General features: G+C 41.0%; 69 protein-coding genes and 1 tRNA gene (1 of these 70 cut by a window edge). 30 read left to right on the top strand and 40 right to left on the bottom strand.

Annotation, left to right across the window (positions count from 1 at the left end):
* The 5 genes from QXI54_09610 to QXI54_09590 form a co-directional block, all read left to right on the top strand.
* Positions 1-668, top strand: partial view of a DNA topoisomerase I gene (locus QXI54_09610; GenBank protein ID MEM0303407.1) — the end only. 1,321 nt of this gene lie to the left of the window's left edge; 668 of the gene's 1,989 nt are visible here — the last part of the coding sequence; its start codon lies off the left edge, out of view; it ends in the stop codon at positions 666-668.
* A 221-nt stretch (positions 669-889) separates the two neighbouring features.
* Positions 890-1,138 (top strand): winged helix-turn-helix domain-containing protein, encoded by a 249-nt coding sequence (locus tag QXI54_09605; GenBank protein MEM0303406.1) that lies wholly within the window; start codon positions 890-892, stop codon positions 1,136-1,138.
* On the top strand, positions 1,116-2,258 hold the full coding sequence (locus QXI54_09600; protein MEM0303405.1) for a radical SAM protein: 1,143 nt from the start codon (positions 1,116-1,118) through the stop codon (positions 2,256-2,258). Before QXI54_09605 ends, QXI54_09600 begins: the two co-directional genes overlap by 23 nt.
* Positions 2,259-2,313: 55 nt before the next feature.
* Positions 2,314-2,556, top strand: coding sequence for a PRC-barrel domain-containing protein (locus tag QXI54_09595; GenBank protein MEM0303404.1), 243 nt, complete (start codon positions 2,314-2,316; stop codon positions 2,554-2,556).
* The gene (locus QXI54_09590; protein ID MEM0303403.1) at positions 2,553-3,251 is read left to right on the top strand and encodes a DUF1614 domain-containing protein; all 699 of its coding nucleotides are present in this window, start codon (positions 2,553-2,555) and stop codon (positions 3,249-3,251) included. The genes QXI54_09595 and QXI54_09590 overlap by 4 nt, the downstream gene beginning before the upstream one ends.
* Here QXI54_09590 and QXI54_09585 read toward each other — a convergent pair.
* The gene (locus tag QXI54_09585) at positions 3,234-4,142 is read right to left on the bottom strand and encodes an NAD-dependent epimerase/dehydratase family protein (GenBank protein ID MEM0303402.1); all 909 of its coding nucleotides are present in this window, start codon (positions 4,140-4,142) and stop codon (positions 3,234-3,236) included. The genes QXI54_09590 and QXI54_09585 overlap by 18 nt on opposite strands.
* A gap of 58 nt (positions 4,143-4,200) precedes the next feature.
* On the opposite strand from QXI54_09585, the gene QXI54_09580 reads away from it, so the two are divergent.
* The 3 genes from QXI54_09580 to lonB are packed head-to-tail and all read left to right on the top strand — an operon-like array spanning position 4,201 to position 6,702.
* On the top strand, positions 4,201-4,422 hold the full coding sequence (locus QXI54_09580) for an LSM domain-containing protein (protein ID MEM0303401.1): 222 nt from the start codon (positions 4,201-4,203) through the stop codon (positions 4,420-4,422).
* Positions 4,419-4,802 carry a MarR family transcriptional regulator gene (locus tag QXI54_09575; GenBank protein ID MEM0303400.1) on the top strand — a complete coding sequence of 128 codons (384 nt, stop codon included), beginning with the start codon at positions 4,419-4,421 and terminating at the stop codon, positions 4,800-4,802. Before QXI54_09580 ends, QXI54_09575 begins: the two co-directional genes overlap by 4 nt.
* A 34-nt stretch (positions 4,803-4,836) precedes the next feature.
* Positions 4,837-6,702: an ATP-dependent protease LonB gene (gene lonB, locus QXI54_09570; GenBank protein MEM0303399.1), complete on the top strand. Its 1,866-nt coding sequence runs from the start codon at positions 4,837-4,839 to the stop codon at positions 6,700-6,702.
* Here the strand turns inward: lonB and QXI54_09565 are convergent.
* Genes QXI54_09565 through hxlB form a run of 3 tightly spaced genes read right to left on the bottom strand, consistent with a single transcriptional unit; the run spans position 6,684 to position 9,453 of the window.
* Positions 6,684-7,868, bottom strand: a complete 1,185-nt coding sequence (locus tag QXI54_09565; protein MEM0303398.1) for an inositol-3-phosphate synthase — start codon at positions 7,866-7,868, stop codon at positions 6,684-6,686. The genes lonB and QXI54_09565 overlap by 19 nt on opposite strands.
* Positions 7,865-8,911 carry a M42 family metallopeptidase gene (locus tag QXI54_09560; protein MEM0303397.1) on the bottom strand — a complete coding sequence of 349 codons (1,047 nt, stop codon included), beginning with the start codon at positions 8,909-8,911 and terminating at the stop codon, positions 7,865-7,867. Before QXI54_09560 ends, QXI54_09565 begins: the two co-directional genes overlap by 4 nt.
* A complete protein-coding gene (gene hxlB / locus QXI54_09555) occupies positions 8,908-9,453 on the bottom strand; it encodes a 6-phospho-3-hexuloisomerase (GenBank protein MEM0303396.1) in 546 nt (181 codons plus the stop codon). The genes QXI54_09560 and hxlB overlap by 4 nt, the downstream gene beginning before the upstream one ends.
* Before the next feature lie 47 nt (positions 9,454-9,500).
* Here hxlB and QXI54_09550 point away from each other — a divergent pair, with 47 nt between their 5' ends.
* Genes QXI54_09550 through QXI54_09540 form a run of 3 tightly spaced genes read left to right on the top strand, consistent with a single transcriptional unit; the run spans position 9,501 to position 11,972 of the window.
* Positions 9,501-10,517: an inorganic phosphate transporter gene (locus QXI54_09550; protein ID MEM0303395.1), complete on the top strand. Its 1,017-nt coding sequence runs from the start codon at positions 9,501-9,503 to the stop codon at positions 10,515-10,517.
* On the top strand, positions 10,514-11,194 hold the full coding sequence (locus QXI54_09545; protein ID MEM0303394.1) for a TIGR00153 family protein: 681 nt from the start codon (positions 10,514-10,516) through the stop codon (positions 11,192-11,194). The genes QXI54_09550 and QXI54_09545 overlap by 4 nt, the downstream gene beginning before the upstream one ends.
* A gap of 4 nt (positions 11,195-11,198) precedes the next feature.
* Positions 11,199-11,972: an MBL fold metallo-hydrolase gene (locus tag QXI54_09540; protein MEM0303393.1), complete on the top strand. Its 774-nt coding sequence runs from the start codon at positions 11,199-11,201 to the stop codon at positions 11,970-11,972.
* A gap of 3 nt (positions 11,973-11,975) precedes the next feature.
* Here the strand turns inward: QXI54_09540 and hisG are convergent, their stop codons facing one another.
* Genes hisG through QXI54_09510 form a run of 6 tightly spaced genes read right to left on the bottom strand, consistent with a single transcriptional unit; the run spans position 11,976 to position 17,451 of the window.
* Positions 11,976-12,884 carry an ATP phosphoribosyltransferase gene (gene hisG / locus QXI54_09535; GenBank protein ID MEM0303392.1) on the bottom strand — a complete coding sequence of 303 codons (909 nt, stop codon included), beginning with the start codon at positions 12,882-12,884 and terminating at the stop codon, positions 11,976-11,978.
* Positions 12,885-12,917: 33 nt separating this feature from the next.
* A complete protein-coding gene (gene fdhD, locus QXI54_09530; protein MEM0303391.1) occupies positions 12,918-13,577 on the bottom strand; it encodes a formate dehydrogenase accessory sulfurtransferase FdhD in 660 nt (219 codons plus the stop codon).
* A 51-nt stretch (positions 13,578-13,628) separates the two neighbouring features.
* Positions 13,629-14,846, bottom strand: a complete 1,218-nt coding sequence (gatD, locus tag QXI54_09525) for a Glu-tRNA(Gln) amidotransferase subunit GatD (GenBank protein ID MEM0303390.1) — start codon at positions 14,844-14,846, stop codon at positions 13,629-13,631.
* The gene (gene argH, locus QXI54_09520; protein ID MEM0303389.1) at positions 14,833-16,284 is read right to left on the bottom strand and encodes an argininosuccinate lyase; all 1,452 of its coding nucleotides are present in this window, start codon (positions 16,282-16,284) and stop codon (positions 14,833-14,835) included. Before argH ends, gatD begins: the two co-directional genes overlap by 14 nt.
* Positions 16,284-16,946 carry a molybdenum cofactor biosynthesis protein MoaE gene (locus QXI54_09515; GenBank protein MEM0303388.1) on the bottom strand — a complete coding sequence of 221 codons (663 nt, stop codon included), beginning with the start codon at positions 16,944-16,946 and terminating at the stop codon, positions 16,284-16,286. Before QXI54_09515 ends, argH begins: the two co-directional genes overlap by 1 nt.
* Entirely contained in the window at positions 16,912-17,451 is a 540-nt protein-coding gene (locus QXI54_09510; GenBank protein MEM0303387.1) for a YfcE family phosphodiesterase, read from the bottom strand. Before QXI54_09510 ends, QXI54_09515 begins: the two co-directional genes overlap by 35 nt.
* A 54-nt stretch (positions 17,452-17,505) precedes the next feature.
* On the opposite strand from QXI54_09510, the gene QXI54_09505 reads away from it, so the two are divergent.
* The 3 genes from QXI54_09505 to QXI54_09495 all read left to right on the top strand — a co-directional run bounded on the left by QXI54_09505 (position 17,506) and on the right by QXI54_09495 (position 19,455).
* Positions 17,506-18,150, top strand: a complete 645-nt coding sequence (locus tag QXI54_09505) for a hypothetical protein (GenBank protein ID MEM0303386.1) — start codon at positions 17,506-17,508, stop codon at positions 18,148-18,150.
* A 73-nt stretch (positions 18,151-18,223) separates the two neighbouring features.
* Complete coding sequence (locus QXI54_09500; protein ID MEM0303385.1) at positions 18,224-18,565, top strand: roadblock/LC7 domain-containing protein; 342 nt, start codon at positions 18,224-18,226, stop codon at positions 18,563-18,565.
* A gap of 2 nt (positions 18,566-18,567) precedes the next feature.
* Complete coding sequence (locus QXI54_09495) at positions 18,568-19,455, top strand: DUF2226 domain-containing protein (GenBank protein MEM0303384.1); 888 nt, start codon at positions 18,568-18,570, stop codon at positions 19,453-19,455.
* Here the strand turns inward: QXI54_09495 and QXI54_09490 are convergent.
* From QXI54_09490 to QXI54_09480, 3 genes are all read right to left on the bottom strand, one after another.
* Entirely contained in the window at positions 19,448-19,654 is a 207-nt protein-coding gene (locus QXI54_09490) for a hypothetical protein (GenBank protein ID MEM0303383.1), read from the bottom strand. The two genes, QXI54_09495 and QXI54_09490, sit on opposite strands and share 8 nt — an antisense overlap.
* A gap of 249 nt (positions 19,655-19,903) precedes the next feature.
* On the bottom strand, positions 19,904-20,902 hold the full coding sequence (locus QXI54_09485) for a HAMP domain-containing protein (protein MEM0303382.1): 999 nt from the start codon (positions 20,900-20,902) through the stop codon (positions 19,904-19,906).
* A complete protein-coding gene (locus QXI54_09480; GenBank protein MEM0303381.1) occupies positions 20,899-21,405 on the bottom strand; it encodes a hypothetical protein in 507 nt (168 codons plus the stop codon). The genes QXI54_09485 and QXI54_09480 overlap by 4 nt, the downstream gene beginning before the upstream one ends.
* A gap of 129 nt (positions 21,406-21,534) precedes the next feature.
* Between QXI54_09480 and ileS the strand changes: the two genes are divergently transcribed.
* Genes ileS through QXI54_09455 form a run of 5 tightly spaced genes read left to right on the top strand, consistent with a single transcriptional unit; the run spans position 21,535 to position 26,538 of the window.
* Positions 21,535-24,558: an isoleucine--tRNA ligase gene (gene ileS, locus QXI54_09475; GenBank protein ID MEM0303380.1), complete on the top strand. Its 3,024-nt coding sequence runs from the start codon at positions 21,535-21,537 to the stop codon at positions 24,556-24,558.
* Complete coding sequence (locus QXI54_09470) at positions 24,549-25,175, top strand: 6-hydroxymethylpterin diphosphokinase MptE-like protein (protein ID MEM0303379.1); 627 nt, start codon at positions 24,549-24,551, stop codon at positions 25,173-25,175. Before ileS ends, QXI54_09470 begins: the two co-directional genes overlap by 10 nt.
* Positions 25,141-25,404, top strand: coding sequence for an NMD3-related protein (locus QXI54_09465; protein MEM0303378.1), 264 nt, complete (start codon positions 25,141-25,143; stop codon positions 25,402-25,404). Before QXI54_09470 ends, QXI54_09465 begins: the two co-directional genes overlap by 35 nt.
* Positions 25,405-25,438: 34 nt before the next feature.
* Complete coding sequence (locus QXI54_09460; GenBank protein MEM0303377.1) at positions 25,439-26,077, top strand: LysE family transporter; 639 nt, start codon at positions 25,439-25,441, stop codon at positions 26,075-26,077.
* Between the two features lie 23 nt (positions 26,078-26,100).
* Positions 26,101-26,538, top strand: a complete 438-nt coding sequence (locus QXI54_09455; GenBank protein MEM0303376.1) for a bifunctional nuclease family protein — start codon at positions 26,101-26,103, stop codon at positions 26,536-26,538.
* Here the strand turns inward: QXI54_09455 and QXI54_09450 are convergent.
* The 3 genes from QXI54_09450 to QXI54_09440 are packed head-to-tail and all read right to left on the bottom strand — an operon-like array spanning position 26,513 to position 28,083.
* A complete protein-coding gene (locus QXI54_09450) occupies positions 26,513-26,968 on the bottom strand; it encodes an rRNA maturation protein (GenBank protein MEM0303375.1) in 456 nt (151 codons plus the stop codon). The genes QXI54_09455 and QXI54_09450 overlap by 26 nt on opposite strands.
* A complete protein-coding gene (locus QXI54_09445; GenBank protein MEM0303374.1) occupies positions 26,956-27,525 on the bottom strand; it encodes a cysteine-rich small domain-containing protein in 570 nt (189 codons plus the stop codon). Before QXI54_09445 ends, QXI54_09450 begins: the two co-directional genes overlap by 13 nt.
* A gap of 24 nt (positions 27,526-27,549) precedes the next feature.
* Complete coding sequence (locus QXI54_09440; protein ID MEM0303373.1) at positions 27,550-28,083, bottom strand: DUF429 domain-containing protein; 534 nt, start codon at positions 28,081-28,083, stop codon at positions 27,550-27,552.
* Between the two features lie 100 nt (positions 28,084-28,183).
* On the opposite strand from QXI54_09440, the gene QXI54_09435 reads away from it, so the two are divergent.
* The 3 genes from QXI54_09435 to QXI54_09425 all read left to right on the top strand — a co-directional run bounded on the left by QXI54_09435 (position 28,184) and on the right by QXI54_09425 (position 29,009).
* Positions 28,184-28,319, top strand: a tRNA-Trp gene (locus QXI54_09435).
* A gap of 127 nt (positions 28,320-28,446) precedes the next feature.
* Complete coding sequence (locus QXI54_09430; GenBank protein ID MEM0303372.1) at positions 28,447-28,665, top strand: antitoxin VapB family protein; 219 nt, start codon at positions 28,447-28,449, stop codon at positions 28,663-28,665.
* On the top strand, positions 28,638-29,009 hold the full coding sequence (locus QXI54_09425) for a type II toxin-antitoxin system VapC family toxin (GenBank protein ID MEM0303371.1): 372 nt from the start codon (positions 28,638-28,640) through the stop codon (positions 29,007-29,009). Before QXI54_09430 ends, QXI54_09425 begins: the two co-directional genes overlap by 28 nt.
* Before the next feature lie 6 nt (positions 29,010-29,015).
* Here the strand turns inward: QXI54_09425 and QXI54_09420 are convergent, their stop codons facing one another.
* A complete protein-coding gene (locus QXI54_09420; GenBank protein ID MEM0303370.1) occupies positions 29,016-29,453 on the bottom strand; it encodes a TIGR00725 family protein in 438 nt (145 codons plus the stop codon).
* Positions 29,454-29,538: 85 nt separating this feature from the next.
* Here QXI54_09420 and QXI54_09415 point away from each other — a divergent pair, with 85 nt between their 5' ends.
* Entirely contained in the window at positions 29,539-30,174 is a 636-nt protein-coding gene (locus QXI54_09415; protein ID MEM0303369.1) for an RNA-binding protein, read from the top strand.
* On the opposite strand, the gene QXI54_09410 is transcribed toward QXI54_09415, so the two are convergent.
* From QXI54_09410 to QXI54_09390, 5 genes are read right to left on the bottom strand one after another with little or no spacing between them, the layout of a single operon-like run.
* Positions 30,175-31,524 (bottom strand): mannose-1-phosphate guanylyltransferase/mannose-6-phosphate isomerase, encoded by a 1,350-nt coding sequence (locus QXI54_09410; protein ID MEM0303368.1) that lies wholly within the window; start codon positions 31,522-31,524, stop codon positions 30,175-30,177.
* 9 nt (positions 31,525-31,533) lie between these two features.
* Positions 31,534-32,235 carry an RNA methyltransferase gene (locus QXI54_09405; protein ID MEM0303367.1) on the bottom strand — a complete coding sequence of 234 codons (702 nt, stop codon included), beginning with the start codon at positions 32,233-32,235 and terminating at the stop codon, positions 31,534-31,536.
* A complete protein-coding gene (locus QXI54_09400; protein ID MEM0303366.1) occupies positions 32,232-32,657 on the bottom strand; it encodes a hypothetical protein in 426 nt (141 codons plus the stop codon). Before QXI54_09400 ends, QXI54_09405 begins: the two co-directional genes overlap by 4 nt.
* Complete coding sequence (locus tag QXI54_09395; GenBank protein ID MEM0303365.1) at positions 32,654-33,364, bottom strand: 4Fe-4S dicluster domain-containing protein; 711 nt, start codon at positions 33,362-33,364, stop codon at positions 32,654-32,656. The genes QXI54_09400 and QXI54_09395 overlap by 4 nt, the downstream gene beginning before the upstream one ends.
* Complete coding sequence (locus QXI54_09390) at positions 33,354-34,628, bottom strand: DmsC/YnfH family molybdoenzyme membrane anchor subunit (GenBank protein ID MEM0303364.1); 1,275 nt, start codon at positions 34,626-34,628, stop codon at positions 33,354-33,356. Before QXI54_09390 ends, QXI54_09395 begins: the two co-directional genes overlap by 11 nt.
* A 133-nt stretch (positions 34,629-34,761) precedes the next feature.
* Between QXI54_09390 and QXI54_09385 the strand changes: the two genes are divergently transcribed.
* A complete protein-coding gene (locus QXI54_09385) occupies positions 34,762-35,910 on the top strand; it encodes an acyl-CoA dehydrogenase family protein (GenBank protein MEM0303363.1) in 1,149 nt (382 codons plus the stop codon).
* A gap of 29 nt (positions 35,911-35,939) precedes the next feature.
* Positions 35,940-36,974: a DUF373 family protein gene (locus QXI54_09380; protein ID MEM0303362.1), complete on the top strand. Its 1,035-nt coding sequence runs from the start codon at positions 35,940-35,942 to the stop codon at positions 36,972-36,974.
* Here QXI54_09380 and QXI54_09375 read toward each other — a convergent pair.
* The 13 genes from QXI54_09375 to argC are packed head-to-tail and all read right to left on the bottom strand — an operon-like array spanning position 36,958 to position 43,798.
* Complete coding sequence (locus tag QXI54_09375; protein ID MEM0303361.1) at positions 36,958-37,518, bottom strand: hypothetical protein; 561 nt, start codon at positions 37,516-37,518, stop codon at positions 36,958-36,960. The two genes, QXI54_09380 and QXI54_09375, sit on opposite strands and share 17 nt — an antisense overlap.
* Entirely contained in the window at positions 37,518-38,477 is a 960-nt protein-coding gene (locus tag QXI54_09370; protein ID MEM0303360.1) for a replication factor C small subunit, read from the bottom strand. The genes QXI54_09375 and QXI54_09370 overlap by 1 nt, the downstream gene beginning before the upstream one ends.
* A 31-nt stretch (positions 38,478-38,508) precedes the next feature.
* Positions 38,509-39,153, bottom strand: coding sequence for a 2-phospho-L-lactate guanylyltransferase (gene cofC / locus QXI54_09365; protein ID MEM0303359.1), 645 nt, complete (start codon positions 39,151-39,153; stop codon positions 38,509-38,511).
* Complete coding sequence (gene ftsY / locus QXI54_09360; protein MEM0303358.1) at positions 39,150-40,091, bottom strand: signal recognition particle-docking protein FtsY; 942 nt, start codon at positions 40,089-40,091, stop codon at positions 39,150-39,152. The genes cofC and ftsY overlap by 4 nt, the downstream gene beginning before the upstream one ends.
* A 1-nt stretch (position 40,092) precedes the next feature.
* Positions 40,093-40,500, bottom strand: coding sequence for a prefoldin subunit alpha (gene pfdA, locus QXI54_09355; GenBank protein ID MEM0303357.1), 408 nt, complete (start codon positions 40,498-40,500; stop codon positions 40,093-40,095).
* On the bottom strand, positions 40,497-40,673 hold the full coding sequence (gene rpl18a, locus QXI54_09350) for a 50S ribosomal protein L18Ae (protein ID MEM0303356.1): 177 nt from the start codon (positions 40,671-40,673) through the stop codon (positions 40,497-40,499). Before rpl18a ends, pfdA begins: the two co-directional genes overlap by 4 nt.
* 9 nt (positions 40,674-40,682) lie before the next feature.
* On the bottom strand, positions 40,683-41,333 hold the full coding sequence (locus QXI54_09345) for a translation initiation factor IF-6 (protein ID MEM0303355.1): 651 nt from the start codon (positions 41,331-41,333) through the stop codon (positions 40,683-40,685).
* The gene (locus QXI54_09340) at positions 41,330-41,596 is read right to left on the bottom strand and encodes a 50S ribosomal protein L31e (GenBank protein ID MEM0303354.1); all 267 of its coding nucleotides are present in this window, start codon (positions 41,594-41,596) and stop codon (positions 41,330-41,332) included. Before QXI54_09340 ends, QXI54_09345 begins: the two co-directional genes overlap by 4 nt.
* A gap of 9 nt (positions 41,597-41,605) precedes the next feature.
* On the bottom strand, positions 41,606-41,758 hold the full coding sequence (locus tag QXI54_09335; GenBank protein ID MEM0303353.1) for a 50S ribosomal protein L39e: 153 nt from the start codon (positions 41,756-41,758) through the stop codon (positions 41,606-41,608).
* A gap of 4 nt (positions 41,759-41,762) precedes the next feature.
* Complete coding sequence (locus QXI54_09330; protein MEM0303352.1) at positions 41,763-42,089, bottom strand: DNA-binding protein; 327 nt, start codon at positions 42,087-42,089, stop codon at positions 41,763-41,765.
* A gap of 11 nt (positions 42,090-42,100) precedes the next feature.
* A complete protein-coding gene (locus tag QXI54_09325) occupies positions 42,101-42,541 on the bottom strand; it encodes a 30S ribosomal protein S19e (GenBank protein ID MEM0303351.1) in 441 nt (146 codons plus the stop codon).
* Positions 42,542-42,546: 5 nt separating this feature from the next.
* Positions 42,547-42,765: a YhbY family RNA-binding protein gene (locus QXI54_09320; protein ID MEM0303350.1), complete on the bottom strand. Its 219-nt coding sequence runs from the start codon at positions 42,763-42,765 to the stop codon at positions 42,547-42,549.
* Between the two features lie 34 nt (positions 42,766-42,799).
* Positions 42,800-43,798: an N-acetyl-gamma-glutamyl-phosphate reductase gene (gene argC / locus QXI54_09315; GenBank protein ID MEM0303349.1), complete on the bottom strand. Its 999-nt coding sequence runs from the start codon at positions 43,796-43,798 to the stop codon at positions 42,800-42,802.
* A gap of 86 nt (positions 43,799-43,884) precedes the next feature.
* On the opposite strand from argC, the gene QXI54_09310 reads away from it, so the two are divergent.
* Genes QXI54_09310 through cobQ form a run of 3 tightly spaced genes read left to right on the top strand, consistent with a single transcriptional unit; the run spans position 43,885 to position 46,996 of the window.
* Positions 43,885-45,054: a tubulin/FtsZ family protein gene (locus QXI54_09310; protein ID MEM0303348.1), complete on the top strand. Its 1,170-nt coding sequence runs from the start codon at positions 43,885-43,887 to the stop codon at positions 45,052-45,054.
* A complete protein-coding gene (locus QXI54_09305) occupies positions 45,051-45,599 on the top strand; it encodes a UbiX family flavin prenyltransferase (protein ID MEM0303347.1) in 549 nt (182 codons plus the stop codon). The genes QXI54_09310 and QXI54_09305 overlap by 4 nt, the downstream gene beginning before the upstream one ends.
* Positions 45,596-46,996, top strand: coding sequence for a cobyric acid synthase CobQ (gene cobQ, locus QXI54_09300; protein ID MEM0303346.1), 1,401 nt, complete (start codon positions 45,596-45,598; stop codon positions 46,994-46,996). The genes QXI54_09305 and cobQ overlap by 4 nt, the downstream gene beginning before the upstream one ends.
* On the opposite strand, the gene trxB is transcribed toward cobQ, so the two are convergent.
* Positions 46,955-47,866, bottom strand: coding sequence for a thioredoxin-disulfide reductase (gene trxB, locus QXI54_09295; protein MEM0303345.1), 912 nt, complete (start codon positions 47,864-47,866; stop codon positions 46,955-46,957). The two genes, cobQ and trxB, sit on opposite strands and share 42 nt — an antisense overlap.
* A gap of 71 nt (positions 47,867-47,937) precedes the next feature.
* Between trxB and QXI54_09290 the strand changes: the two genes are divergently transcribed.
* Entirely contained in the window at positions 47,938-49,359 is a 1,422-nt protein-coding gene (locus QXI54_09290) for a sensor histidine kinase (GenBank protein MEM0303344.1), read from the top strand.
* Here QXI54_09290 and QXI54_09285 read toward each other — a convergent pair.
* From QXI54_09285 to QXI54_09270, 4 genes are read right to left on the bottom strand one after another with little or no spacing between them, the layout of a single operon-like run.
* Complete coding sequence (locus tag QXI54_09285) at positions 49,334-50,458, bottom strand: ABC transporter permease (protein ID MEM0303343.1); 1,125 nt, start codon at positions 50,456-50,458, stop codon at positions 49,334-49,336. The two genes, QXI54_09290 and QXI54_09285, sit on opposite strands and share 26 nt — an antisense overlap.
* Before the next feature lie 4 nt (positions 50,459-50,462).
* The gene (locus QXI54_09280) at positions 50,463-51,809 is read right to left on the bottom strand and encodes a hypothetical protein (protein MEM0303342.1); all 1,347 of its coding nucleotides are present in this window, start codon (positions 51,807-51,809) and stop codon (positions 50,463-50,465) included.
* A 45-nt stretch (positions 51,810-51,854) separates the two neighbouring features.
* Positions 51,855-52,751, bottom strand: a complete 897-nt coding sequence (locus QXI54_09275; protein ID MEM0303341.1) for a carbohydrate kinase family protein — start codon at positions 52,749-52,751, stop codon at positions 51,855-51,857.
* Entirely contained in the window at positions 52,744-52,914 is a 171-nt protein-coding gene (locus tag QXI54_09270; GenBank protein ID MEM0303340.1) for a 4Fe-4S binding protein, read from the bottom strand. The genes QXI54_09275 and QXI54_09270 overlap by 8 nt, the downstream gene beginning before the upstream one ends.
* A 220-nt stretch (positions 52,915-53,134) precedes the next feature.
* Between QXI54_09270 and QXI54_09265 the strand changes: the two genes are divergently transcribed.
* Positions 53,135-53,551, top strand: coding sequence for a HEPN domain-containing protein (locus tag QXI54_09265; GenBank protein ID MEM0303339.1), 417 nt, complete (start codon positions 53,135-53,137; stop codon positions 53,549-53,551).
* Positions 53,552-53,689: the final 138 nt, after the last annotated feature.

The following is a 53,689-nucleotide window of genomic DNA, read 5'->3' as shown; positions in this document are numbered from 1 at the left end:
TCCGGATCATGAATAAAAAAATTCAAGAAAAAGAGACCAAACCTCCACCAAGGTTCAGCCCTTCAACGCTAATAAAACTTATGGAAAAGCTAAATCTTGGGACTAAGTCCACAAGACATGAGATAATTAAAAAACTGCTTAGCAGGGGATATATAGACGGAAATCCATATCGTCCAACCCAGATAGCATTTTCTGTTATCGATGTTCTCAAGGATAAAGCAGAAACCATAACGCTTCCTGAAATGACTGCAAAACTTGAAGATGAGATGGACAAGATTGCAGAGGGAACTAAAAGTGAGTCAGAAGTCGTCTCAGAGTCAAGAAAAATGCTCCTTGAAATTCTGAAAAATATTCATGAAGACAATGTAGCCACTAAGCTCAAAGAAGGATTAAAAAAGGATAAAATAATCGGAAAGTGTCCAAATTGCGGAAAAGAGATATTAATAAGAAAATCAAGAGCTGGAAAAAGATTCATAGGCTGTTCAGGATATCCAGACTGCAAATTTAGTCTTCCACTTCCACAGAAGGGTTCGATTTATGTAACAGCAAAAACATGCAAAGATCACGACATTAGGATTCTCAAAATTCGAAGCAAGAAATCCTGGATTTTTTGCCCACTTTGCAACTACAATGAGTTTGAAAAATCCAAAAGTTCAAAGGAGTGTTAAGAACTTTTAATGAAATCAGAAATAATAAACAAAAATTTGGTAAAACTTGCCCCAACCCTTTTTGAGGTGTTGGCGACTTGGCTCTCACCCCCAACAATATATTGTAATGATAGTTTATAAAGTTTTTGTTGCAAATTTGCAATTACTCAATTTACATCCCCAAAATTCCAAACTTCATAGGAAGAGAAAGCATTAATAATATTTGAGACTGAAATTAGATCGTGAAGATCGGCTCCATCGCGTCGAATCCTAATAAACTGAGACTGATGGAAGTTCTGCAGAAAGGAGAAACGACTAAAGAAGGGATTGCAAAAAAGATAAGGCTTCCCCTCAACACATTGGAAGGTATTTTGACTGAACTGATCGATGATGGCCTTGTTTCGACTATCAGTAACAATTATAGACTCACAGAAGAGGGAGAAAAGACCCTTAAATCGATGAAAGAAGATGTTAGAGGAAAGAGAAAGTAAGGAAGAGAAGATTTTTGTTCTTAGGAACATAATAGAGATCAGGATTCCAAAAAAAGACTATGAAAGGCTTTCTAAAAAATATTCAAATGAATACATAATTTCTACATATGAAAACAAAAAGATCATAAATAGAATTACCGGCAGAGAACTGGTTTTTGTTACAAAAGAGAGTGGAATACCGCTCTTTGGGCATTCAGCATTCGGAATAATAGACAGGGGAACAAATCTTTTGCAGATAAGGTGCATCTCTGGATGCAATCTGAACTGTGTTTTCTGCAGTGTAGATGAAGGTAGAAAGAGTAAAACGAGAAAGACAGACTTCATAGTGGATCCGGATTACATGATTGAAGAGATTAGAAAGTTAATTGAATTCAAAGGGGATAAAATTGAATTGCATTTGGATGGACAAGGAGAGCCCGCACTTTATCCGTATCTCGAGTATTTTGTTGAGGAGGCCAGCAAGATAAAGGGGGTTGAGGTTATTTCAATGCAGACAAATGGAATTCCGCTAAACGAAAAAAGAATATCCGAGCTTGAAGGAAAAATGAGTAGAATAAACCTCTCAATCAGTGCCCTAAGCGAGAATACGGCAAAAAAACTTCATCCCGGTTACCCGCTGAAGAAAGTTCTCGAAATAGCCGAAATTATTGCAAACAGCAAAATAGACTTGCTTATAGCCCCTGTCTGGGTCCCAGGCTATAATGAGGAGGAGATACCAAAATTAATAGAGTTTGCACTGAATATCGGTGCCGGGAAAAGGTATCCACCTCTCGGAATTCAGAAGTATATTCCTTATCGTTTTGGAAGAAGAGTTGGGAAGAGTATGTCTTTTGAAGAATTTTATAAAAAGTTAGCTGAATATGAAAAAGAATATGGTGTAAAGCTTATTTTGAGACCAGAAGATTTTGGAATTGAAAAAAGACCTTCATTAAAGCCACCATTCAAAAAAGGAGAGATATATTCAGGAAAAATAGTTGCAGAAGGTAGGATGTATGGGGAAAAGCTCTGCATCTCCAATAACTGGAGTGTCGCGGTAATTAGCGAGAGAAAGATTGGAGATTTCGTTAAATTCGAAGTCGTAAGAACAAAGGATGGGATAATAGTTGGTAAAGAAGTTTAATGTAATAGCAAAATTTTTATATTTTTGCGAACACACCAACGGAAGGGTGATAAAAATGAAAATACCGGCGAGAAGTCTTTCAAGAAAAACCGTGGTTTTGACTGACGGAACTGTTGTTGGCACTCTCTACAATATAACGGTTGATTTTAAAACAGGTGCATTAATGAATCTGGTTGTAAAGCCAACAAACGAAATTCCTGAGCTTAGAAAAGAAGAGGACATGTATATAATCCCATTTGAGTGCGTTCATGCCCTAAAAGATTACATTGTAATCGACAAGAGGAAGCTGAGAATGTGAGGGACTACATTTTCCCTCCCATAATACTACCACTATTTTTGATCCTTATCGTTGTTCCCTTTCTGATACTCGTATTTGTGTTCACGGGTTCTGCAGTTTTCAGACTTCTTTTCGGTGTTGATAGCGAAAAATCTCTTCTATTGCTCGGTATGATCGTAATAGGAAGTCTCATCAATGTTCCACTATACCAGAGAAGAGGTATCGAGCTCGTGCAGAGATACGAGATCTTTGGATTCATATACTCTATCCGGAGTAGAAAAAAGCTCATTGTGGCGGTGAATATTGGGGGGTGTGTTATTCCAGTCATTCTTTCAATGAAACTTCTTCTGGACATATACGATCTTATTTCGCCCCTCTTTCTTATTGGTGCTTTCTTGCTTTCTTCCATCATAATCTACGGATTTGCCAGACCAATTGTGGGTGTTGGAATAGTAATCCCGATGCTAATTCCTCCGATAATCGCAACTATAGCGAGTTATATTGCGCTTAGCCTCTCAGATGCTCCTATGATACTTCTGCCGAAGCTTTCATTCCTCATTGGTGTGCTTTCAACGCTTTTCGGAGCGGATATCCTTCATCTTAAAGAGATCGAAAAGGTGGGTTATGGTGTTATAAGCATAGGCGGAGCAGGAACTTTTGACGGGATTTTCCTCACGGGAATATTTGCAGTCCTATTTTCAGTGCTCTTCATCTAAAAGGTCTCTAACAGTTTTTCTAACCGCTTCTTCACTTCCAAGTTTTGGCTTCCAGCCCAAAGCTTTCAGTTTGTCTATAGAGAGAAGCATTATCGGAACGTCGCCCTTCCAACCACGATCTCCGCCTGTAAATCTAAACTTTGGATTTAGACCCATCTCCTCCGCAACAATCTCCGCGATCCTCCTCACTTTAATCTGGTCCTCAGAACCGATGTTAAAGATGTTTACTTTCCCTTTAGCCTTTAATCCGACAAACATTGCTGAAATGCAATCCTCGATGTAGATGTATGACTTATTTTGCTCTCCGTTCCCCAGAATTTCGAGTTCTGCTGGATTATCCCTCAACTTTTTTATAAAATCATAGATAACACCATGAGTGCTCCTTTTCCCGATAACATTCGCAAATCTATATATGTATGCCTGAAAATCAAAAGTATGACAGTATGACTCTATCAAAGCCTCACAAGCGAGTTTTGAAGCTCCATAAATGCTTATCGGATGTGTTGGGTGCTCTTCTGGAGTTGGAATTTGCTTTGCCTCACCATAAACTGTGGATGTAGACGTAAAGATGATTTTTCGCACATTTGCTTTTCTCATAGCTTCAAGAAGTCTATATGTGGCCACGACATTGTTCTTGTAGATATCATCAGGCTTATCAACACCCATCCTTACATCTGGATTTGCTGCCAAATGCCAAACTTCATCTGCACCTTTTAAAAAATTGGTCAAATCATCTTCTGCAAGATTCACGACGTGTAATTCTGCGTCATCGTTAACAAATTCCCTTCTACCGGTTGAAAGGTTATCAAGAACAACTACTCTGTCAATTTCTACAAGCCTATCAACGAGATGACTCCCTATAAACCCCGCGCCACCCGTAACAAGAATCATCAGCAAAGCTTTTATAGGTAGTTGATATATACTTTTTTCACTTTGGGAGGTGATAAAGATGCTACCGAACCAAATGGTGAAGTCCCTTATCGGAAAAGTGATCAGAGTGGAGATGAAAGGTGAAGAACACGAATTAGTTGGCAAGCTTGAAGGAGTGGACGAATATATGAACCTCTTCCTAACGAACGCAATGGAATGCAAGGGAGATGAGAAACTCAGAAATCTTGGCGAAATTGTGCTCAGAGGAAACAACGTGGTAATTATAAAGCCACAAGAATGACCGATTTTCAGATTGTAGATACAAGAGAAGAAATTTTGAAAATTCTTGACCAAAAAGGAGAGATTTTACAGAAGGATTTGTGGAAAGAGCTTAAAATCGACAGTAGTAAGTGCTCAAGGATTTTGAGAAAGCTCGAAAAAGAGGGATTAATTCGAAGAGTTGAAGTGGTAGTCGACGGTGTAAAGACTTTCAAAATAGTTTCTTCAAAATTCGAAGAGAAGAAAGCGGAAGAGGATAGGCTCGATTTAAGAACAGTAATGGACAGAATGGAGCAAATTGCGAGGCTTCCACCATGTTATGGCTGTTTAGAACTTGAATGCGAAGCAGAACGCTGTTTAAAACTCGAGGTATGGTTCCTTAAAGTGTGTAAATTTGGATAGATATTTTAACTTTGGTGAAATACTATTTGTGAAGATGAACGAGATAAAAGAACTGCTGGGCGGTCTGGAGTTTGAGGATACACGGGAGATAAAAGTTCCAGAAAAATTAATTGATCAAGTTATCGGGCAAGATCACGCTGTTGAAGCGATAAAGAAGGCTGCAGTTCAAAAAAGACATGTAATGCTCATTGGCTCTCCAGGCACAGGAAAATCAATGCTTGCAAAGGCGATGGCAGAGCTTTTGCCCAAGGAAGAGCTTGAAGATATACTCTGCTACCCGAATCCCCAAGATCCAAACCAGCCAAAGATAAAACTCGTTCCTGCAGGAAAAGGTAAAGAAATTGTCGAAGCCTACAAACAGGAAGCAATGAAAAAAGCGCAGGCAAGGAATTTCATGGTAATTACTCTGATTTTCATGGTAATTCTGTATGTCGCTATAGTGGATCCTAAAAATTTTATCTGGGGATTGATAGCAGGTTTACTTCTTTTAATGGTCTCGAGATATTTTATTCCACGAGAAGAAAGAAACGTTCCCAAGCTGTTGGTCGATAACTCTGAAAGAAAGACTGCCCCATTCGAAGACGCAACAGGAGCACATGCAGGAGCTCTTTTCGGAGACGTGAGACATGACCCCTTCCAGAGCGGTGGCCTTGAGACTCCTGCACATGAAAGAGTTGAAGCCGGAGCGATCCACAGAGCTCATAAAGGTGTTCTTTACATTGACGAGATTAATACCCTTACAATTGAATCACAGCAAAAACTGCTGACAGCTTTGCAGGACAAAAAGTTTCCGATTACTGGTCAGAGCGAGAGGAGTAGCGGTGCAATGGTTCGCACCGAGCCCGTGCCGTGTGATTTTATTCTTGTAGCTGCTGGAAACCTTGATGCCCTGATGGGAATGCATCCCGCTCTAAGAAGCAGAATTGAAGGATATGGCTACGAGATATACATGAACGACACAATGCCCGATACTCCAGAGAACAGACAGAAAATTGTAAGGTTCGTTGCTCAGGAAGTTGTTAAAGACGGTAAGATTCCACATTTTGACAAGTTCGCAGTTGCCGAAATAGTAAGAGAGGCGATGAGAAGAGCGGGAAGAAGAAACCACCTAACTCTTAGACTTAGAGAACTGGGAGGATTGATAAGGACTGCTGGAGACATAGCCAAAAGTGAAGGGGCTGAGATTGTTAGACTTGAACACGTGCTTAAGGCAAAGAAAATTGCAAAGACTGTGGAAGAACAACTCGCGGACAGATACATAGAGAGAAGAAAGGACTACAAGCTTTTCCTTACAGAGGGCTATGAAGTCGGTAGAGTTAACGGTCTTGCAGTTATTGGCGAAAGTGCAGGAATAGTTCTACCAATAATTGCGGAAATAACGCCAGCAATGAGCAAATCCGAAGGAAAGGTTATTGCAACTGGAAGGCTTCAGGAAATTGCAAGGGAGGCTGTAATGAACGTTTCAGCAATCATAAAGAAGATAATAGGAAAGGACACGTCGAACTTCGACATTCACATCCAGTTTGTCGGCACTTATGAGGGTGTTGAAGGTGATTCAGCAAGCATAAGTGTTGCAACTGCTGTAATCTCTGCAATAGAGAATATTCCGGTAGATCAATCTGTTGCGATGACAGGAAGTCTTTCCGTGCGTGGTGATGTGCTTCCAGTTGGTGGTGTGACTCAGAAGATCGAGGCAGCAATTCAGGCAGGATTAAAGAAGGTCATAATTCCGAAGGGAAATTCTGACGATGTTTTGCTCGACTCAGAACATGAAGGAAAAATCGAAATCATACCAGTTTCGAGAATTGAAGAAGTTCTTGAACATGCCTTAGCAGATAGCGAGAAGAAGATAAAGCTGATCGAAAAATTCAAGGAGTATAACTACGCCCTTGCAAGTTGATTAAACCATTTTTTAAGTATTTCGAATTGTTCGTGAGTGTTAACAATTTCACAGTCCATTGGACTCTTGAAAAAGAATGCAAGTTCCTTGACCACACCACCAACTCCGTTTTTCTTTGCAAATATTAAAAGTCTGGCGATGTCCAGCACGAGTGGACTTGCAACGATCGCATCTATTGCATCCCATATAAAATAGAACTTCATAAGCTTACCCAAAAATCCTCGGAAATGTATAAAGTCGAATGCTGTTTTGTTATCAACAAGGCTTGGGAAAAACTCAATCTCGGTTATGCTAAAGGGGGTATAACCTAAGGCTTTTTCAAGAACCCTATCCTTGCTTAATATTTTGCTCTCTTTGTTATCCTTTGCAGCCAAAACCTTGCCGTCATAGTCTCCCAAGATGTTGTAGCTCATCCAGCCCTCAACCTTCAAATTTCTATACGCAAACATGGGTGCAAGCGTAGTTTTAACAAGAGTTTCTCCGGTCTTGCCATCATTCCCAGCGTGGGGCACATTTTTCTCTTCAGCAAGCTTTTTCAGGGCCAAAATTGAAGAACCAACGCTTGGAGTAAAGTTTGCATACGGAAGTCCAAGTTTAATAGCAGAATAAGCATAAAGCATGCTGGCGGTCGCAAACTCTTTTCTATCCTCATCGAGCATTTCTTCAAAGCCTTCAATACTTGTGTGAAACTTCTCGTTCAATTTTGGCAAAGGTTCAGTGGATGCCACATTAACAACAACCGTATTCCTGTCAGCAAATTCCTTCATATCCCTGCAAATCCTATCCACAATTTCTCTCAAGCTCAAATTTTCGTCTTCAAGAGTTTGAAGACTTCCCAAAGCCATGAGCCCGCTACCACAATTCAATGCAGTTCCCTTTTTTGCAACAATCTCACTTAGATCTTTCTGAACTTTTTCGAGTAGTTCATATTCAAAGTGTTTGTTCTGATCCCAGTGCTCTTTTAGGGCTACAAAGGCATTTGGTAGCATGCGGATTTCGTGACCTCCGAAATCGAACTCAAATGGGACCACTTCGTCAAGCAATTTAAAATAAGGCAAAGCTGTCACAAGTCCTGTCTTATCCACCAATCCATTTTCTATAGCCTTTGCACCTGCCATGGCTGTGGTTGATACAATGCCATATGCCCCAATCATCCAGAGCTTCATTTTCTCACTCCGAAGTATTCTTCCACGGTTTCAGTAGCCCTTACCACAAGCTCAACCGCATTTTCGACGTCGATCAAATCCACTACCTCCACGGGACTGTGGATGTATCTCGCCGGTATGCTTATCACCCCTGCAGGTATTCCAGATTTTGTTAGATTTATTGCACTTGCATCCGTTGTTCCGCCTTCAGCAACTTCCAGCTGATAAGGAATCCGGTATTTCTCAGCTGTTTCTTTTAGCCATCTGAGAACAGTCTGTGAGACTATCAATCCCCGCCCCGAAGCATCAACCACTGTGATAACTGGCCCTCTCCCTAATCCAATGTCCATATGAGCACTTTCACTCCCTGGAAAATCTGCAGACACACAGGAATCCACTGCAATTGCAACGTCGGGCTCAATTGAAAAAGCAGAAGTTTTGGCACCCTTTAACCCAACCTCTTCCTGAACAGTGGCTACAAATTGAATTGTTGCCCTGCTTTTGCTCTTTCTAAAGGCTTCGATCGCAACTGCCAGGCCCACACGGTTATCAAAAGCCTTACCTGTGATTCTGTTGTTGGCAAGCATCGCAACTTCTCTATCAAGGGCAATCGGAGTTCCAACGTTTATTCCGAGATTAAAGACTTCTTCTTTGTTCTTAGCACCCACATCGATAAACATGTCGCTGATCTCAATGGCCTTCTTTCTCTCTTCATCTTTCATCAGATGTGGGGGCTTACAGCCTATAACCCCATGAACTTTCTTTTTTCCATATAAAATTACCCTTTGGGCTAGAGCTATCTGCGAAAACCAGCCACCTATTGGTGCGAATCTTATAAAGCCCTTATCATCGATCTGCTTTACTACAAAACCTATCTCATCCATGTGAGCGGAGATCATCATTTCGAGCTCAGAACCATTTCTTGTTGCTATTAGGTTTCCCATCGAGTCTACTCTGACTTCATCGGCAAATCTCTCCACTTCAGCTTTTATTATCTCCCTCAATTCGTCTTCAAAACCACTTATACCATGAGCATTGCTCAGCTTCTTTATCAGCTCTATCATATAACCACCTCATTCTCAATTGAGTGCCTTTTTGCTAAATCTTCTTCCATTAATTTCTTTCTTTCCATGATCTCAGCAACCATCGAATCGAAGAAAATCATTGCTGTTAATTCGAAGATTGTTCCGAGTGGGGCAATATTTGCTATTTCCTTTCCAAATTTGCTTTTAAGCACTATGACTAGATCTGAAAGTCTTGCAAGGCTTGAATTTTCTGAAGAAGTGACTCCAATGACTTTTGCTCCCAAATCCTTTGCCTTTTTAGAAAAAGCAACTACGTATCCCGTTTCCCCACTGCCAGAAATCGCTATAAGTAAATCTCCTTTTCCGATTCTGGGTGTTATGGTTTCACCCACAACAAACGAACGGTAGCCAAGATGCATTAGCCGCATTGAAAAAGCTCTTGCAACAAAACCACTTCTCCCTATGCCAAGAACAAATACTGCATTGGCTCCATCAAGGAGAGTGATAAACTCATCTATCTTTGAGCGCTCTAAATTTATACTCCGGACATTCTCAATGATTATGTCAATGAACCTCTGCATGAACTTTGTTTTCGAAAGGCTTAATAAGTATATCCCAATTTCACGCTATGATTGATATTCTGATCATCCTTGGAGTCATCTCTGCTTTCTATGTCGCCTGGAATATCGGCGCGAATGATGCTGCAAACTCAATGGCGACTTCTTACGGGAGCAAAGCTCTAACTTTGAGACAGATAATTATTGTGGCTGCAATACTGGAATTTTTGGGTGCTACTTTTTTTGGCAAGAACGTTGTCAAAACCATAGCTAAGGGAATAGTCCCAATAGAAATTCTCGACCCACAGCTTGTTGTTTATGGCTCAATCGCCGCATTACTTTCAGCAGGGCTGTGGATCACGATTGCTACCTATCTTAATCTACCAATTTCTACAACGCACTCAATCGTCGGTGCAATGCTAGGTTTTGGAATTGCAGCTGTTTCACAGGGACATTTGACCTTAAATGCCATAAAATGGAGTGAGCTGATTAAAATCATGCTCAGCTGGCTAATATCACCAATTACAGGAGCTATTTTAGCTTTTTTTACTTTTTCATTGATAAGGGTATTCTTATTTAGAAAATTTCGAGCTGAAAAAGTCGAAAATGTCTTCAGATACCTTCAGGTGTTCACAGCCTGCTACGTTGCTTTTGCACATGGAAGCAACGACGTTGCAAATGCAGTCGGACCAATGGCTGCAATCTTTGGATTAAGAGGAGATGGATATTATGAGATTCCAAGAGAGATCCTGGCATTTGGAGGTCTTGGAATCGCACTGGGTGTAGCTACTTGGGGTTATAGAGTTATAAAGATGGTTGGAGAGCAGATAACCCAGTTAACATTCACAAGAGGGTTTTCCGCAGAATTCGCAACTGCAACCACGGTTTTGTCAGCGTCTGCCTTAGGATTGCCAATATCAACAACCCATACACTTGTGGGAAGCGTGATTGGCGTTGGGCTCGCTGGAGGTATATCGGGTGTAAACCTTAATGTAGTCCAAAAAATTATATTCTCATGGATACTAACCCTTCCGATCGCTATGATGCTCTCAATAGGCATATATACGATACTGGTGGTGTTCGTATGAAGTTCTTTAGATCAGTGGGGCAAGTATTTGGATATTCCCCCTTCCCCACCCTTGTCAAACATGCTATTCTGTGTGGTAGGGCTGTGGGAATTTTACAGAGACAATTTGAAGCCTATGAAAAAGGCAACTTCGATCTTGTTGAGAAGTTAAAAGACGAAATTGACGAATTAGAAAGCCAGGCTGACGAACTTAAGGAAGAAATAAGGACACATGTAACAAGATCTCTGATTCTACCAATCGATCGGCAGGATCTGCTTGAATTTCTGAAAACTCAAGACGATATAATCAACAATTGCGAACATGTTGGTCACATGCTGACCTTCAGGAGAATTAAAATGGATAGCAAGATCGCAATGGAATTCAAAATTCTCTTAGCTCAGATTATGGAGTGTGTAAACGAATACGAGGCCATGGTTGCACACATAAAAAATCTTGTTGAAACATCTTTTGACAAGAAAGAAGTTCATGAAATTCTGGAAATAGTAAAAGAAATCGAAAGTCTGGAACATGAATGCGATGAAGTGCAAATTAAATTACACAAATTATTATTTAATTCCGAAAATTTGAACCCATTAGACGTTTACCTCATGGATACTTGGGTAGTTCATCTGGGCTACATAGCAAACGCTGCAGCAAGATCTGCAGATCGATTCAGATTAATGATACTCGGCAGGTGATTCGATGAAGATTACGATACTTGCCGACAACAAGATAATAGCTCCAAAGCCATTAAAGGCAGAATGGGGATTCTCAGCTTTAATAGAGAGCAAAGAAGTCATTATGTTCGATGTCGGCATGGGGACTGCAATAAATAATCTGATCATGTTGCAAAAGCCTCTGCCAGATAAGATAGTCCTTAGCCACGGACATTACGATCACACCACCGCCCTTTACCCTTTTCCAAAGAAGGTTCCGATTTACGCTCACCCCGACGTATTCTTGCCAAGATTTTTTGAAGGCAGATTCATAGGGCTCCCATTCCAGAAAGAACTGATCTTGAACTACTTCGATTTTGTAGAGCACAAAGAACCATTAGAAGTCTCAAAAGGAATCTGGGCTCTTGGAGAGATTCCAAGAGAATTCGAAACAGCAACTTTAAAGGATTCCTTTGCAATTAGAGACGGAATGAAGGAGAGGGACGAGATAAAAGACGATCAGAGCCTTGCAATAAAAACCGATAAAGGAGTTGTGCTACTCTTGGGTTGCTGTCATTCTGGGCTCAGAAATACTATAAAATGGGCTGAAGAAGTTGCCAGCGACGAAGTTAAATTCATAATCGGTGGAACGCATTTAATAGCCTACACAGAAGATAAGATCTTAGAGGTTTTGAAAAGCGTTAAAGTCGATCTAATTGCACCAACACACTGCACCGGCTTGAAGGCTGAAATGATAATTGCAAGAGCCTTCGGGGATAAATACAAGCCCACAGGAGTTGGTAGTGAATTCGAGTTTTAAAAATCAATCTCCAAAGGTAATTACTGGCGATGTGCCTATTCTCTTTGCCCCCATGCTCCTGAGTGTTGGCTTCAGGAATTTCACCATTGATCTGTCTACAATTATGTGCACAGCCGCAGCTCCTTTTGCCAGCGGAGATATCGTTGGATCGAAGCCCTGAGAAGTCAGATACTCGATTATCTTATCAAGGTTGCTCTTCTCTGGAACATTGAAGTAAAGACTTACAAGGTTTCTCGACTCTATAACTTCCTTTATGTCTGTAAGTAAATTCTCAAGGACTTCTTTTTTTTCCTTCTCCTTTAGAGAGGCTCTATTTGCTATAAAAACTGATTTTACCTGTCCATTTAACACATCGATTATTCTGCACTTGTTTTCCTTCAAAGTTGTTCCAAACTCGGTTACCTCGATTATCAGATCCGCCTCAGGAATAGGGGGCAATATCGACGCTTCGGTTTTTCCAATTGGATCAAAGACAACTGCATTCAAATTGTTCTTCTTGGCATATTCTTTTGCGATCTCTGGAAATTCAGAAGCTATGTAAATCTTCTTGTTTCCGACGACTGCCTTAAAATCTTCAATGCTTTTAACGTCGGGATAAACTTCTTCAGAAATGGCTGCAACGAGCTTTGTTGGTCGAAGTGGCAGATAATCGAGAACGACAACATTTTCAAGCTCCATTTTGAGTTTCCAGTTCTCAAGAATGTCTCCGCCAGTGATCGCCCCATCTCCTTTTCCAAGCTCTACGTAGAGCGGCATTATTTGTGGTCTAACCTGCTTGAAGATGAGCATGGGATGATCTACATCGATCAGATAACCTCTTTCGCTTTTTCCAAGCTTGTATCCTGCTGTGATGAGCGCATCCCAGATCGGCTTCTCAAGATGACCGTCAGGGAAGTATACCTTCACAAGCATAATATTACGCACCGCAGACTTTTTAAAAAACTTTCACTCAATCGCATCCCCTACCGCTATGTTGGTTGCAAATGAAACCGCAGAAAGTCCAACTTCTTTGCAGAATTCAATTGCAGAGCTAAAAATTGCTGCCTTCGAAACGACAAGCGGGATGCCAGCATTCGCACATTTAAAGGCAATCTCCTTTGAAATTCTACCTGAGAGCAAAAGGAAAGAGTTTCCAAGCTCTGCGTTATTTAGCAAAGCCATGCCTATAGCCTTGTCGACTGCATTGTGTCTGCCAACATCGTAGGCTCTGTAAAATTTGTCTTCATTGACTACAACCGCAACATGATAGCCACGTGTTTTTTTGTATTCTTCGATCTCGATAAGCTCAAGGTGCTTTTTTAGCACATCAATTTTGAATTTCCTTCTTGATTCAATCTTAGAGGGCTTTACTTTTCTCAAAAACCCAGAAAAAACCAAATTTAGATCAGAAGTGTCCCCCAAGACTTCAGCAACGATCCTATCACCATAGACGTCCACTTTAATATCTTTCAGAGATTTTACAATCCCTTCAGAAACCAGAAAACCGACTGCAAATTCCTTAAGCATCAGCGGAGTGCATAACTTCCGATAAGCCTTACCATTTATCACGAATTCCACTTCTTTCTCAAGAGCAATTTCAAGCGTTTTGCCGATCTCTCTGATCACAGGCTGTGCTGGATGAGAGGTTTTAAAAATTTAAGTTTTTGATCCCAAAATTCAATAAGTGCTTCTCGGCTCGATCTCCCCAACAAGGTTCTTTTTCACGAGATTCTTTGCTTCCTCAAGGCTGTAGTTTCCAAGGAGGAACATAAGCTTAATAAGCGCTGTTTCAGGGAGCATGTCCTCGCCTTCAATAACGCCAGCTTTGAGCAAATCTCTGCCGGTGTCGTAGACTCTGTCGCAAATTCTGCCATGAAGACACTGGGAAGTCATAACAACCAAAGAGTCTTCGCAAATCCTTTTAAGAGTATCTATCCAGTCCGTAGAAACATGCCCGAGTCCAGTTCCTTCGATAACGAAACCCCGATAGCCTTTAGAGTGGTAGTAGTCGATTATGTCACTCTTAAGTCCTGGAAAGAACTTTATTAAAACGACTTTTTCTTCAAGTCTGTCTATGAGCCTGAGCTCTCTTTCCCCTCTTCTGAATCTCCAAGATAGCCATTCAACGTTAAGCGAAGGATAGTCTATTTTAGCGACGGGTTTGGCATTTATACTCTGGAATGCATCTCTTCGCGATGTGTGCATTTTTCTAACCTTCACGCCTCTATGAGCATAGCAGAAGTCATCGCTTGTTGAGCCATGCATGCATACAAGCACTTCACCAACATCGCTTACCGCAAGCTTCGCTGAACAGAGCAAATTCATCACCGCATCACTGCTTGGTCTATCACTGCTTCTCTGGGCTCCTACAAAAACTACGGGCTTGGGAGTAGAAAGCATGAAAGCGATAGCTGAAGCAGAATACTGCATTGTGTCCGTGCCGTGCGTGATAAGGACGCCCTCATATTTCTTTAGCGACTCATAAACCCGTCTCGCAAGCTCAATCCAGTTGTTTGGCTTCATGTTCTCGCTCAAAATATTGTAGAGAAGCTCTGCATCCACGTTGCAAATTTCTGAAATCTCCGGGACATCGGAAACAATTTCTTCAGCTGTAAACTGGCTTGTAACCGCTCCAGTTCTGTAATCAACTCTGCTTGCAATTGTCCCACCTGTCGAAATAATCTTGATATCGGGTAGATCTTCTCTTCTTGCAATCCCGATCTTTCTTGGCTGAGCTTTCAACTCTTCGAGCACTTCTAAAAGCTCATATTCATGAAATCCCGCATTGTAACCGCTGTCAAGCTTTAAAACCAAACTTCCTGTAAAGCTTGGCATAACTATGCCTTCGAAGATCTTTCCTTTCGCCCTGATTCTGACCCTTTTACCAGTTAGCATCAAATTTCACCCCAAGAGTCTCAATCTCAGCCCACATAAGCTTAAGAGCGTTTTCAATTCTCCTCTTGATCCTTTTAAGCTCTCTTCTTTCGCTTAAAACCTTTTCCTTTCTCATTGCTCTCATTCTATCCACTTCTTCCTTTGCGGTTCCGCCGATTGTCTTTCTTCCGTTTACTATGTTCTCCAATTTTGTAACTTCTGCAACTCTTTCGCCCGAAACTCTTATTTCGTAGCCAATTTCCTTAGCACTTCGCTCTATGTCTTTTGCAGAGGGGCTGTAATTGCCCTCAGAAGCTAATCTCGCAATAATACGATGAGCATCTCTAAAAGGAATCCCAAAATCCTTTACAAGCATATCTGCAAGCTCCGTTGCTGTCGTGAAACCTTCTCGAGCTTTCTGCTCCATGAAATCTTTTCTGAACCTCATCCCAGAAAGCATTCCAGTAAAGACTTCCACCGCTTCTATTGTTTCCTTCAAGGCTGTGTATAAAATCGGATTCATCTCCTGAAAGTCTCTGTTGTAGCTGAATGGCAAAGCCTTGTAAATGCTCATAGCAGAAGTCAGAAGTCCAATCATTTTTCCGCACTTCGCTCTCAAAAGCTCCGCGATGTCGGGGTTCTTCTTCTGTGGCATTATTGAAGAAGTCGAAGAATAAGCGTTCGGAAGATCAACAAAGCCAAGAGTTGCAAACAAGATTATCTCCTCACAAATTCTGCTTATATTGAGAAGCGCTGAAACGCAGACGTTCACCGATTCTATCAAAAAATCCCTCGATGCAACCGCATCTTCACTGTGTTCCAAAATGTCATCGAATCCCAAAATTTTAGCTGTAAATTCTCTATCGAGTTTGTAGCTTGTTCCTGCAAACGCTGATGAGCCAAGAGGACATTTGTTCACCCTTCTGAAAGCTTCGATTACACGCTGGAAATCCCTCTCAAATAGATCGAAGAGCATTAGCAGATGATGTGAAAGCCTCGTGGGCTGTGCAAACTGGAAGTGAGTGAACCCGGGCATTATTGCATCGTTTTCAGAAATTTTTAAGATTGCTTCCTGAAGAGCTATTAGCTTTTCAGCTAATTCAAGCAGATGATCTCTCGCAAAAAGTCTTAAGCAAGTTGCAACCTCGTCATTTCTCGATCTTCCAGTGTGCATTTTTTTGCCTGCCTGAGTTCTTCGCGTTATCTCTGCCTCAATCGCTTCATGCACGTCTTCGTATTTATCCCAATCTTCATAGCCCCGCTTTGAAATCTCGCTAAGAGCTTTTATGATTGCCTGAGCATCTTCTTTGCTCAGATAACCGCTCCTGAGAAGATTGAGCGTATGAGCAAGATCCACAAGCAAATCGTAGCGAAAGATGTTAACATCGTGCTCTATCGAGCTCGAAAACCTTAAGGCTTTTGAATCCATCTCTCTGCCAAATCTTCCTTCTCTAAGCATTAAATCCACCTCTCTCCGTCTTCATAAACTTCTTTTTTCCAGATTGGCAATTCGCTTTTCATAAGTTCCACAGCGTTCATCAAAGGCTCCCAGATGTCTTTTCTGTGTTCTCCAGCAACCGCAATATAGACAATGTCCTCACCCGGCAAAAGTTTGCCGAGTTTGTGATAAAGCTTTGCGTTCGCAATTCCTGGAAAACTTCTGACTTTGTTTTCGACTTCAGCAATTTTTTCAGAAAGAATTTCATCAAAAGCTTCATATTCAAGCCTTTTAACAATCTTTTCGTTTTCAATTTTGCGAACAAATCCAACAAAGATCCCTATCGCCCCGCATTTGTCCGCATTCTTCTTTGTTTTTTCAACAATCGACTTCAGAGTTTCAAATTCTGGAACTTTTAGAGTATTGCGCTCTCCAAAGGTTGGGATTTTAAATCCATACTTTTCTTCGACGATTACAATCTCCTCATTGGCTTGGAGAATTGCAAAATCGTAGCCAAGATCTGCAAAGAATTCAAGCAAATTTAAAATCAATTCCGGCTTTGCAGATATTCTAAAGTCTTCGGATTCTGCTAACAATTCCGATCCTTCTCTTTTTATAAAAACCGCCTTCGCTGATTTTTTCAACTCTTCATAAATTTTCTCGTCGCCAACAAAGAGCCTCAAGTTCTTCACCTCCAAAAGAACAAAAAATTGGTTGAACCGCATGGCACTTAACTTTTATCTCTTCTCCCTCAACCAAGATCTCTGCGCAGCTCGCAAAGGACATTCTTGGCTGAGTAGGACTTCCAGGACAGAGAATTGCCCGATCTTTAAGCTTTTCAAAAACAAATCTATGAATGTGCCCGAAAATTAGCAAATCGACTTCAAGTTCCATTGCCCTATAAAAAAGATCATCGAAATTGTTTATGTAATTCCCCCTATGCACAACTCCTATCCTCAGCTTACCCACTCTAAATTCTGCAACTTCTGGTAATTCTTCCATGATCCCTGAATCATCGTTGTCCCCTTTCACTGCCACAAGATTGTAATCGGAGAACTTTTTGTATACCTCGTAACTCTCAAAATCGCCAGCATGAACCACGAGATCAGCGGATTCGATAAGATCAAGTAATTTTTCGGGAATCCGAGGTTCTTGAAGATGAGTATCAGATGTGGCTATCAATCTCATTGCTCAGATTAGTTGCCCTAAATAAAATTTTTATCCCCTTTCAAAACTTTTGCTGTGATCAAGTTAAGCCATATCACAAGCTATCTTACATGTCCAAGGCTGGCTTATTACAGATACCACTATGGAGAGAGAGGATTTTCAGAAAAACAGGCTGTGAGAGAGATTTATCTTAGCCTGAGAAGAGGTTTCGGAGTAGATTGGGCAAAACAGAGGATTAAAGCGATGAATGAATTGTTCAATGAGGACGTATTTGAAACCGCTCTAAAAAAGTTTGTTCTTAGCAAAAGCTTGGAAGAGCTCAAGAGCGTAGACTGGGACGTTGTTTTCACTTCAGAAGAACTTGGAGTATCTTTGGCTGTTGATGAGATAGTTGAGCTCAATGATGATAGATTCCCGCTTTTTGTCTCGTTAAATGCCCCTAATGAAGGAGTTTGGTTTCCAGATCTAATAAAAGCGGGGGTAACAGCTTTGATAACAAGAATGAATAAAAGTCTCGTTTACTACGCATACTCCGGAGAGATTAGAACCGCGGAAGCAAACATTGGAATTCGGAGAAAGGCGTTGAAACTAATAGAGAGGTTAAAAATGATTAAAAACGGATTTTTGCCTGAGAAAAACGAATCGAACTACTGTAAAGTTTGCAGTTTTGCTAAGGATTGTAAAAGCATGCCGGAGACTTTTGCTTCAAAATTTTTATAATTTTTATCTTTCAATACATGGTCATAAGTATTATATACTTGTTTGTTCACCATAATAATGAGAGGGATCCCAGATGTTCGAGAACATAATAGCAGATCTGCTTGGAATTAATGGTGTCAAGGGAGTATATATAGCTGATCCTGAAGGGACTCTAATTGAATCCGAGTCTTTGGGGACGATTGACGACGAGATATGCGCCGCTTTAGTTGTGGAGATATACAATAAAGCATCAGAGATTTGCGAGAAACTTAGCTCTGATACTCCAGATCTAATCACACTCGATGGTAAAAAGGAAAGAATACTGGTTTCAAAAGCGGGAAACTTTATATTGGGGGTCGTGGCAGACATAAAAACGAATTATGGGCTTTTGAAGATAGAAATGAAAAAGGCAGTTGAGAAGGCTTCGATGGTGTAATTATGATACTCCCCAAAACGACATTGGCAAAAATAGAAAAGGGAAAATTCGAAAAGATACTCGAGAACCTCTCAGCTTCAAATTTTAGTGGTTATATCAAAGTAGCCTTTAAAAAGCTTGAACTTTGCTCTGGTGAAGTTCTATTTGACAGTGGAAAAATAACTGCAGCAGAGATTATAAAAATAAGAAGTAAGTCAAGTATCTATGGCGATACAGCTCTCTCGGAACTTTTAACATTAGATAACTCAGTTGTTGAAATATATCCGCTTGATACCATACAAGTTAAAAAAACACTCGAGCTAAATCAGATCGCTCTGATAAAAGAAGCAGGCATTAAAAAGAAAATAAAAGAAGACACGAGCTCAGTTAGTGCTCCTGTAATTCCAAAAATCGAAGAAGGTCCAAAAAAAATAGACCGGGAGCAAATTCTCGAAAAATATGGTATCACTCCTCCAGAAAACGAGGAGATCAAAAAAATAATTCAAAATTCGTTAGGCAACTCAGAGCTGGCTTTAGAAATCGAAGAAGTATCTAAAGTTTCTAGAACAGTAGCTGAAGAAAGAGAGAAAATTTTACAGAAATATGGTATTAAAAAGCCCGCCGAAGAAGAGATAGAATTTCTGATCTCAAACGCTCTTGGAATGGAAGAAACCACCGTAGATTTTAATAAACTCAAGAAGGAACTTATAGAATTGATTACTTCAAAAGTTGGAAAACCGTCTAAAAAAGCCGTAAGCATTATAGAATCATGCAATAGTTATGAAGAACTTCTGGATAAAAGAAGTGAACTGGAGAAGAGCCTGAGATCACTCGTTATGTTTATACCAAGAGAAAAGATAAATACGTTGATTTCTGAAATAGAAGAGAAAATAGGGAGAAAACTTAGCTAAGTTTCTCAATTCTTCTTTCGACTTCATTAACATATTCCCTGATTGAACTGTTCATTTTTAGTACCTCGAGCACGTCTTTGTAGTTCTCCTCATCCACTTCTGTAATACCAAGAGATTGCATAGCTTTATCCAAAAAGATTTTTGCGATTGGACCAATCTCCTTTTTAAGTTCGCGAAGAAGGGATTCATACGATACCATACCTACACCCCGGAAAATATATCATTGCACCTCCATGATACTCATGGTTTAACATTGCTATCTTCCATTCCCACATAGAGTCTAAATCTTTCTTTCCTTCCAGATTTAAACTTTTCTCTCGCTCTATTAAAACTGATAGAAATGTTCTAACATACCATTTTCTGTTATTAAACTGCAAAAATATATTATTCACCCAGCCTAAGAATTTAAGAAAATAATTAATAAAATTATTATATAATAATTATAAAATTACTTTAAAGCTTCTTCTAAGCTCTGCATTGCCACCTTCAAACTTCTTTTCAGCCTTTCTATACTGTTCGCCAATATTCCAATCTCATCAGTCTTATTCCTGAATGGAACCTCGGTATCGACTTCTCCAGCACTTATTTTGTCTGCGGTCTTGCTCAACTCAACAATTGGTTTTGCTACCCTTGTGATTGTAAAGAAGGCAATGAGTCCTACGAATACTACTGCCACGACAAAGGCTATAATTAAGTTCATGTAAACCTGCTCTTTAGCCTTTTCTATGCTTTTTGTCACTTCGCTGGCAATGTTCTCAGCGGGATTACCCGGACTTTGAGTAAGATACTTGAAATACCCGTCTATGTATGCTCCGGTGCCCGCCATTATTACCACTCTTGACTTTATATAAGGATCGTAAATCGGCGTTGGCAACAACACTTGCTGATAACATCCGTATTTTTCAACAGTCTCGTTCGTTTCTGGCTCAATCCAAGTATAGTAGTCACATATAATCTGCGCGGGATATCCCACGGCTTTCATAGTTAAGTTGTAGAAATCCGGCATACTTTCGTTCCATTTGAGATCATACTTGATGTCCTTTCCCCATTTATCTTTTGAAAGTGTAGGATAAACCAAGGTTATTACTCTCCACTCGCCCCCAACGAATCCCGCACCCATAACCCAAGTGTATTCACCCATTCCCCATCTTCTAGAAGCGATCTCCAAGAAATCAGGATCTTTCAGAAGATCTGTTGTTGTCAAATTGGGATTTTCTCTCAGTTTACTCCTCAAATAAAGTTCCAACTTTTTGGAAAGTTCATCAGTTTTCATTTTTACTGCTTCTTCTCCCGCCTTAACAATATAGACCTGACTTACATTTATAACCCCCGTTCTTGCATTTTCACCGAATTCCGCAACACCCATCACCGTAAGCTGGGCTAGGAGTAAAAGGGGCACAAAGCTCGCAAGCAGAACTATTATAACGATTTTGGGTGTTAACTTCATCTCTTCACCACCTCCACAAAATCATTTACCTTAATCCTTTCTCTCACCCAAGTTGGCACAACAACAAAACCCGGTTTAGAGTATGGCAGAACTCCGAGAGTTGCCCCACTCTCTTTTTGAATTACATAGTCTCCCTCAGCCACGCTACCGTTGAAGTCGTATTTCTGTGTAAAATTCAGATCACTCCCAATTTTTGCCTTGATTCCGTTTAATTTCATTTCAACGCTTTTAGGTTCTGGCAGCATCCTACCATCTTCCATGTGTTTTGAGGCTTTCTCTGATTTCATGCTTTTGGCAGATCTCTCCTTGAAATACTTGCCTATAACCACCATTTCAGGTGGAAGTTCCAATAACTTTTGAAGAAGTTCCTCAGGAAGCAATCCTTGATATATTTCCCTGATTTCGTAGTATCTGAGCCTTCTCTCCAATTCTCTTACTTTTGCCTCTAATTCTTGAGTTTTTTCATTGTTCTCTTTTATAATTTTCTCTGTATTTAGATCCATACCTACACCTTACAATTATTACCATGTTGCTTTGCTCTAAAATATAAAATTTTCTCATTTTCGCACTTAATCCTGCTAAACCCTATAGATTAGTTAAAGTTTTTAATCTTTGAAGACATGTCCTTTCACATGATCCCACCATCCTACTCTCCTGAAAAAGTTGAGGCCGAAGTTATAAGCTTCTGGAAAGAAAACAAAATATATGAAAAAATAAAGGCCAAGATGGGTAAAAAATTCTATTTCCTTGATGGACCGCCCTATACAACAGGCAGAATTCATCTCGGAACAGCCTGGAACAAAATTATCAAAGATACCATCCTTAGATATCTTCGAATGAATGGTTTTTCCCCCACCGACACTCCCGGCTGGGACATGCATGGATTGCCCATCGAGGTAAAGGTAGAGCAAGAGCTCGGATTTAAGAGTAAAAAGGACATAGAGAGCTTTGGTGTTGGGAAATTCATAGAGAAGTGCATGGAATATGCTTTGAAAAACAAAGATATGATGACTGAACAATTCAAAGCATTGGCAGTATGGATGGACTGGGAAAAACCATACATGACCATAAAAGCAGAATACATAAACTCCGCATGGTTTGCTATTAAAAAAGCACACGAAAAAGGGCTTCTTGAGAAAAAATTAATGGTCGTGAACTGGTGTCCACGTTGTGAAACTGCTCTTGCTGAAGCAGAAGTAGAGTATGCTGATCGGGAAGATCCTTCGATCTTTGTCAAATTCAAACTTAAAGATGGCGGATATGTTCTGATCTGGACGACAACCCCGTGGACAATACCGGCAAATGTAGCTGTTGCAGTAAATCCAAATTTAACATATGCGAGGGTCAGAGCGTATAGAAATGGAATTTCAGAAGAGGTAATCTTAGCAGAAAGTCTACTGGATGTTCTTGCAAAATGCTATGAAAGATGGGAAGTTTTGAATACTTTCTCCGGAAAGGAACTTGAAGGATTAGAATACGAACATCCCTTAGCAGAAGAGGTTCCGCTTCAGGCAAACATCAAGCATAAAATTGTGCTTGCAGACTTTGTTTCTGCAGAGAACACCGGTTGTGTTCATGTTGCTACGGCACATGGTGTTGAAGACTTTGAACTCGGCTTGAAATACGGGCTCGAAATTTTCAATCCAGTTGACGATAGAGGCATTTTTACAGAGAAGGCAGGAAAGTATGCAGGTCTGAGCGTTAAAGAAGCGAACGAAGTAATAATAGAAGACCTATTGAAAAAAGATTTGCTGATGGCCGAAGAGAGAATTTTCCATCGATATGGACACTGCTGGAGATGTAAAACGCCAATCATTTTTAGGGCAACCGAACAGTGGTTTATCAGGATCACAGAGCTAAAAGATAAGATGCTTGAAGAGATCGAGAAAGTTCAATGGATTCCAGAATGGGCAGGAAGTGCAAGGTTTAGAGACTGGATAAGCAATGCTAAGGATTGGTGCATTAGCCGACAACGCTACTGGGGAATTCCACTGCCGATCTGGATATGCGAAAAATGCGGTAGAATGAAAGTTTTAGGAAGTATTAACGAAATCAAGTGGAGTAACGATCTTGACTTACATAGACCTAAAATCGATGAAGTAAAGTTTTCCTGCGAATGTGGCGGAGAGATGAGCAGGGTTAAGGATGTCTTTGATGTATGGTTCGACAGTGGAGTAGCAAGCTGGGGGAGCATAGAATACCCATTAAAGACTGAAAAATTCGAACTCTGGCCCGCAGATTTCATAACCGAAGGACATGACCAAACGAGGGGCTGGTTCTACTCACAACTCGGAACTTCTATTATTTGCTTCGATAAAGCTCCTTACAAAGCAGTCTTAATGCACGGTTTCACCTTAGACGAGACGGGAAGAAAAATGAGCAAAAGCCTCGGCAATGTAGTTGAGCCGGAGGAAGTGATTGGTCAGATTGGGATTGATTGCTTCAGACTCTATGTGCTAAGCTCTGCGGTTTGGGAAGATCTAAAGTTCAGCTGGGAGGAAGCAAGAAACGTGCTGAGAAATATTAACATTCTGTGGAACACAATCAGGTTCGCCCATACCTACATGACCATCGATAAATTCAGAGCTGGAAAAGATGTTGAATTAAGCCTTGAAGACAGGTGGATTCTTTCAAGACTTGAAAGATTTAATGCTGAAGCGGTTTCTGCTATGGAGAAATTCCAGCTTCACAGGGTAGTCAAGAGCTTTTTTGAGTTCATAATTGAGGACTTCAGCAGATGGTATATCCCGCTAATCAGAGCAAGAGTATGGGAAGAAGCGGAGTCAAAAAGAAAGCTTTCCGCTTACGAAACCATGTTCAGAGTTATCGATAAATCGCTCCGCATAATTGCACCTTTTGCCCCTGTTCTCAGTGAATGGTTCTATCAGAACTTTATAAAGAACTTTAGAGATGGCAAGGAGAGCATTTTCATGGAAGAATACCCCATTCCAAATGAGGCGTGGATTGACAGAGATCTCGAAGAGAAAATGAAGATTGCAAGAGAAATTGTAGAGGCGGGAAATAGTGCAAGAAGTAAGGCAAAAATAAAGCTTAGATGGCCTCTAAGAGAAATGATTGTCGAAACCAATGTTAAGGGGCTCGAAAATTTCATAGAGATAATTGCAAAGCAAAGCAATGTTAAAGAAGTGAAGTTTGTTGAAAAATTCCCATTGATTGTAACCATAAAACCGGACTTTAAGAAGATTGGTCCCATACTTAAAGGAAAGGCAAAAGATTTTGCTGAATTTGTTTCAAAATTAAGGGAAGTCCCTGAAGAAATAGAGTTCGAAGGTTTAAAACTAACTCGGGATTATCTCATAGTTGAGGAGAGGATACCCGAAGGATACCAAGTTGCAGAATTCAGCCACGGAAGGGTTTATATCAATACAGCTCTTGACGAGAATCTGTTACGGGAGGCCTACGCAAGAGAAGTTGTGCGAAGAATTCAGCAAATGAGGAAAGAGTTGAATTTAAACGTTGAGGAGTTCATAATTAGCTACGTTGAAATCGATCCAAAGCTTCTTGAAGGCTGGATAGAGTATATTAAGAACGAGACGCGATCCAGAGAGCTCAAATTCGCAAATCCAGAAGGTTACGTTAAAGAGTGGGAAATTGAAGACCTCAAGATTAAAATCGGTATAAAGAGATGGAGCTGAAAGAGTGGCTAAAGATCTACGAGGAAATACTCAGAGATTTTAATTTCTCAAGGGCGCGAGATGAGGAGGCGGCAAGACTAATCTCAGAGCTTGGACATGGGAAGCTTCTTCACTGTAAAGTCTTGGAATGTATAAAAGATCAGGAAGTTGCGGTGATAGGTGGGGCTTACAGGGGAGAAAAAATACGCCAAGAATTTGTGATTACTGCGGGAAAAGCTATAGAAAAAGTAGATATTATACCGAGGATTCATGTGACTGATTTAGAAGAGGGGCTTGATAAAATTTTAAAACTGGAGAAAGCGGGATGTATTTTAGTCTTTCACGCTCATGGCGATAACATCCACAGGCTTAGAGAGATCGTGCCAAGGGTGGAAAAATTCGTTGCAACTACACAATGTGAACCTTTCGACAGAGTTTACAATTTTGGGGGTTTCACAGATGGAGATAGAGCGGTTCTGTTAGCAAAAAGATTTGGAGCAAAAAAAATTATCCTTTATGGATTTGACTTTGAAAAAGGAGAGGGTTTGAAGTTGAAAAAACTTAAATGGGCGAGAAAGATCCTTGAAATTGAGGGTGTGCTCGATGCATCCAGCAAAGATCCAACTAAGGGGCTTTGACGATTTTGAAATTTCAAAATTGATTAAAAAAGCAGAAGAACTTAAATCTGAAGTTATTAAAACAAAATTTGGAGTGGATATTTTCTTTGACAATGTGGAGGACGCAAGAATGTTTATCTCAAAAATACAAAAAGAATTTAGAATTGAGAAGAGAATGAGCACTGAGAATCTCGGATTTAAAAAAGGGCGCGGTCGATTTCTCTTTGTTTATTCGGTAAGGAAAATTTGAAAAAACTTTTATTTCTTAAATGCCAAATTATTAAGTGTTCGATTTCATCCTTAAAGTCATACTAATTAGCAGTTCTGGCGCTTTAGCCCCTGGACCGCTCAGCGCTGCAACAGCTGCGATTGGAGTCAGAGAGGGATGGAAAGGTGGGTTTATGGTAAGCAGTGGACACTTTTTCGTAGAACTCTCTCTTGTTATCATAATTGCATTTTTTATTTCATTTTCAGGAGAGATTTTGGAAATTATAAAACCACTGGCATTAATAGGTGGTCTTTTCCTTTTGTTTTTTGGTATTCTAACGTTAAAAAGCGCCTTTGAAATTGGTGAAATCTCGATGAAAGAGTCGAGATTTTCTCCATTTATAACGGGTATCGCTTTAACAGCTCTTAATCCTTTTTTCATAGCCTGGTGGGCAGGAGTCGGTAGTGCGTTGATTAGTGAGGCTATTCTAAACTTTGGAAGCTTGGGCATCGCTGTTCTATTTGCCTCACATATTTGGATTGATTTCGCCTTTCTAAGCTTTTTAGCCTATGTTACATCCTTTAAGGGGATAACGCTTGGAGCATATAGGGTATTACTGATTTTTTTGGGTGTTCTCGTTCTATTTTTCGGCTTAGACTACATATCATTCGCGATAACTGAACTGCATCTCTCAGAGTTGATGACAAAGCTTTAATACATTCAAACAAAATTTTATTTGTGCTAATAGCGGAGGTATTTGGCGTTTTCATCGCGAAGTCGAAATTTGCATCATCCCCAGTAGTGGTCCTAAGGGCAGAAGATGGAAGAGTTCTACCGATCTATATCGGTTTTGCGGAAGCTGCATCCATATACTCTGCTTTAAACCGTTATCTACCACCGAGGCCAATGACGCATGACTTGCTTGTGGATGTGATTTCAAAATTGAATGGAAAAGTTGAAAAAGTAGTTATTGACGATCTAATAGACACGACATTTTACGCGAGAATTGTGATAAAGCAGGATGATAGAGAGATCGAAATAGACGCCAGACCAAGCGATAGCATCGCAATTGCTCTTCGAATCCCTTGTCCAATTTTCATAGCTCCAAAAGTTCTGGATGAAGCGGGACTTGAGGAAATACCTGAGGGTTTTATAGATTTTGGTCAAATCTCCTAACACTTAGAACCTTTATTTTGAAAATTGGCTCTTCGCCGATACAGAAAACAAGTTCGTTGCCTTTTTCTACTATCTTTTTAGGAAAATACGGCCTTTTATCAAATTTCTCAAGCAAACTGGCCGGAAGAGCGCGGAAAAAGTTGTAATTTGTTCCAAAATAAATAACCTCGCCCCTATCAATTTTCACTTTTTTTATATTGCTAACTGAAAAAAATACCTCAAGAACTTTTTCCCCATACTCGTAAAAGTTTAAAAAGGCAGGATTTCCCTTAATTTCAGAAATCATGCAGATACACTCATTTTCAAATTCCTTTAAACTTATTTTACCCCTTTGAACATATTGCCAGTTTAAAAATCTCGAAAGAGCTTTTGCAAAGCTTCTTGTCTTTCTGCTCGGCTTTCTTGAAGTTGTTAAGATCATAGCTCGCATTCTATGTATCTTGTTCCGTCAAAACCTCTAAGGACGTTGGCAGACTTCTGCGGAATTAAAATCTCATCTCTCAAATCCTCGAAGTCTTTAACTTCACGAAGATCTAAAAATCCCTCTTCGATCTTCACAGCCAAAAATAATCCGTTTTCTGCGTTTCTACAATTAAACCCGTAAAAGTTCGCTGGCATTAGGTTGTATGCCTTGCCAATTTTATAACCAAGCTCCCTGCCAAATAGGATCTCCTGAAAAGCTCTACTGAAAAAGAACCAGTCCGCTTCAACCAAGATCTGCCTTGGAAAAGCAGAGAAGTATGTTACAACTTCCTCCACGTTTTCTTTTTTATGGATCCAGAAGCAATCCTTACAGCTCCATACGGGCTTTCCAGATTGGGAAATAACGATCTCGCCAAATCTGTAGAGCAAACAAGGGTAAAAGATGCAAAAACATAAAGAGCAATCCTGTCCCTCAAAATGGCATGGATAGTATTTGCACTCATAAGCGGAGCCTGAAAGAGAGTTCATCGCAGCAAAAAGATCTACAAGTCCACGCTCATTCATTTAATCACTTTTCGCCTCACGATATTAATTCCTTTCTGTTGGCAGAATTATTTCTCCGTCTTCTCCGCTCAAAATAAAACCTCTACCTTCCAAGAACTCTCTAACGGTTAAAGCAGAGATCACCGCATCAACTTCGTCATGTGTAAGCTCAGGGATCGCTATAAACCTTTGAAGTTCTCTTATGATCTCAGAAAGACCTTCTTTTGTTCTTTTCCTCAATTTTGGTGCTATTTTCATCATAACTCTTGTAGCAAAAGGATAGACCTCAAATACTGCTATTCCTTCTTTTCTCAGCTCCTCTGCGATCTCTATGCCTTTGAGAGCTATATCTCTAAAAAATTTTGCTCCAGAAGGGAAAAGTCTAATTCCAAGCTTTAGCAATTTTTTCTCGCATTCTCTAAGCGTTCCTACTTTTGGAAAAGAGAGTGGAGCATCTATTCCAACCGCAACAACTCCCTTTAATTTTTCTTTGTCGTAATCGCCAACGTAGACAAGCTGATCTTCAATGATCGCAAGTTTGCAAGCCCTAATGCCAACATCGATGCCAGCGATCTTCATCAGAAATTCTCAGGAGAAACTTTTATGAAATTTTTCGCTGATCTTTACATTATAGGCAAACCAAAATAGTTATATTTCTGCTCATCAATGAATTTCCAAAGGGGTCGTGGCGTAGTCAGGAAGCGCGGCGGGCTCCAGTGGTGTGATGAATTGTGGGTCTGCTGAGCGGTGATGACCCATTGGAGCGCTGACCCGAAGAGACCCGCAAGTCGTGGGTTCAAATCCCACCGACCCCATATTTTCATATTGCTGTCTTCAAAACTCAAGGAATTTCTTATCCGAGTCTTTTCAACTTCTTGGCACCTTGAAATTATAAAGGTTAAAAGTCCAAAATCTTATATATTCGTGTGTGCATGCATGAATATGAAAACGATAACGATCGCAGACGATGTTTACGAGAAACTCGCAAAGATTAAGAATAATAGGAGCTTTTCGGAAGTTATAAGGGATCTGATTGGCAGTAAGGGAAACTTTGATATTTTAATGATAGGATTCGGAACGAGGAGCAAAGAGGAAGCGGAAGAGCTTGAAAAACAGATTGAGGATGTGAGAAAATGGATGGAATCCTTGATTCGAGTTTGATCATTGAGCTATTTAAGGGCAATGCGAAGATTCTAAATGCACTGCCAAGAGATTTGAATTATTTTATAGCCACAATAACTGTTTTCGAGCTTTATTGCGGAAAACTGAAAGAAAGAGAGGAAATTATGATCGAAAAGCTACCAAAAGTTGAGTTTTGCGAGAATTCTGCAAAAATCGCTGGCAAAATTTACCGAGACCTGAAGGAAAAGGGAAAAATTCCCAGTGTTAAGGACTTGCTCTTAGCCTCAACTGCAATCGCAAAGGATAAAATTATTTTAACCTGTGACGAGGGCTTCGAAATCTTTAGAGACTACGGGCTAAAGCTAAAAATCCTTGAGCGGTAATCAGCTTTAATCGCTGAGCACGTAGTCCACAGCCTCTTCTGCATTCTCAAAGATCTTCATCCCTCTCAGAATCACTGGAGGCTTTAAAGATGCGACACGCTTTCGCTCTTTCAGGGCTATTGCAAGCTCAGAAATCGTTCCATATTCTCCGCCAATCGAAATTAAAGCATCGCTTGAATGCACGATGATCATATTCCTCGCATGTCCCATGTTCGTCGCAATCTTTATGTCAATGTATGGGTTCGCCTCCTCAACTCCCCTCGGAAGCACTCCGACCGTTATTCCGCCTTTACTCTTTGCCCCCCTGGCACTTGCTTCCATAACACCGCCAAGCCCGCCGTTGATCAAAATACAGCCCCTCTCTGCAATAAGCTCACCAACTCTGTAAGCAAGTTTATAGGTTTCTTCATCGCAAGATCCACTGCCAATTACACCAATCTGCATGTTTAAGTGTCCGAAATGGGAATAAAATAGATTGCCCAAGCAATTTAATCAAAAAATTCATATCCTGAATTAGCGAGCATAGCAAATGGAACCGAAAGATTACAGAATCCAGCTTGCTGAGAAGGGTATTGAAGAAATAAAGAGGCTTTCGAATTCTCTGAGAATTCCAAAAAGGAAGGAGTTCATGGCAAAGATCGAAGAGATAGCAAGTGCATTACAGATCGTAAAGTTCAGCTACATGCCTGCAGAAGAAGTTGCGAAGCTGGAAGAACTTAAAAAGATTGCGGATTTGGCATCAAAATTAAGGAAGGAGATTCAGCAGAACGATTTTGCTGGGACAACAGCAGACTACTGGCTTGAATATATTGAAAAGCTTCCAGAGCTCATGAAGAGGGGTGAGATTGCGAAGATCTACGAAGCGGTTAGATTCTTTGCTGGCGATGTGATCTCGAAACGAAAGCTTGACCGCCTTTGGCTTTGCCTCGTCGATTGTGGCTTCAAGCTCGAAGTTATAACGAATTCCGAAGCACTAACCTCAGGTAGAAGAGTTGTTGCTCTTCTGCCTCCAAGAAAATTTGGCGAAATTGTTAGCAGGGGAATGTTTGTAGATGCGGTAGCGGACAAAAAAGGAGAGTTGAGCGTTGAGGAGATAAGAAAAATCTCCAAGAACCTTGGGGAAGTTGAATCAATACTGATCTCATTGCTCAGCTCAAAGAGCTGATCATCTGCCATAGTCATCCTCAATTCTTTCTATGTCGTCTTCTTCAAGGTATTCTCCGATTTGCGTCTCTATAACTTCAAGATCCACCTTGCCGGGATTTTCAAGCCTGTGCAAAACGCCCGCAGGTATGAAAGTGCTCTCTCCGGGGCGAAGAAGAATTTCCTTGTTGTCGAAAAGCACCCTTGCAGTGCCTTTAACGACTACCCAGTGCTCGCTCCTGTGATAATGTCTCTGCAGACTTAGCCTTTTTCCGGGCTTGATTGTGATCCTCTTTATTTTATAGCGCTCCCCTTCTTCGAGCAAAGTATAGGAGCCCCATGGTCTGTAGGCGGTTCTGTGAACAACGATCCTCTTATCGCCCTTTTTAGAAAGAACCTTGTGCAGTTCTCTGACTTTTTCGGATTCGCCCATTTTAGAAATGAGCAAAGCGTCTTCTGTATCCACTACGATCAGATTTTCAACACCAATCATTGCTGTTAGCTTCTGACTAATAACAAGGTTCTTTTTTGAGTCCAAGGCAAGGGGTTTTTCTCCAATGCTTACATTTCCGTGCTCATCTTTACTCAGCACTTCGTAAAGAGAGTCAAAGCTTCCAAGATCGCTCCATTTCGTTGCAAGTGGAACAACAGCTACTTTTTTGGACTTCTCAAGTATTCCGTAGTCCACAGAGATCTCCGGAAGCTCTTCGTAAATCTCTTCGATATTGTCGGACTCAAATGCTTTGAACACATCCGGAGCAAGTTTTTTGACTTCCTCGACAAAAATGGCTGAGTCAAATAGGAACATTCCGCTATTCCAGTAGTAGCCACTCTGCACGTATTGCTTTGCAGTCTCGAGATCCGGTTTTTCCTTGAATTCGTCTACGATAAAGCCATCTCCAGCTTCATTTCCGGGCTTTATGTAGCCGTAGCCCGTGTGCGCTCTTGTTGGCTTAATCCCGAATGTGACCAAGTAATCGTCAGAAAGCTTCTTTGCAGATCTAAAAGCCCTCTTGTAATCCTCGTTGACTTCGATCAGATGATCTGAAGGCAAAACTGCGAATTTTCCGGAATTGGCTTTTAGAACCCAAAAGATCGCTGGAAGGGTGCTTTTCGCCTTTGGCTCCAAAAATATGTTCTCCATGGGTATTTCAACGCTTAAATCCGCAAGATCGTCGAGAATCCTGAATTTATACTCCTTATTTGCGACTATAAATATCTCTTCAGGTTTGGAAAAGAGTAGAGCTCTCTCAACGGTCTTCTGAAAAAGTGTCGAGTTATCGAAGATCTTTATGAACTGCTTCGGCATCAACTCTCTGCTTAAAGGCCAGAGCCTTGTTCCCTTACCGCCAGCAAGGATCAAAGTTTTCACAATTAAAATCTATTTAGTATTAATATTTTTCTTCAGCCGTTCGATCGTGCTCAGAGCTCTGCCGAAGATGCCGAAGAGAGTCTGAAGCTCATAGTCTCTTAGCCTTGCCCTCCCAAGCACCCTTCTTAGAGTTACAAGCTCTCTTCTTTCTCTCTGCTTCGGAAAGCTCACATGCTCAAGGAGTTCAGCGACTTTCTTAATTAAGATCTCGAGCTCTTCAGCTTTTGCCAGATTCTCCACGCTCTCAGTCTTCTTTTTGCTCAGAAAGTAAAGCAGAATTGCTGCCGCGTGGCTTACATTCATTACTGGGTATTCTTCGCTCGTTGGAATCTTCACAAGTATATGGCATCTTTCAAGCTCTTCATTGAGCAATCCAAAGTCTTCCCTACCGAATAGCACCGCGACTTCGCCTTCAATGTAATCCATTAGCTCTTCTGGAGTAAGCAATGGCTTTCTAAGGAAACGATAGTCTCCTCCAGAGATCCCAGTGGTGCCGACGATCAGGTTGAATTTTGAAAGAAAAGAAAACAGATCCTCGACTACTACAGCATTTTCGAGCACATCCCTTGCATGTGCGGAGGTTTTAAAGCTCTCTTCGGTTACATTGCATCTGTATAGGTAAAGCTTTTCGAATCCGAAATTCTTAACAAGTCTGGCAATGAAACCGATGTTTTCGGGAATTTTGAGCTCAACAAGCACGACATGGATCATTGTGGGATGTTTGCGGAATGCGGTTCATGGCAGTAGGAGCATCTGACGCCACTTCCGTGGTTGTCCTCGACGACTGCGATGTTTCTGCCAGCAATTTTTTTGTGGCAAACCATGCATGCATCTCTTGTGTCTTCAACCACTATGCTTTGTGCAGTTCTGAGCTTGGCATGTTCCTTGCCCGTTCCATGACAGCTTGCACATTCCACAGTTGAGTGGTTGCCAAGCGATAGTGCTGTAAAGGTCTCGAGATGGCATTGCTTGCAAACATCGCTTTGCACGTAAATCGCTTCCTTGCCCATTTCTTCTTCAATGGCAAGAACAACGCTCTCTTCTTTTATGAACGGTGAAATAAGGAAAGTGTAAGCAAGAACTAAACCGTAGATCAGGATCGCTCCAATAAATATAGCGGTTGAGATCTTCATAGCTCCACCACCGTGTCAAGATTCAAATAGAAAACCCTTGGGAGAGTTCCCGCTTCGGGCTTAAGCACCGTGGTTCTGTTCTTCTTAATCAGCTCATAAACCCTGCTACCCTCTTCGAGGGCACCGAAAGTTCTCGCTCCAGTTGGGCATGCAACAACGCATGCGGGCAACAAGCCTTTCCTAAGGCGGTGATAGCAGAATGTGCACTTATCAGTCACCTTCTCTTCGGGATGCACAAATGTGGCTCCGTAGGGGCAAGCAGTGAGGCAATACTTACAGCCAATGCACGTCTCCTTATCGACAAGCACTATTCCTTCCTTCGTATGAAATCTTGCATAAACAGGGCAAACATTAACGCATGGAGCGTTTGCACAGTGATTGCATAATTTGGGAACATAAAAACCCTTTTTGGCTTTTGCATTGAGGAATGGATTTTCGTTTGTGTTCATCACAACTTTTTTGCCATCAAGATACCCCTCAATCCAAGTTCTTGAGATTGGCATTTCCATGGGCACATGATTTTCGGTCTTGCATGCGATTACGCATTTTCCGCAACCAATGCACTTGTTCACATCAACAACCATTGCGAATTGCTTGGCATCGCGGCTTTCAACCATCTCCCTCGTTCTTCCCGATGGAATTACGATTTTGAAACCTGGCAAAATCGGAATTGCAGCCAAGCACTTCAAAAACTCTCTACGATGCATGCTCCACCTCCATTGGCAGAATCTTGTATACCACATAGTAGGCAAGCATTACAAGTGCCAAGGCACCGAGAGTGAACATGATCTCGAAGGGATGCGGATGAGTTGGTATTGCGATCCCAGAAATATTCTTCACAACCTGCCCTGCAAACAGGAAGTCGTATCTGTAAGTAAAGATTCCAGCGATTACGAGAAGCGATGAAGCTAACAGTGCTCTCACATTCTTACCCGCAAATATCAGAAGAAGTAGCGGGATAAACATGCCCAAGAGAACTTCAATGACCCAGAAATTAAAGATATACTCACCAAACATCAGATTCTGGACTGAGAGGGATGCAAAGTAATTTACACCTGGATAACCAACAATTACAACTCTCCAAGCTGTGAACAGAATCGCTATCGCAAGTGCTACCCCCAAAATGTTCTTCAAGACTGGCAATGCGGACATCTTTTCATTAGAACCCTTAGCCCATGAAGTAACGATCGTCGCAAGGATAAGAACTGCAGATCCGCCAACAATCGCTGTGACCACAAAGTAAATCGGAGTTATTGCGTCATGCCATAACGGAATGTAGCTTGCCGCAAACAAAGCGCCGAGGTTGCTGTATGCGAGAATTGCGGTGATCAGTGCTACAACCCCAATGGGTCTTGCAATTTCCAGATCAAGCTTTTTGTCAGTTGAAGTTAGATACTTCGCAAGTTTATTTAAGCCTGGAGACTGTAAATACTTGTTATTTATGTATTCTCCTACAAAACGTAGAGAGACAATTCTGCCAACTGTTCCCTTAATTCCTTTCAGTTCACCTTGCTTAACGAGATCGCTCCTAAAGTAGAACCAAGCTTCAATTATCAAGAGAACTACTTCAAGAATGTAAAACATGATCATCCAATACATCACGCTTGTTGGATTTGCATGACCCAAAACCGCATAAGCACCTCTTTCAATTCGTTCTAAATCTACCGAGATCGTGATCAAACCGACAATTATCGAGAGAATTGCAATAACAACCGCGTCTTTTACGATTGCTTCAAGTTCTTTAATGTGTAGCACTTCTGCAGCTGAAGCAATTGCAGCGGTGCCCAAGAGCACGAGGAACACATATAGGGCTACGAGATATCGCCATGGGACACCAAAAGCGGACTCAAAAGGCTCCACTGGAAGCTCTACAGGTATCAAAGGTGGAAAGTGCATCAAGTAAGCTCCAGCAAACCCTAATAGCACTAAGACGAGCGTTATTGAAACGAAAGCGGTCTCAATTGTCCTCAATATCTCACCTCTTTCCGAAATCGGGTCTTTAGCTTTTTAAGTTTTTCCAATTTATCTAAGGTGCGGTTATTATTCAAATCAAGTTGGGAACTAAAAATGAAAAAATAATTAAGCAAGAGATGCAAGGGTTTCCATGAACTTCGAGTTTACACAAGAACAGGAAGATATAAGGAAAGCTGCGAGAGAGTTTGCTACGAAGGAATTCTTAAAAGAAAAGGCTGAGGAGTTTGACAAAAAAGAAGAATTTCCTTTTGAGATCTGGAAAAAAGCATGCGAACTCGGATTCATTGGAATTCACTTTCCAGAGGAATACAGCGGTGCGGGAATGGGTTGCCTTGAGAACATAATAATCGCAGAAGAGTTTTGCAGAGCGGATAGCACAATTGGAAGTGCGGTTATTCTCTCGGACTTCTCATGCGAGCTTTTGATGATGTTCGGAAGCGAAGAGCAAAAGAAGGAAGTCTTGCCAAAGGTTGCTAAGGGAAAGGCAATTACCGCTGGTTGCTACACTGAACCTGAGGCTGGAAGTGATTTGACCGCAATAAGGACAAGAGCGGTAAAAGATGGAGATGAATGGGTGATCAATGGTGCCAAGACATTCATAACCAATGCCCCGATTGCGGATTACTTCATAATATTAGCGGTGACTGAAGAAACACAACCAAGATATCGCGGTTTCACTCTTTTCCTTGCAAAGAAGTGCGATGAGATTAAGGTAACCCCAATTAAGGGTAAACATGGTATAAGGGCATCTCCGACTGCGGAAGTTGCATTCAAAGATCTAAGAGTTGGCGATGACGCAATAATAGGGACTCTAAACAGAGGCTTCTATCAGGTTCTGGAATTCTTCAACGAGAGCAGAATCGAGATTGCAGCTCAGGCATTGGGGATAGCCCAAGGAGCTTTTGATAGGGCAGTCAACTACATGAAGCAGAGAAAGCAGTTTGGACAGCCAATAGGAGCTTTTCAGGCACTACAGCACAGGATAGCGGATTTAAGGGCTGAAATTGAAGCGGTAAGATTGCTTGTTTACAAAGCAGCATGGAGTTTTGATGCGAAGAAGCCGGATCCAGCGTTGACTTCGATGGCAAAGTATCTCGCAGGAAAGCTGGCTGTGAAGGTTTGCGATGAAGCAGTGCAGATGCATGGTGGCTATGGATACATTGCTGAATACGAAGTCGAGAGATTCCTGAGGGATGCAAAGATAACAGAAATCTACGAAGGGACAAAGGAAGTTCAGCTTAACACGATTGCAAGAGAGATGTTCGGGAAGCTGAGATAATCTTATATATTTTTTAGCTAATTTGAATTGTGGCAAAGAAGGTTATAATAGCGATAGATAGAGATGACGATCTTGGACAAAAAGTTGGGATAGCTTCTCCTGTTATTGGGCGTGAGAACGTTCTTCAGGCAGCTGTTAGACTTGTCTTGGCGGATCCCGAAGACTCAGATGCAAATGCAATGTTCTCTGCGGTAAAGATACACGATGAACTTGTCGAAAAGGGAGAGGATTGCGAAGTCGTCGTGGTCACTGGAGACAAAAATGTTGGTAAAGTTTCTGACAGCAAAATAGCTGAACAGCTCGACAGCATTATGGTAAATATAAACCCAGAAAGTGTTATAGTCGTAACAGATGGTTCTGAAGACGAATTCGTGATGCCACTTGTTTATTCGAGATTTAAGGTAGATCTGCTTCATAGAGTTGTTGTTAAGCAGAGCAAAACACTCGAAAGCACTTATTTCATGCTAAGAAGAATGTTTAATGAGCCAAAAGTCGCAAGAGTTACGCTTGCCCCAATTGGAATAATTTTTCTTGTTTATTCTTTCTTTCTGCTGATACAGCATCCTGAATGGGGTGTTGGCGGAATAATCTTGTTCTTAGGCATATATTTTGTTGGAAAAGCCTATGGGCTGGATAAAGCCCTTGCTTCCTTTTTCGAGGGAATTCGCAGAAGTGTAAGCGAAGGCAGACTTTCTTTTGTGTTTTATCTTGGTTCAGGCATTTTGATGCTGATAGGTCTTGCAAATGGCTTCAACGCGTCCATTGCCCAGACAACCCCACATATCGCAATTGCAACGTTCATATTTTATAGCATCGCTTGGATAACCCTTTCTGGAGTAGCAATAGCGATTGCAAGGGCAATAGATGCCTTCAGCGAAGGGAGAAAGGTTGGAAGGCATTTCACATCAGCGTTTATAACTATTTCGATTGGTCTTATTATCTGGGGAACCGCGGGATATCTGATCAACCCAGAAATAAGAGACTCGATTTACAGATTCGCAGCAGCGGTTTTTGCAGCGCTATTCGTTTCCGCAATTGGTCTACTGTTCACAAGGAAGAAATAAAAATCTCGAGTCTTTTGAGTTTTCTCTTTCCACTTTCAAGCTTTTTGTTCGCTAAATCAACCGCAATGCGAAGATAGTTATCTTCAATGATCTTTTTGCCATCAATTGCCACTGGTAGTTCTAATCTTTCAAGAGAGGCGATCTCTACAACAAAGTTTTGCAAAGAAATAAGTCCACTTCTTCTGAATCCAGCATCGTTTGCAATTTTCATTAGTTTTCTGGCGGATTCAAGATCTTTGCATGCGACGTGTATGATCGGGGGATACTGTATAAGCCATCCCTGTCTCTGGCACTTTTTAACGCATTCCAAAACTTCGCCAAATTCAACCCTGCGATGCCATTTCCCAATAAATTCAGAATTTAGCTTTTCTCCAAAGTTTTCCAGATCTATTACCGCAATCCTACCGCTACAGCTTGAAAGTGTAACGAAGTTTTCTTTTTCATTTATTTTTTCAAGGATCGGTATTATATCATCGTCAAGCTTTGATTCCCTTTTTGCTTCCTCATAGCTCTCAAGCTTTTCTTTTTTATAAGCAGACCACATCACTTCTTTGCAAGCGTTGAAACGTAAGCCAGAAATGCAGAGAGCTGGATCCTTTCGTTTGCTCCCTCAGTCAGTCTAAAATCTATCTCGCCCAGTTTATCGATTAACAGAACCTTCAGCTTCTCATTCATGTTTGAAGAAGTGATCTCTCTGAAGAGCTGTGCAATCACGTCTTCACCGCTCATGCCGTATTCAAGCATAAGCTTGCTTAACTTTTCACGAGCTTCGACGAAGTTGCCCTTAAGGGCAGTTTCAAGAATTTGAGCAATTTCTTCTGGTTGAGCGGTTGCAGTGATCTGGAAGATTTTCTCTCGATCAACGACTTCTCCAATTGCTGCCGCACCTTGGAGAGCATTTATCGCTTTTCTGAAATCTCCACCAGAAATGTATAGAATTGCCTCAATTCCGTCTTCGGTAATCTTTACCCCTTCTTTTTGGCAGATTTCAAGCAATCTTTTCTTCATCGCTTCTTTGGATACAGCCTTAAATCTGAAAACAGCACATCTGCTTTGAATTGGCTCTATTATCCTGCTCACGTAATTACAGCTTAAAATAAATCTACAGCTCTTTGAGAACATTTCCATTGTTCTCCTGAGTGCAGCCTGAGCGTCTGCAGTCAATGCATCGGCTTCGTCGAGAAATATAATTTTAAAAGGTGCTCCACCAAGCGGAGCGGTTCTTGCGAATTCCTTGATCTTGTGCCGAACTACATCAATTCCTCTCTCATCGCTTGCGTTCATTTCGATAAAGTTATCCCTCCAAACATCTCCAAACAGGTCTCTTGTCAAAGCTATTGCTGTTGCGGTCTTTCCTGTGCCAGGAGGACCTGAAAAAAGCATGTGAGGAATGTTTTTCCTCTCAACGTAGCCTTTTAGCCTTTTTATGATCTCCTCCTGTCCAACCACTTCGTCAAGTGTTTTAGGACGATACTTTTCGACCCAGATCTCAAACTCTTCCATCGCTTTCTTGTTTTATTCTTTGTAAAAAAAACTATCGCAGAACTAAAGATTGTCTGGATTTTTTCTTAACTCTTTGCAACTTTGGAATTTTTTCTAACTTTACGCGAAATCCAAGTTCTTCCAAATATGCCTTTGAAAGTTTTCCCTCACCATGGATCATGAGCTCAAGCAAATCTCCTCTGTCGTCTATGTCCACGGATGAGTAGAAAGAATCAAAGATTCGATAGCTAAAACCGAGAGATTTTGCAAAATTCAAATGTTTTATAAAACTGCAATAATGATAAGAAACTCTGAATCCTTTTTTTCTAACGAGAAGCATGTTTGTTCCTCCTTTTCTACCAGGAGCAATTACTACGTCTTCTTTACAATCCAAAAACCTTTCAATTGTTTCTGAATTTAAAAGAGGTAAATCTGACATCACGATTGCCTTTGGAACTTCTTCAAGTTCAGAGTTCACACAATCGTCCAGAGGTCTGTTATCTTCTTCAAGCTCGACCCCAAGATCGAGATTTAGTTTCGAGGATGAGACTATCTTTATTTCAAGATCAAGTTTTTTTAGAACATTGACTACATCTATCAACATCAATTCCGCAAATCTTTTTCTCTCTTCTTCACTTAAAACATCGCTAAGTCTGGATTTTGGATTTACGGGTTTGAAAGGTATCACGAATTTCATGAAAAGATCCTTTCAACAAGCCAGTGAGGGTCAAACTTTACCAAATCCTCATAACTTTGCCCTGTTCCCAGAAAAAGAATCGGTTTTTGAGTTACATAGCTGATCGAGATTGCAGTTCCGCCTTTTGGATCTGCATCGATCTTGGTTAGAATGCTACCGTCAATCCCAACCATTTCATTAAACATTCTTGCTCTTTCAACAGCATCATTTCCCGCAATGGTCTCATCAACAAAAATGATCAGATCCGGTTTAGTGACTCTCTTTATCTTCTCAAGCTGATCTAAAAGATTCTTTTTGGTGTGCATTCTTCCGGCTGTGTCCGCGAGAACAATATCTATGCCTCTACTCTCTGCATGCTTCAAGGCGTCAAATATGACCGCAGTGGGATCAGAGCCGGGATTGTGCTTTATAAGTCTAACTCCAAGTCTCTTTGCATGCTCCTCAATTTGCTCTATCGCTCCCGCCCTAAAAGTGTCTCCAGCAGCGATCACAACGCTGTATTTGTTCATGAGCCTCTTTGCTACCTTTGCAATCGTCGTCGTTTTTCCTGTGCCATTTACCCCAACGAATATTATGTTTAAAGGTTTTTTATCCTTAATCCTCCGCTCTACAAACTCATCAAAGTCGAATTGATTTTTTTGCAGGATCTCAATCAGAACTGCCTTCAGCTCTTTTTCAACTATGTTGTAAAGACTTTCTCCAATTTTCTTCCTTTTTCCAGAAAGTCTTGCCTTTAGTTTCTCTCTTATTTCACCCACCACTTCAAATGCAACATCGCTTTCGAGCAGAATGACTTCAAGCTCATCAAGAATCTCATCGACTTTTTCTTCCGAGATTAAAACCTCTCCACTTGCCAAGGCGGATACTTTTTCCCCAACACTGCCAATATCTATTTTTTCTTTTAACTGCTGAAGTTTCTCCTTAAGTGCCTTAAACATCTCATTCCTCTTTCTTCTTTGAAAGCTCCGCTATTTCCTGCTGGATCTTTGATGCTTCAAGAACTATTCCCCTGAGAGTGTTTGTTGTGTCTGCACTTGATTTCTCAACTTCTTCCAGCCTCTTTTTAATAAAGTCGAGGGCACTATCGACGTCCTTTTCAACAACTATCCCTGAACCAACCTCCAACAAAACTTTTTTGCAGTCTCTTATGTCTGAATAAGCGTAAACGCCTCCCCCAAGGCTCACGAGGGCGTTAATTTCTTTCTCAGCAGTTTTTAAAAATTCCAAAGTTGAGATTGCTTTTCTATACTCATTCGCAATAAGTTCCAGTTCAACCAATCTCCTTTGCAAAAGTTCGAAATCCTTTTGTAGTTGTTGGAGAACTGCAACTTTCTCTTCGATGCTCATTTACCCACCTTTTTTATTTCTTCAACTTTTATGAGATGCCTCTTAACCTTGTGATTGCTCCCTATTATTGAAAAGAGCTTTTCCAAAGCAAGTTTCTCACTCTCAGCTTTAATTACTTTTTTAAACTTTTTCCAGCCGTCTACATCTTTAAAAGATCCTTTTATCTCGAACATACGACCACCTCACGGAAACAGAGCTTCATCTATAATTCCTAACTCCAAACCGGTAGTATCCCTACCAACTATGTATCCTTTTGAATTTGCGATGATGCTCGAACCAACCATGTCGTTGCCGAAATTGGCGGTTCCTTTCAAAGCTTCTATGCCCATAACCCTCTTGATCTTTTTTAATTCCCATTCATTTGTGTTAGGATGCACTATTCCTCCCCTGTTCGTTATTACCCCTGCCATCCCGACTGTTTTTATTCCCCCAATTGTTCCCAAAACTATCTCTATGTTAAGAAAATCGCTTATCTCTTCTACAATGTGATTGGCCATCTCTGGATGAGCAATACCTCCCCTGTCATTTAGACAAAAATTGTTTCCCAAACATGTCATTGGTGTATCCACAACTTTAACTTCAAACTTGCTCTCAAGCTTTTCAAGTTCTTTGGTTGTAACGCTACTGCTAACAACCAATCCATTTGAGTTCATCGCAATCATTGATCCTACAAGTTCTGATCCTGCAATCGTGGTCACCACTGTCTCAACACCAAGAGTTTCCTTTAAAGAAGATTCGAACTTCTCGTCAGATACACCTATTACTGCAAAATTCTCCGAAACTTTTGCATATAATCCGATAAGGGGGCTTCCGTGAACGGCTAAAAGCCTCATGCAAGTTCTACTTCAACAATTCCATCGTCAAACTTCACCGCTCTGACTCTGATTCTCGCTGGAGCCCATTTTGCTCCTCTGCTCCACAGAAACTCGTTAACTTTTTCATCAAGTTTTACATTCTCAGGTGGAACCTTCATGTGTCTGCTCAGAAAGTTTCTGAGATATCTTGTAGCTTTTTTGGCCCTCAACCACCGAGGGTATCGGACGAGTTTCTGCCTTAGTCTTAAGGAGTAAATTCTCTCAACCTGAATATTCGCCATCCGCTCACCTCAGACTTTCAGCTTCCTCCTTCTCCAGTATCTCCTCTTGGGACTGCCGAATACTCTTCTTCCTGTTTTTATGGTAACCCAAACTGGAGCGCGAACGTTCTGCTTCAATGCCTTGGCCAATCTCAATTTAACTCCAAGAGTTTTCTTACCCATAACATCACTTCCTAACAATTTTGGTTTCTCTTTTTTTCTGAACCCTTTTCAAAATCTCAACAAGCATATTGTCTGAAATTTTTCCCTGAATCTTTCCAGCCTGAGCCAAATAGACGAGCTGGGTTTCTACCGCTTCAGCAATTTCTGGATGAGCTAATTTTAACCTTCCAAGTCTTTCCCTTGCCTCTGGCTCGAGTATTGTTCGTAGTATAGCCTGCTTTTGAGCTTCATACTGTCTTCTAAGCTCTTCCTGTCTTCTCAATTCCTCAAGCTCCTTTTGCCTTTGCATCTCAAGAAGTTTTCTTCTTCTTATTTCCTCCAGCTCGTCCATGGCTCATCACCTCAGTATTTACTCAGTTCTGGAATCTTCTGAGACAATTCTGACTTCAACTCCGCTGCTATTTTGTCCAAGTAAGCTCTACCTGCAGGAGTTAAAACTCTTCCCCTGGGAGTTTTCTTAACAAAACCCAGTTGCTCCAGCTGATGCAGAGCGTTTCTCACTATTGACCCGCTTCCCTTAGCAAAGTGCGCCGGTCTAACTCCACGTCTTTTTCTGCCTCCATAGTAGGATCGCAGTCTCTCGATCCCTACGGGCCCATCGATGTAGATCCTCCTGAATATGGATGCAAGTCTAATATACCACCAGTCGGGCTGATCCGGAGCCCTTTCCCTGTTTACTCCTGTCTTGACAAACTTAGCCCACTCCGGCGGAGACACAGCATCCTTTAGCTTCTGTGCAACCCTGTTTATGAGCAGTTCTGCAGGCACATCGTATACACTCATCAGATTCACCTCTCCAAAGTTATAACAAATCCCCTCACGTCTTTAACCTTACATCCGAGCCTTTTGGCCAACTCTTCACCTACCGAACTCCTATTGCTCCTACTCTCGAAATTCCTGAGCAGTTTAACTTTCACTATTCCCCTCTTTTCAAGTTGGAGATTTATTTCGTTTATTAAGCTTTCCGTTATTCCTTTCTTGCCTACATTGATCTTTACCATTTCCATTTCCTCTTTGCGGGCTCTCAACTAAAAAATTTTTTCATGGAAAGAGGGGCGGAATTTTCAGTCCAGTTCGCTCATCCAAGCCAAACATCAAATTCATGTTCTGTATTGCCTGCCCGCTTGCACCTTTAACCATGTTATCGATTGCCGAGACTACTACCACTCTCTCGCCAGCAGGATAAAGAGCTATATCGCAGAAATTGCTTCCCCTTACCTGGCTCAACTTTACCTCCTCCTGAAGTCTTATGAAGTAGCAGTCTCTGTAAAAATCTTCATATATCCTGTAAAGCTCTTCTCTTGTTAGCTCTCCTCTCATAAATACGTGTGCATTTGTTAGAATCCCCCTCGAACCGGGAAATACCTGGGGAGTAAAATAAACCCTTACATCTTGCTGAAATCTCGAAAGTTCCTGGATAATTTCAGGAAAATGTCTGTGATCTGTCACTTTATAAGGAACTATCGCCTCGTGCAAGTTTGGATAATGCGTGAATTCAGACGGACTCTCCCCTGCACCAGTAATTCCGCTCTTGCAATCAAATACAACTTTTTCAATTAATTCAAGCTTTGCAAGTGGCGCCACAGCTAAAACAGTGCCAGTTGGATAGCATCCCGGGTTTGCCACGAGCTTTGCTCTTCTTATTTCATCACGATGAAGTTCCGTTAAACCATAAACTGCCTCCAGATAGCCAGTATGTTTCTTGCCATAGGTCTTTTCGTAAACTTCCTTCGGTAATCGATAATCTGCAGACAGATCCACAACCTTTATACCGACCTCCAGCAATTTAGGAACATAAAGCATCGCTTCTCCATGCGGGACCGCAGTAAACACGACATCACAATCAGAGAAGTTTTTGATTTCCGGAGCACAGAATTTAATATTATAGAACCCTCTAAGAAAGCTATGTAGCCTCCAAACTTCCTTTCCCTCAAATCTCCTTGATGAAACTGCAGAAACTTCTGCTTTTGGGTGCATAGCAAGGAGTCTTAGGAGTTCTCCCCCTGTATAACCGCTCGCACCAATAATTCCAATTTTCATACCACTGAGTTTGAGTTGCTAAATATAGTCTTTTCTACATGCAAAAAATTTAAATAAAAAGTGAAATTATGTTTTAAGGGGTCAAAATGAGGCTCTTCGTCATAGGCTTTGGGCAGGCTGGCGGGAAGATTCTTGACATGCTTATCGAGAATGAAAAAAGAAGAGGATCAAATATTAGAATGAGATGGCTTGCTGTAAATACTGCAAGAACAGATTTAATAGGCCTAAAACATGTTCCGATGCAGGACAGAATTTTAATCGGCCAAACAGTAGTTAAAGGACACGGTGTAGGAACGGATAACAAAATGGGGGCCAAAATAACCCAGGATGAAATCGAAACGATTCTAAATGCTATTGACGAAAGGGGAACTCATGATTTGGACGCCTTTCTCATTTTAGCTGGTCTTGGTGGTGGAACGGGGAGTGGAGGTGCACCAGTTCTTGCAAAGCATCTTTCCGAGATGTATTCTGAGCCGGTATACGCATTTGGAATTCTTCCTGCACCTGAAGAAGGAAAGCTTTACTCTTTGAATGCAGCAAGAAGCATGATTTCCCTGATGAAATACGTTGATAATCTCATTCTGTTTGATAATGGAGCATGGAAATTTGAGGGAATGAGTCTCAAGGATTCTTTCGCAAAGATAAACGAAGAAATAGTTAGAAGAATCGCTTTACTTGCAAGAGCGGGAGAACCAATAGAAGAAGACTTGGTAGGAGAAATGGTTGTGGACAGCAGCGAGGTTATAAATACTCTAAAAGGTGGCGGAATCACATCAATTGGTTATGCAACAAGTTTAGCCGAAACTGATTCAAAAAAAGGGTTGCCATTCTTCAGAAAGAAGAAAAAAGAGGAAATTGAAACGATTGAAGGTGACAAGGCTATAAAAATAGCCTCTCTCGTCAGAAGGGCCGCACTTGGAAGGTTGACATTACCATGTAACATAAGTAGTGCAGAAAGGGCGCTAATTTTGGTTGCAGGTCCTCCAGAGCATCTCGACAGAAAAGGACTCGAGAAGGCAAAGATCTGGCTTGAAGAGCAAATTGCCGGGGTTGAAGTAAGAGCGGGAGACTATCCTACAAGGAGAACAAAATACGTCGCAGCTTTAGTTGTTCTTGCCAACGTAACCGAAGCTCCCAGGGTAAAAGAGTTGCAACAACTTGCGATTGAAGCAAAGGAAGGGATCGAAAGTGCAGAAAAGGAAAGGGTCGAGAAGACAATAAATCTGTTCGATGAAGATATTGAACCGCTTATATGAAACTTATTGTTGCACTAACCGGAGCAAGCGGTCAAATAGTTGGTATTAGACTCATTGAAAAGCTAATCTCAAAAGGGATAGAAGTGTATGCAATCGCTTCGAGAGCGGCGAAAATAACGATGAAAAGTGAAACCGAATTTGATGAAACTTATTTGCGAACCATAGCAACGAAGTTCTATGACGAAGATGAAATCTACGCTCCTTTCTCAAGCGGGAGCTTCAGACACGATGGAATGGCAATCGTGCCATGCAGTATCAAGACTGCATCGAGTATAGCATACGGAATTACGGACAACCTGATAACAAGAGCTGCAGACGTGACTCTAAAAGAAGGAAGAAGGCTCGTTGTTGCGGTTAGAGAAGCTCCATTGCATAAAGGCCATCTTTCAGCTCTTTTAAGACTTTCTGAGCTTGGTGCAATCATTTATCCCTTAGTCTTATCTTTTTATTCAAAACCAAAAAATCTTGAAGAACTCGTGGATTTCACAGTTTCAAGAATAATGGAACAGCTTGGAATTGAAGTTGATTACAAGAGATGGCAATGAAAGCGATAATGGTTGGTGGAACAACAAGTAGTGCTGGTAAATCTTTGTTAACCATGGCAATCTGCAGGATACTTGCAAAAAAAGGATACGAAGTGGCGCCATTCAAAGCCCAGAACATGAGTCTAAATTCTTTTGTTACGAAGAATGGAAAAGAAATTGCAATTGCTCAGGCAATGCAAGCTTTTGCAGCTGGTATTGAACCAGATGAAAGAATGAATCCAATTTTGCTAAAGCCAAAGGGAAATTTCATTTCTCAACTTGTGATTCTCGGAGAAGCGGTCGGGGATCTCGATTCTAGGGAATACTACAAAAAAACTCCTGAATTAAGGAGAGTTGTTGAAAAAGCCTACGACAGTCTCGCTGAAGAATTTGAGGTAATTGTAATAGAGGGGGCAGGAGGGATGGCTGAAATCAATCTTTACGACAGAGACCTTGCAAACATTCACATTGCGAGATATGCGAAGCCTGCAATATTAATAGTAGGCGACATAGATCGTGGTGGTGTTTTCGCTTCACTTTATGGAACCTACCAACTTCTACCTGAAGATGTAAGGAAAATGGTTGTTGGGCTGATAATAAACAGACTAAGAGGATACGAAGAGTTCCTTGGTAATGGAATAAGGAGACTTGAAGAGCTTTGTGGTGTTCCGGTTATCGGGGTTATCCCATTCCTGGATTCCGATTTTCCCTCAGAAGATTCTCTTAATATCGAAGATTGGAAGGGTTCTGGCTTAATCGGAATTGTTAGACTTCCAAGAATCTCGAATTTCACAGACTTTGAACCCCTGAGAAAAATCGCAAGTTTTGTTGGTCTAAATGATATTCCAGAATGCGAAATTCTCATAATTCCAGGTAGCAAGGACACAATTGCAGACTTAAAGACTTTGAAATCTTCGCCAATTTTCGACCACATAAAAAAGATTGCCGGAAAAAAGCTGATAATCGGTATCTGCGGTGGCTACCAGATGCTGGGAAAAGAACTTGTCGATTTTGGTGTAGAACACGGTGTTGAAAGAGTTAGAGGGCTTGGACTGCTCGAAGCGGAAACGAAATTTGAGAGATACAAGAAAAAAACCGTGCAAGTTTCTAAAAAAGTTACGGGGGATGCTGAAATTATCAGAAGCATTAGAGGTGAGACTGTTTGGGGATATGAGATTCATAAAGGGATAACCATTTCAAAGAAACCCATTTTCGAGGATGACGGGTGCCAGAGCGATGATGGAATGTGCTGGGGCACTTATCTGCACGGACTTTTCTGGAACGAAAATTTGATCAAAGCCATTGGAAAATATTTAGGGGTGAAGCTCGAATTCGAAAACAAATTTGATTTTCTTGCAGATGAAGTTGAAAAAAGGCTAAAAATCGACAGATTGCTCTCTAAGATATCTATAAGCTGAGAATGCTGCAACCGCTCCATCACCGCAAGCGGTGACCACCTGTTTTAGGGGGTTGCTACAGCAGTCACCAGCAGCAAAAACTCCAGCAACATTTGTCTTTTGCTCTTTATCAACCTTAATATAGCCCAATGAATCTCGCTCTACTCCAAGCTCTGCTACAAGATCTGTTGCAGGTCGCATACCAATTGCAATGAAAACGCCATCAATATCCATTGTTCGCTCCTCTTTTTTGTCTCTCAAAAATAAAATTACTTTTTCGACCCTTCTATCACCTTCAATTTTTCTCATATTTGCATTCAGAATCACTTCAATACCTCTTTTTTCAAGCTCATCCATCAGAGCCTTCTCGACCCTCAAAGGAGATCTTGAGATTAGAAAAACTTTGCAACCAAGATCATGCAAATATATCGCATCGCTAACCGCCTCCTTACCACTTCCATAGACTATGACCCTCTTCCCCCTGAATAAATTTCCGTCACAAGTTGCGCAGTAGCTAACACCTTTTCCTATAAACTTAGCCTCACCCTCAACCCCTGCCTCGCGATGCTTTCCACCGGTGGCTATTATCACCACTCTTGCCTCATATTCATTTTCACCAATTAGAACAAAATTACTGCCTTTTTTTATGATTTTCTCGATCTTTTCCACTTTGCCTTCCGCACCGGCCTTTAAAGCCTGCTCTTTCATACGATCGAGCAATTCCATACCACTACCTTCAAATCCCGGATAATTTTCTATTCTTCCAGCCAGAGAAAGTTGCGAAACTGGATCAAAGGTCTCGAAAAAGACGGTTTTCAGCCCATATCTTGCACAGTAAATGGCTGCTGTTAGCCCTGCAGGTCCACCACCAACGATTGCAACATCAAACATTGTTTAATTTAAGTCACAACCCACATAAATTTTTGGGTAAATTTTTAAATACTCGAATGGGTATAACATTCATGGCTCTGAAACTTGACCTTAAAGTTTACATCGCAATATTTCTGCTCTTCTTCTCCCTCGTGCCGCCAGCTTCGATACCGCTCCTAAGAATTCTGAATCTCCATGAAGAACTAATGATTGCACAATTCTTAATAATACTCTATGGAGTCTCAGCAATCATTCTTTCATGCCTAATTTCAACATTAATATTTCGAAACGCCGAAGGGGAAGCAAAAAGGTTCACCAAAAATCTAACAATAACCCTGTTTTTAATGCTAATCTATTTCCTTTACCTCTACACCTCGATAATCACACGCACCCCTCTAAATATCATGAACTTTCTTCCATGCATCCTGGCCTATTTTCCGATTCTTGGCTACGGTGTCCAAAAACTCCAGCGTGAGATGAAATTTATCACCCCCAAGAAACTTGCATTGCCAGTGGTTGTTTCTTCTGCACTTCTAATATCAATTTTGACAAATCCTGTCCCTCAAATTATTGCCCTGATGATGTTCCTGGACCTCTTCGTTGTTTTTGTATTCTTATCCCTCCTGGCTTTGTATTTCAACACCGAAACCGCCAATTACTGGCTCATGGTGTCACTGACATACCTGCTTCAATTTCCGGCAAAGATTTATCTTCATATTACAGAGTTCTTTACACTCCCAGCAATGTTTTACAACCTCTCTCTTTCAATCTTAGTCTTCTATCTATACGATCTGCATGGCAAAAAGGTAAAGGTTCTCAGCTTTGATATCCTTGAAGAGGAAAGAAGGAAGTTTGCACAACTTCTCGATAAAATGAATGACATGAAAGAAGCTTTCAGACTGATGAGTCGAGCACTTCGCTATGATGTGCTGAAGAAACTCCAGCTGATTTCTGGATACGTAGAAGTTTATGAGTTGACAAATCAAAAGGAATACCTTGAAAAAGCCATAAAAGGTGTAAAGGAAGCTGGAGAATATATAGAAAAGATTGGGTCGTTGGAAAAAACTGTTACAACGGAAAGTGCCAATTTGAAACCAATAGAGATGCGAAATGTCGTAGAAGAGATTAAATCAAATTACGATATCCCAATAACAATAAAAGGATCTTGCACAGCCCTTGCGGGAGATGAGATTTCCTTAGCGATCGAAAACCTTGTAGAGAATGCTGTGAGACACAGCGGGACTGACAGAATAGAGATCGTGCTCAGCGAATTAGATGGGGAAGCAGAGATTAGAGTTATCGACTATGGAGTTGGAATTCCAAAAGAAATCAAGAAAGAGCTGTTTAAGGAAGGTTTCCGCTATGGAGAGACAGCGGGGCTTGGATTTGGGCTTTATATCGTAAAGAAAATAGTTGAGAGATATGGAGGAAAAGTCTGGGTGGAAGATACGAAACCACGTGGAGCTACCTTTGTAATAAGGCTAAAAACTATTCAAACCTCAACGCATCAATAGGCTCAAGTCTACTCGCCTTCCAAGCTGGATAGAGACCGCTCAACACAGAAGTAATTATACCTACACTAAACCCAAGAGCCATATAGCCAATTGTTGACAGCTGAAAGACGTATTTCGTCTCCTTGAGTATAAGATAGTTTATTCCATACCCTGCTATTACGCTGAGAATCGAACCCAAGAGGCTTCCTATGAGCCCCAGAACGAGAGCTTCAAGCAGAAATATCCTAAGAACTGCTATTCTCTGGGCACCTATTGCCCTCATTATGCCTATCTCCTTGGTTCTTTCGATCGTTGACATTAGCATAATGTTGAGTATACTGACACCTGCAACCAGCAATGAAACACTCGCAATCGCCATGAGGAACAAATTTATCTGATTAAAAGCCTGATTTATTACGTCAAGAATCATTTTCATTTCAAAAACGGTAACTTTTTCTTCCTTAGTGTTCAGTCTCCTTTCAATTTCTTCCTTTACCTTCCCAACTGCTCCAATTTCCTTTGCTCTTACTATAACACTGGAATAACCCGCACTGGATACCTTTCCAAAACTACCCTCAGACAAAATAACCGCAAAATTTGGATTAATATCATATCGCATTCCCGCATCCTCGAGAATTCCAGCAACCTTGAACTCAACACCATTAACAAGAATTTTGAAGCCCGTCTTCAATTCATAGAGCTCTGCGAAAGATTTGCCAACTACGCAGCCCTTATTGAGATCTATAACACCCTTCTCAACCCTGAATAGCGTCTTTACTTCTTCTTCTCTCAAGCCGTAGACAGTTGTGTATGTTTTTTCATCTTTAAGAACCACCAGCAGATAATCCGACTTCACTGCCATCGCACTTTCAACTTCAGGAATCTTCCTAATCTTCTCAATATCCTTCTCATCTATGTATCGGTAGCCTTTCTGGTAGTTTGGGCTTACAACCAGTTCGTTTGCAATATCTTCAAAGTTTTCCAGAACTGCAGACTTCAGGCTCTCACCAAAGATACCTATTGCAGAGATTGCCATCACTCCAATTAAAATCCCCACCACTGCGAGAATGCTTCTAATCTTTGCTCTTTGCAAGTTTCTCTTTGCAAGCTCGAAATACATTTGATCACTTTTTGCGCGCTCTATAGACTACATATCCCACGAAAACCAAAACCAAAGCGGATGCTATTGCGGTTATATAAAGCGGAATTGGATTCTCTTCTTTTTTCTCCACTTTTCCTATCCTTACTATCTCAGAAACCAAAAAACTATCCCCAGCATCATTCCACCACGTAAGCAGAAGAGTTGCGTTATCGCATAAGATTTCCAAATCGAACGTTTCATAATCCTTTGCATCTATCTCGCCTATATAATAGTCCGCTTTTTCACCATCACAAATTGCAGAGACTTTCGTGTTTAGAGAACTCCTATGTCCATAATTAACTACTTCACCTGAAATTTTTGTTTTTCCTGCACTAAAGACTTTTTGAACGTTTATTACCTGCAATACAAATGATTCCAGAACATTTAATGTCAACCTCTCGCTTTTCTCATACTTATTTCCGAAGAAGTCTTCGAAAGACATTCTCGCCACTATACTGGTATTTCCACTCTCTCTTGGGCTAAAAATAAAATTCAGAGTCTTCTTCTCTCCTGCAGATATTTTGTCAATTTTTGCCTCACTTTGAGAGAATTTTCCGTTGCCTAAAAGCTGAATCCTGACGTTGTAAATGTCATCATTTCGCATATTTGTGATTTCAACGCTTAGATTAACAGCCTCACCAATGAAAAGCACGTCCTTTGATGGTTGTAGACTTATAGCAACCCCCTTTGATGGTATGTATTCAACTCTTATAGTTCTCTCAACTTCATGGTAACTTCTACCATTATAAAAGGAGATTTTGAAATTCATGAACTCTAATTCCTCACCCAATCTAAACTGAAAACTGGTTGCTCCCACAAGCTCACTTACAAAAAAGGTCTTGGGAGTTGCGTTGAAAAGTGCCTCTACTCGAAGATTCTTTATCAGAACAGGAGTTGCCACAAAAAGTTTAGCATAATTTACTTCTCCCCTGTAAAGCGGTGAAGATAGCGAAACCTCCGGGAAACGGTCATCAACAAGAAGTTCTATTATCTGGGAGAAAGAGCCCTCACTTGTAGAAACCACCATCTGTGCATTTTGTCTTCCAACTGCAGAAGACTTCATCGAGATCTTTATAGTATATGAACCCCCAGGCGACAAGTTCCCCACATGCTGAACGTGAGATGGTTCGAATTCTATCGTTGCAGAGAGAAACGAGATTGAATCAATCGTTATTGGACTTACTCCGGTGTTTCTCAAGGTGATAACACAATCCGCATAACCGTTCGGCAAGACAATCTCGGGAGATATCTCATAGCTTATCGTCAGGGCAGAGACTGGAAGTAGTGAAACGAATATCAAAACAATTCCGACTAGCTTTGCGATATCCATGTCCCAAATAGATAAAGGTGTTAAAAAGCTTACTCAGCCTACTACTTAGATACTTTCTGGTAGTTTCGAAGGTAACCCACTTCTCGCTCCCACGTGCTGTATGCAGAGTGAAGCGACGTAGTTTCCAAACTTTGCACAATCCTCTAAACTTTTACCCTTCAGATATCCATAGAGAAATCCAGCGTTGAAAGCGTCTCCCGCGCCGGTGGTATCGACAACTTCAACCATAAAGGGTTTCATTGAAAAATCCTTCTGACTTGTTTTTACCCAGCAACCTTCTGAACCGAGTTTAACCACTACAATTTCAATTCCAAGATTAAGACATTCCTCGGCTGCAGCTCTGTAGTCCATTCCAAACATTTTCTCAATTTCAATTCTGTTTGGAAGAAAGATCGTGGTTCTTCTAAGAAGTGGGAGCATATCTTTAAGACCTCTCTCAGCATAAGGCATTCCGGGATCGAAACTTACTAATTCAAATTCCCCAACGATTCTTTTTTGAGATTTGAGGGAATCTTCCCCATTCTTGCAAATAAAAGACGTGAGATGAAGAACTCTAAACTTTTTCACAAACTCAAGCTCTATTTCCTCATAGCTTATCGTATCATTAACACCCGGGTCTACCAAAATTGCTCTGTTTCCAGCGTCATCTACCAGGATGATAGCAGTTCCACTTCTGCCTTCAGCCCTGATAACAGCTTGTGTTTCCACTCCCTCTTTTTTAAGGTCTTCAAGCAAAATTCGACCTTCAGAATCGTTTCCAACTTTCCCTATATACCCACTTTTTATTCCAAGTCTTGCAAGTCCGACAATCGTATTCGCAGCGCTACCACCTGGAGAGAGCTCGAGACTACGAACAAAACCCTCTTCGTCTTTTCCAGGAATTTTGTCAACTCTGTATATCTTGTCAAGATTTAAAGCTCCAAAACCAATTACACTACTCAAGCGTGATCGCCTCGTTTGGGCAAACATCTACACAGCTTCCACATTCTGTGCAAATGTCCGCATCGACGCTTGCGTAGTCATTTAGCTCTATTGCTCCCACTGGGCATTCATCAACGCAAGTTCCGCACCCATCGCATTTTAGTTTGTCAACTACCGCTGGCATGAAACTCCTCAGCACTCGCTATTTATAAACTTCTTTCAGTCTTGTGGTTAAATCTAAAAGCATTATATATTGAATTTGTGGATTACAGTATTTCAAAATTCGGTTTTCTATTATACTCAAAATTAGCCTTGGCTAAACTGCACAGCAGGACTAAAATTATCTCAAAAACCCTATAAAAGTCACGTCAAAAGATTTATAACTCACGGAAAAAATAATAAGGATGTTTGACGAAGAAGAGTTCAAGAGATGGATAAAGCAGGCGGAACAGACGCTTAAAAGTGCTGAAAGAGATAAAAATGCTGGAGATTATTCTTGGGCGTGTTTTAAAGCTCATCAGTCTGCAGAATTCGCAATTAAGGGCTTGCTTTATGGACTTGGAATAATGGCCTATGGTCACTCGCTCAAAAAGTTGCTCGAAACACTTTCCCAGCGAATTAAAGTTCCGGAGGAGATTACAAGGAAAGCAAAAATCCTTGACAGGCACTATATTCCAACAAGATATCCAGATGCCCACGTTGAAGGTTCTCCTTTTGAATTTTACGATGAAGAAGACGCAGAAGAGGCTTTAAAATCCGCTGAAAAAATTTTGGAATTCGTTAAAGGCGTTGCTTATGATTCCCTACGAGAAAGAGATTAGAATTTACCTTGAAGCCCTGAAAATTCTTGAACCGAAGCTTGTATACACCAAGACCGCTGAAATGCCAAGAGCTACTGCAAAACTTCGAAGTATCTCGAGTAATTCCAGATGACCATCGATGTGGTTCAGAATTGAGTC

Source organism: Archaeoglobaceae archaeon, from assembly GCA_038734275.1.
Lineage (GTDB): Archaea > Halobacteriota > Archaeoglobi > Archaeoglobales > Archaeoglobaceae > WYZ-LMO2.
This window is presented reverse-complemented; position numbering and strand designations above follow the sequence as displayed.

What these genes read in the sequence shown, in the direction of transcription:
- QXI54_09465 (MEM0303378.1), top strand. Translation starts at nt 25,141, where the DNA reads ATGCATCCAGCAAAGATCCAACTAAGGGGCTTTGACGATTTTGAAATT.
- cofC (MEM0303359.1), bottom strand. Translation starts at nt 39,153, where the DNA reads ATGAAATTCGTGATACCTTTCAAACCCGTAAATCCAAAATCCAGACTT.
- pfdA (MEM0303357.1), bottom strand. Translation starts at nt 40,500, where the DNA reads ATGAGCATCGAAGAGAAAGTTGCAGTTCTCCAACAACTACAAAAGGAT.
- rpl18a (MEM0303356.1), bottom strand. Translation starts at nt 40,673, where the DNA reads ATGTTCGAGATAAAAGGATCTTTTAAAGATGTAGACGGCTGGAAAAAG.
- QXI54_09560 (MEM0303397.1), bottom strand. Translation starts at nt 8,911, where the DNA reads ATGATAGAGCTGATAAAGAAGCTGAGCAATGCTCATGGTATAAGTGGT.
- QXI54_09305 (MEM0303347.1), top strand. Translation starts at nt 45,051, where the DNA reads ATGAAACTTATTGTTGCACTAACCGGAGCAAGCGGTCAAATAGTTGGT.
- QXI54_09540 (MEM0303393.1), top strand. Translation starts at nt 11,199, where the DNA reads ATGAAGATTACGATACTTGCCGACAACAAGATAATAGCTCCAAAGCCA.
- QXI54_09470 (MEM0303379.1), top strand. Translation starts at nt 24,549, where the DNA reads ATGGAGCTGAAAGAGTGGCTAAAGATCTACGAGGAAATACTCAGAGAT.
- QXI54_09265 (MEM0303339.1), top strand. Translation starts at nt 53,135, where the DNA reads ATGTTTGACGAAGAAGAGTTCAAGAGATGGATAAAGCAGGCGGAACAG.
- QXI54_09415 (MEM0303369.1), top strand. Translation starts at nt 29,539, where the DNA reads ATGGAACCGAAAGATTACAGAATCCAGCTTGCTGAGAAGGGTATTGAA.
- ileS (MEM0303380.1), top strand. Translation starts at nt 21,535, where the DNA reads ATGATCCCACCATCCTACTCTCCTGAAAAAGTTGAGGCCGAAGTTATA.
- argH (MEM0303389.1), bottom strand. Translation starts at nt 16,284, where the DNA reads ATGCTTAGAGAAGGAAGATTTGGCAGAGAGATGGATTCAAAAGCCTTA.
- QXI54_09450 (MEM0303375.1), bottom strand. Translation starts at nt 26,968, where the DNA reads ATGCGAGCTATGATCTTAACAACTTCAAGAAAGCCGAGCAGAAAGACA.
- QXI54_09495 (MEM0303384.1), top strand. Translation starts at nt 18,568, where the DNA reads ATGATACTCCCCAAAACGACATTGGCAAAAATAGAAAAGGGAAAATTC.
- QXI54_09345 (MEM0303355.1), bottom strand. Translation starts at nt 41,333, where the DNA reads ATGAGGCTTTTAGCCGTTCACGGAAGCCCCCTTATCGGATTATATGCA.
- QXI54_09430 (MEM0303372.1), top strand. Translation starts at nt 28,447, where the DNA reads ATGAAAACGATAACGATCGCAGACGATGTTTACGAGAAACTCGCAAAG.
- QXI54_09600 (MEM0303405.1), top strand. Translation starts at nt 1,116, where the DNA reads ATGTTAGAGGAAAGAGAAAGTAAGGAAGAGAAGATTTTTGTTCTTAGG.
- QXI54_09500 (MEM0303385.1), top strand. Translation starts at nt 18,224, where the DNA reads ATGTTCGAGAACATAATAGCAGATCTGCTTGGAATTAATGGTGTCAAG.
- gatD (MEM0303390.1), bottom strand. Translation starts at nt 14,846, where the DNA reads ATGCTAACTGGTAAAAGGGTCAGAATCAGGGCGAAAGGAAAGATCTTC.
- QXI54_09420 (MEM0303370.1), bottom strand. Translation starts at nt 29,453, where the DNA reads ATGCAGATTGGTGTAATTGGCAGTGGATCTTGCGATGAAGAAACCTAT.
- QXI54_09325 (MEM0303351.1), bottom strand. Translation starts at nt 42,541, where the DNA reads ATGAGTGTATACGATGTGCCTGCAGAACTGCTCATAAACAGGGTTGCA.
- QXI54_09310 (MEM0303348.1), top strand. Translation starts at nt 43,885, where the DNA reads ATGAGGCTCTTCGTCATAGGCTTTGGGCAGGCTGGCGGGAAGATTCTT.
- cobQ (MEM0303346.1), top strand. Translation starts at nt 45,596, where the DNA reads ATGAAAGCGATAATGGTTGGTGGAACAACAAGTAGTGCTGGTAAATCT.
- QXI54_09375 (MEM0303361.1), bottom strand. Translation starts at nt 37,518, where the DNA reads ATGTGGTCTGCTTATAAAAAAGAAAAGCTTGAGAGCTATGAGGAAGCA.
- QXI54_09320 (MEM0303350.1), bottom strand. Translation starts at nt 42,765, where the DNA reads ATGGAAATGGTAAAGATCAATGTAGGCAAGAAAGGAATAACGGAAAGC.
- QXI54_09330 (MEM0303352.1), bottom strand. Translation starts at nt 42,089, where the DNA reads ATGGACGAGCTGGAGGAAATAAGAAGAAGAAAACTTCTTGAGATGCAA.
- QXI54_09290 (MEM0303344.1), top strand. Translation starts at nt 47,938, where the DNA reads ATGGCTCTGAAACTTGACCTTAAAGTTTACATCGCAATATTTCTGCTC.
- QXI54_09385 (MEM0303363.1), top strand. Translation starts at nt 34,762, where the DNA reads ATGAACTTCGAGTTTACACAAGAACAGGAAGATATAAGGAAAGCTGCG.
- QXI54_09440 (MEM0303373.1), bottom strand. Translation starts at nt 28,083, where the DNA reads ATGAAGATCGCTGGCATCGATGTTGGCATTAGGGCTTGCAAACTTGCG.
- QXI54_09485 (MEM0303382.1), bottom strand. Translation starts at nt 20,902, where the DNA reads ATGAAGTTAACACCCAAAATCGTTATAATAGTTCTGCTTGCGAGCTTT.
- trxB (MEM0303345.1), bottom strand. Translation starts at nt 47,866, where the DNA reads ATGTTTGATGTTGCAATCGTTGGTGGTGGACCTGCAGGGCTAACAGCA.
- QXI54_09510 (MEM0303387.1), bottom strand. Translation starts at nt 17,451, where the DNA reads ATGAGATTGATAGCCACATCTGATACTCATCTTCAAGAACCTCGGATT.
- QXI54_09565 (MEM0303398.1), bottom strand. Translation starts at nt 7,868, where the DNA reads ATGAAGCTCTGGATGATTGGGGCATATGGCATTGTATCAACCACAGCC.
- QXI54_09405 (MEM0303367.1), bottom strand. Translation starts at nt 32,235, where the DNA reads ATGATCCATGTCGTGCTTGTTGAGCTCAAAATTCCCGAAAACATCGGT.
- QXI54_09575 (MEM0303400.1), top strand. Translation starts at nt 4,419, where the DNA reads ATGACCGATTTTCAGATTGTAGATACAAGAGAAGAAATTTTGAAAATT.
- ftsY (MEM0303358.1), bottom strand. Translation starts at nt 40,091, where the DNA reads ATGTTTAAGGCACTTAAGGAGAAACTTCAGCAGTTAAAAGAAAAAATA.
- QXI54_09550 (MEM0303395.1), top strand. Translation starts at nt 9,501, where the DNA reads ATGATTGATATTCTGATCATCCTTGGAGTCATCTCTGCTTTCTATGTC.
- QXI54_09490 (MEM0303383.1), bottom strand. Translation starts at nt 19,654, where the DNA reads ATGGTATCGTATGAATCCCTTCTTCGCGAACTTAAAAAGGAGATTGGT.
- QXI54_09425 (MEM0303371.1), top strand. Translation starts at nt 28,638, where the DNA reads ATGGATGGAATCCTTGATTCGAGTTTGATCATTGAGCTATTTAAGGGC.
- lonB (MEM0303399.1), top strand. Translation starts at nt 4,837, where the DNA reads ATGAACGAGATAAAAGAACTGCTGGGCGGTCTGGAGTTTGAGGATACA.
- QXI54_09480 (MEM0303381.1), bottom strand. Translation starts at nt 21,405, where the DNA reads ATGGATCTAAATACAGAGAAAATTATAAAAGAGAACAATGAAAAAACT.
- QXI54_09595 (MEM0303404.1), top strand. Translation starts at nt 2,314, where the DNA reads ATGAAAATACCGGCGAGAAGTCTTTCAAGAAAAACCGTGGTTTTGACT.
- QXI54_09280 (MEM0303342.1), bottom strand. Translation starts at nt 51,809, where the DNA reads ATGGATATCGCAAAGCTAGTCGGAATTGTTTTGATATTCGTTTCACTA.
- QXI54_09585 (MEM0303402.1), bottom strand. Translation starts at nt 4,142, where the DNA reads ATGATTCTTGTTACGGGTGGCGCGGGGTTTATAGGGAGTCATCTCGTT.
- hxlB (MEM0303396.1), bottom strand. Translation starts at nt 9,453, where the DNA reads ATGCAGAGGTTCATTGACATAATCATTGAGAATGTCCGGAGTATAAAT.
- QXI54_09285 (MEM0303343.1), bottom strand. Translation starts at nt 50,458, where the DNA reads ATGTATTTCGAGCTTGCAAAGAGAAACTTGCAAAGAGCAAAGATTAGA.
- QXI54_09400 (MEM0303366.1), bottom strand. Translation starts at nt 32,657, where the DNA reads ATGAAGATCTCAACCGCTATATTTATTGGAGCGATCCTGATCTACGGT.
- QXI54_09545 (MEM0303394.1), top strand. Translation starts at nt 10,514, where the DNA reads ATGAAGTTCTTTAGATCAGTGGGGCAAGTATTTGGATATTCCCCCTTC.
- QXI54_09445 (MEM0303374.1), bottom strand. Translation starts at nt 27,525, where the DNA reads ATGAATGAGCGTGGACTTGTAGATCTTTTTGCTGCGATGAACTCTCTT.
- QXI54_09370 (MEM0303360.1), bottom strand. Translation starts at nt 38,477, where the DNA reads ATGGAAGAGTTTGAGATCTGGGTCGAAAAGTATCGTCCTAAAACACTT.
- QXI54_09335 (MEM0303353.1), bottom strand. Translation starts at nt 41,758, where the DNA reads ATGGGTAAGAAAACTCTTGGAGTTAAATTGAGATTGGCCAAGGCATTG.
- QXI54_09270 (MEM0303340.1), bottom strand. Translation starts at nt 52,914, where the DNA reads ATGCCAGCGGTAGTTGACAAACTAAAATGCGATGGGTGCGGAACTTGC.
- QXI54_09580 (MEM0303401.1), top strand. Translation starts at nt 4,201, where the DNA reads ATGCTACCGAACCAAATGGTGAAGTCCCTTATCGGAAAAGTGATCAGA.
- hisG (MEM0303392.1), bottom strand. Translation starts at nt 12,884, where the DNA reads ATGCTTGTGAAGGTATACTTCCCTGACGGTCATCTTGAGAAGCCGATC.
- QXI54_09340 (MEM0303354.1), bottom strand. Translation starts at nt 41,596, where the DNA reads ATGGCGAATATTCAGGTTGAGAGAATTTACTCCTTAAGACTAAGGCAG.
- argC (MEM0303349.1), bottom strand. Translation starts at nt 43,798, where the DNA reads ATGAAAATTGGAATTATTGGTGCGAGCGGTTATACAGGGGGAGAACTC.
- QXI54_09395 (MEM0303365.1), bottom strand. Translation starts at nt 33,364, where the DNA reads ATGCATCGTAGAGAGTTTTTGAAGTGCTTGGCTGCAATTCCGATTTTG.